Source organism: Mesorhizobium sp. B2-5-13 (assembly GCF_006440535.1).
GTDB classification, from domain to species: domain Bacteria; phylum Pseudomonadota; class Alphaproteobacteria; order Rhizobiales; family Rhizobiaceae; genus Mesorhizobium; species Mesorhizobium salmacidum.
Genome location: NZ_VFUI01000005.1, coordinates 54,171 through 110,430, shown reverse-complemented (window position 1 = coordinate 110,430; position 56,260 = coordinate 54,171). Strand labels below are relative to the sequence as shown.

The following is a 56,260-nucleotide window of genomic DNA, read 5'->3' as shown; positions in this document are numbered from 1 at the left end:
TCATCCCGATATTTGCCGCAGGGCCGGCCTTGGTCGGCCCTGCCTTATCCATTCCTTAAACGCTGGATGCGAGTTTCAAAGCCACCACCCAAGACGATCTGCAAAAGCAGAGCTGTTCACGACGAGTGCGAGTGCGTTGAGTTGATGCCGATCGAGGCCAGATACGCTGAATTGCCTGGCGCAATGGCGGCCGGTTGTGAACGCATGGTTCATCCCAGCATTCTCGGGCGCAGCGACCGCGAGCGCCAGCGCCGTTTCATCGGCGTGATGCTGGCCGCGCCGTTCTTTGCAGCGGGTGCCGCGGTCACGCTGGTTACGTCGGGCATGGGGGCTGCGGTGACCATGGCCGCCATTTTCGCGGCCTTCGGTCTGTGCTGGTTCGTCGCCCTGCTGGTAGCAGCGACCGGCAAGATGGCCGCCGCCGGGCCGATCGCCCTGGCGATGGCGGCGATAGCCCTTGGCGGTCTCATCGGTGCCGCCGGCGGATTGAGTTCACCTGTCGCCATGCTTGCCTTGGCGCTGCCATTCGAAGCCTGGTGGATCGGCACCTCGCGGCGTGCTGCTGTGTGGGGGGGCGCCTCGGCCGTCATCGCCATCGCCCTTCAGTCCCTGTCGGCCACCTTCCTTCCATTCGCGGACGCGCACATCGCCGCCTGGCACTGGCTGGTGCCATTGGCGTGGGCGCTGACCCTCCTCCCGCGCATTTCGGCTTTTCGCGGCACCGCCGGCGCGGCCGCTACGCGCGATGCAGGTGACGGATTGGAAGACATCATCGACGCGGTGGTCTTTCGGGTCACCCGCCACGGCGAAGTCGTGGAGGCGTCCGCCAAGGCGCGTACGCTTCTGAAATTGCCACCTGAATTGTTGTCCGGAACGGGCCTCTTCGACCGCGTCCACCTGTCGGACCGTGTCTCCTATCTCAGCGCCCTGGCCGACATGCGTGACGGCGCACTGTCGCGCCGCCTCGAATTGCGCATCAGGCTGCCTCAGAGTGGCAACGGCGCCCACAACGGAAATGGTTTGGTGGCCGACAACTACCAGCCATTCGCGCTCGAACTGGTGCGCGGCGAGGAACAAAGCGACGTTTTCACGCTTGTCCTGCGCAAGAACGACGAGACCGCGCGGTTGCGCGAAGAACTGGCGCAAGCCAATGAGACGGCGGGGGCCGCCGAAGTGGCCAAGGGCCGCTTCCTCGCAGTGGTGAGCCATGAACTGCGTACACCCTTGAATGCCATCATCGGCTTCTCCGACATGCTGCTGCACGAGATGTTCGGCGCCTTCAAGGATCCGCGCCAGAAGGAATATGTCGGCCTCGTGCGGGATTCGGGCCAGCATCTGCTGGCAGTCGTGACATCCATACTCGACGTCTCGAGGATCGAATCGGGTGTCTACGCCACCGAGCCGGAGCCGTTCCGGTTCATGGAAGCCGTGGACATGTGCCAGTCGATGATGCGGCTGCAGGCGCAGGCCAAGAACATCGACCTGCAGACGCAGATCGCCCCTGACGCGGGCGATATCAATGCCGATCGCCGCGCGGTACAGCAGATGCTCATCAACCTCGTTTCCAACGCGATCAAGTTCACGCCCGACGGCGGCGATGTCGTCGTCGGTGCCAAGCGGATCGGCTCACGTCTGCATTTCTGGGTCAGGGACACCGGCATCGGCATCGCCGAGGAGGATTTCGCCAATCTCGGCAAACCCTTCATGCAGATCCAGAACGACTATACCCGCCGTTTCGAGGGTACGGGTCTTGGCCTTTCCCTGGTGAAGGGGCTGGTGGCCTTGCATGAAGGCACCATGTCGATCGAAAGCATGCCGGGCGAGGGCACCACGGTGACCATCAGCCTGCCGGTCAGCGGGCCGAAGGGACGCCCCGCCAACTCGACCGGAGTGCTGACGATGCCGGTGACGAGGGCGAAAGGGGACGGAAATGGCTCGCTCCGCAAAACAGGCTAAGGCGGTCAAACGCCGCAGCAACGCCTTGCAGGACGGCGCCATCGCCGTTGGCGGCATGATTTCGCGCAATCCCGTCCTGGTGGGAGGATCGACCGCATTCCTGGTGACGCTGTTCTACGTCTCGGCCAACGCGCTGTGGTATCAGCCTTTCCCGCACGCCGGGGCGTTTTTCGCCACGCGTCATTTCCAGGGCTTTCCGCACGCCGCCGCCGACGAGCCGGAGACGACAATCAACATTGTGCGGTCCAATGCCGCGCCCGCCCCGATTAAGGGCGATCCGGTGGTCGAGCAGGTGCAAGGCATATTGAAGGACCTCGATTTCTATTCCGGCACCGTCGACGGCATTTCCGGCCCCAACACGCGCAAGGCCATACAGGCCTATCAGCAGAAGGTCGGGCTGAACGCCTCGGGCGAGATCGATGCGCTGCTGCTGGATCAACTGGGTGCAACGCCGAAGACGGCCGCCGTGCCCAAGCCGCAGCCTCGTCCCGACATTGCACCGGCCGCTGTTCCCGTGTCCTTGCAGACGAATGAGGCACAGACGAATGCCGCTTTGCAGGGGCCTGATCCCCGCATCGTCAAGATCCAGGCTGGGCTCAAGGCCTTCGGCAATGACGACATGCAACTGGATGGCGTCGTCGGTGCACGCACGAAGGCGGCGATCAAGGAGTTCCAGACGCTGTTCGGGTTGCCGCAGACCGGCGAACCCGACGAGATCGTCTACGTCAAGATGCGCGAGATCGGCCTGACCAACTGACAGCCGAAACGACGGCTCGCCCTGCATCGGAAATTTCGATAGAGAGCCCGCATGTTGTCGGGAGTCTTCGATGCGCGTAACCGCTGATCTGTGGGTGTCGGCCCTGTTGCGCCGGGTTTTCGGCGCTGGCGGATTTGCCGCCGTGGTCAATCGCGGCGCGACAGAGGCCGGGGCTGTGTTCATCCTGGCGCGGGGCAGGATGGGTGAAACGGCTCTCTACGGGCCGGCGCCGCAGACAAGCTACGATTCGGCCAAGCCCGAAGACCGTTTTTTCAGCCTTCTGGCCGCCGGCGATGATGCGTCCGTGCTGGATGCGAGACTTGAGCGCGAGAAAAAATTCGATCCCGACATTTGGGTGGTCGAGATCGAGGCCGGGAATGTTCCCGTCGAGGAGCTTATTTCCGTGAAGAGACCCTGAGGCCGGGGGCGTCGGCTTCGTCGCTGTTGGAGGCCTTGCGGCTGTCGCCGTTTGTCGGCGAAGCATCGCGAGCTGCCCTGGACGGGGTTTTGGCTTTCCATCCCCGCACTTTGTCCAGGGCCGTATCGCGGTGCAGCAGGCGGTAACGGTCGAGATAGGTGCGGATGGCCTGCGGATGCGGGAACAGGCCGGGATAGACGGCAACCGTGATCAGGAATGCCCGGTTCTCGCTGAAATCGAGCGAACGCAGCGCCGCAAGCAGCGGCGCATAATTCTGGTTGGCGGTCAGCGATTGCGCGATCGAAAAATCAATGTCGAGGGCATCGGCAAGCGCGGTCTGGAAGAACGCGGCGTTTCCCGTCAATGCCGTCTCGCGCAGTCTGATATAGGTATCCGCACCTGGGAACGCATCGACCTTCGCCGCCAAGGCTTCGTCGCCGGTGTGCATCATGGAGCGCAGCCTGCGCCGCGCGTTCTCGGCGGCAACGCCGGGCGTCTGCTGAGTTTCCGCGCTGTCCGCCGTCGCTTGCGTCTTCACGGCAGGGCTTTGCGCCGGGGCTGCTTCCGGAACCCGCGTCCGCACCAGGGTCGGTCTTTCCAGCGCCCTGATCAGATCGGCGATGGTCGGGTTCAGGTCCTTGCGCCGCGCGATGGCGCGCGCATGCGGCAGCCCGTGCCGGCCAATCAGCGCGATCAGGTCGATATCGCTGACCGCGCGTGAGCGGATGAGCAGCGGAGCGGCAATGTCGACCGGTTCCTCGCAAAGGCGCCGCACCAGGGCCGCGGGTGCATATTCGCATTCGGAAAGGGCGGCAGCCACGTAGCGCCGCGATTCGACGGATACGCTGTCGAACAGCGGCAGCGTCAGATCTTCGAGCTGGCCGATCTCGCGGCGTGACGGTCGGGTCAGCGAGCAGAACGCCGACACGGCGGCGCGGAACAGCCTCTCAGCTTTTCCCGATTCCGTCCTTATCGCGATTTGCCTGAAGTCCGAAGATGACACGAAGGATACGCCTGACAACAGATACACACACTCGACATCGCGCCACCGGAACCATGTCGGTTTCGCGTTTGCCTCGGTCAGAACTCTCTGACCTGGGAACAAAGATCAAGTTAGCGGCGATCCGTTAGCGCTCCGTTAACCCTCTGCCGGCCTTAATGACATTTGGAGGCGTTGCGTTGTGCTCCGGGGAAACCGAGAGGAATGCGCGAACCATGGGCATGGTACTGTCTTTCGTGCCGCGTGCGGCACCGACCAATCGAGCAAAGCAAACCACCGAAATACCGGCGGCCGTAATCATATTTCCCGGCATCCGCTATGAGCGGTCCAGCACCGGCGAAGCGCGGCCCGCGGGGCCAGACAAGCCGGGATCGCCGCGGCCGCCCGTGCCGCACCACTGAGCTTGCTGAAGCCCTAGAAATCCTGCAGTTCGCAGGAACTCTGATCGAGAAAGCGCGACACGATCGGCTTCCAGCTCTCGTCCGGCACGAAGCTGCGGATGACGAAGATGCCTTCGTCGATGGGCGCTTCGACGAAAATCGCTCCCTGGAGGTCTTCAGGCAGGTCCTTGCGCACGTCGATCATCTGCGCCGGCGTCAGCACGACCGCATCCAGCTTGCCACCGGTCGCCGTGTGGTCGTTGAAGGAATAGATGTTGTGACCGCTGCGGTCATAGACCGACACCGACCAGAAGGGGACGTCGCCCGGCGCCTTGATCCGGACCATTCCTTCCTCGAGGTCGAAGCGGCAGGCCGTGGCATAGAACAGCGGGTCGACCGATTTCACCACCGGCGCGCCGCCGGCTTCGGCATCGAGCCGGTTCATCCTGTAGAGATCGGATGCCATGGAAAGACGCGACCAGGCGTCACGTTCGGAAAAATCCGGCACCAGAAGCAGGACGATAATGTGGACAATGCCGGCGCCGACGAGGCCGAGCAGGACAGCGTGCAGAAGCCTGCGCAGGGCGGCATGCAAACTACGCATCGCAGCCCGCCCTCACGATCCTGGGCAGCGAAACGTCGGACAGGCCGGTGCTGCTGGCGATCGGCGTGTCGTAGAAGGTCAGGACGAAATACATCTTCCCGGAACCGTCGGTCAGAAGCCAGTTGCCCGGCATCGGGTGATGGCCGACGGAGATGATCACGGAATTGTCCGGTTGGCGCAGCACCCCGTAGGACTGAAGTGCCGCAAGCCGGGATTTGCCTGTCTCGACGACGCCGAGCGATCGATCGGCGGCATAAAGCGTCCAGAATCGGGCTGTCGGAAATCCACCCTCGACCCTGTAGGCGCATTCCCGCTTGAGCTGGTCGCCGGCGGCGTCGTTTTCCGCCACGAAGGACAGGCCTTCGGCGCGGCCGAGCGCCAGCACCCCCTCGCGCGCCACGCGCGCCTTGGAATAGGGGTCCGCGGCCGGTGTGCCGATGTCGGGGAAGGCGGTCCACTGGCCGATCCTGATTGCGCCGACCCCGTCCTGGATCTTCAGCGCATACCAGACGCTGGCGCCGCCCCCGCCAATGGCTATGGCAAGCGAAATCAGCATCAGGAAGGCATTCTTGAGCATGAGAGGCCGGGTGCGCGAAGGATTGCAGTTCGGGAATATCGCGGCGCGGGGTCTTGTGGCAAGCCGGCGTGATGGATTTGCCTGCCGACCCGGCTCGCGCCGGGGCGGATGTCACAGGGCCGAAAGCGTTTCGGGTGGAGTGGGGGCGTCGAGTTTGGGCGCCGTCTGGAACAGCTGGCTCATGTCCCTCAGCGTCTGCGTGGTTCGGCTGGACAGCACCGGCGGCCGCTCGGCGGCGGTATCGGCCGCTGCCTGCTCCTCGGTCTTCTTCTGCGCCTCGGCGGCCTTGGCCGCGATCTCCTCGTCGACGAAGGGTTTGTCGATGCCGGGGATCGGCTTCAGGTCGATGTTCTGGTGCGCGTAGACCATCATCCGCTGCCACACCATCGCCGGCAGCGAGCCGCCGGTCATGTTCTTGGTCGGTGTGAAATCGTCATTGCCCAGCCACACTGCCGCCGTGTAGTTGCCGGTGAAGCCGACGAACCAGGCATCGCGGTAGGACTGCGTCGTGCCGGTCTTGCCGGCGACGACGATGTTGGGAATTTGCGCCCGCCGCGCCGTGCCCATCACCGGCACGGCCGTCAGCATGGTGTTCATGGATTTCAGGGCCTGCTCGGACAGCACGCGGTGCGGCGGCGGCGCGTCCTTGGTCCAGTCGTAAACCACGTCGCCGGTACGCGTGACGAGCTGGGTGATGCCGTGCCGGGAGCCGACGAAGCCGTTCTGGGCGAACACGCTGTAGCCCGTCGCCTGGTCCATCACGGTCATGCCCGAGGTGCCGAGCACCATCGTCTTGTGCCCTTCGAGCGGCGATTCCACGCCAAACGATTCCGCCAATGCCTTGATCGGCGCGATGCCGAGATGGTCTTTGGCCAGCCGCACCGGCACGGTGTTGATCGACTTGGCCATCGCCATGATCAGGGTGATGTTGCCTGCCGATTCGCCGCTGTAATTATGCGGTGACCAGTTGCCCCAGCTGATCGGCCCGCCAGAAATGATCGAGTTCGGCGTGAAACCGTGTTCCATCGCCGTGGCGTAGACATAGGGCTTGAACGACGAGCCGGTCTGGCGCAGCGCTTTGGTGGCGCGGTTGAACTGGCTGGCGCCGTAGTCACGGCCGCCGACGATCGCTCGCACCGCACCATTGGTCTCTATGACCACCACGGCACCTTCGGTGACGTTGTATTCCTTGCCGAACTGGCGCAGGTGGAACTCGACGGATTCCTCCGCCGCTTTCTGGATGTTGGCGTCGAAGGTGGTGTGAGCGACCAGCGAGTGCTGGCCGGGCTTGGCGATCTTCTTGACCTCGTCGAAGGCCCAGTCGAGGAAATAGTCGGGACTTTTCTGTTCGCCGCGATCGACGACATCGGCCGGATGCAGTCTTGCCTGCAGCACCTGGCCTTCGGTCATGAAACCGGAATCGACAAGGTTGGACAGCACCACATTGGCGCGAGCGCGCGCCGCCGGCAGGTTGATGTGCGGCGCGTATTTGGTCGGCGCCTTGAACAGGCCGGCGAGCATCGCCGCCTCGGCAAGGTTCAGGTCCTTGACGCTCTTGCCGAAATAGAAATCCGCCGCCGCCTCGATGCCGAACGTGCCGCCGCCCATATAGGCGCGGTCGAGATAGAGCTGCAGGATTTCTTTCTTCGACAGATTGGCCTCCAGCCACAGCGACAGGAAGGCTTCCTTGATCTTGCGCTCGAACGTGCGCTCGTTGGTCAGGAACAGGTTCTTGGCCAGCTGCTGGGTGATGCTGGAGCCGCCCTGGACGACCGAGTTTGCCCGCACATTCTCGAAGATCGCGCGCGACAGGCCGAGCACGTCGATACCGTAATGATCGAAAAACCGGCGATCCTCGGTGGCGAGCACCGCCTTGATGACGTGGTCCGGCATCTCGTCGACCGGCACGGAATCGCGCTGGATGATGCCGCGCTGGCCGATCTCGTTGCCGTACCGGTCAAGGAAGGTGACGGCGAAGTCGCCCTGGGCACGCCAGTCGCCGGTGGTGTCCTGGAAAGCGGGTATCGCCAGCGCCAGCATCACCACCATGCCGCCGGCGCCGAGTGTAAAACCTTCGCTCAAAAGTTCGATGAAGCCACGGCGCCAGCCCCTGAGACGGAAGCGCCGCGAGAAGATCGTCGCGGCCTCCCAGAACTGGCGCGCCTTGAACCCGATCTCATAGAGAGAGGAATCGAGCCACGCGTCCAGCGCCAGAAGGCGGGAGGCGATCGGACCTCTTCTCTTGCGTGGTTCAGGGTTGACCATTCAAAAACCCGGCTCGGCTCTGGCCCGACCTGAAAACCGCAAGCGGGCAATTTCAGGGCGGCGACCTGTTGGACTATTCATCCATTTTACCGACACCCACAAGGGCGGCGAGGACACAGCCGCAAGGTTTGTCGATGGAAGGCCAGGTAGCCGGCGGGCCGGTTCCTCGCCCGCCAGATTCTGCGGCCGGCGAGCGAGGGGAGATTTGCTTCCCCGGGCTATCAGGCCGCTTCGCGCTTCAGCGCCTGCGCCATGCAATGGATTCCGCCGCCGGTCTTGGAGATTTCGCTCATGTCGACGGCCGCCACCTCAAAGCCGCGCGCCTTGAGTTTTTCGATCAGTGTCTTGCTGGATGTCGGCGCGATCACCCGGTCCTTGCCCAGCGACATGAAGTTGCAGCCTAGCGCCATCGTGTCCTGGAAGGGGACGTCGATGATCTCGTGACCCTTGCCCTTCAGCCAGTCGACGATGCCGGGCTCGGTGCAGGCGAGGCAGACGGCAGTGAGCTTTTCGGCGATCGGCACCACCATCAGGTCGATGTGGACGTAATATTCGTCGATGAATGCGATGCGCGTCTCCCAGCCTTCCTTCTCGAACCAGGCCTGCACCTGGCGGGCGCCTTCCTCCTGCGTGCGCGCGCCGCCGCAGCCGATCAGCACCACGCCGTCCTCGATGACGTTGAAGTCGCCGCCCTCGAAGGTGCCTGCGGTCACCATGTCGTAGATCGGGATGCCGAGCTTTTCATAGGTGCGGATGGCCGCGTAGTTCTCGCCGCGCCGCCACCAATTGGCCATGGCGGTGATGATCGCGCCATAGGGCGTCATGACGCTGGAATCACGGGAATAGACCTGCATCGGCAGTTCCGGCATCGGCTCGTGCCAATGGATGTTGACGCCGAAATGCTCGTAAGCCGCGACCAGATCCTTGTGCTGCGCCTGCGCGATCTGCACGTTGCAGGGCGCCTCGCGCAGATGTTTTCGCGAGAGCGAGCTGGTCGACAGGTGACGCAGGAAATTCGGCGAGCCGAGCAGCACGTCGGTCAACACGTCGGTCTCGTTGGCGAAACCCCAAACGGTCAGCGGCTTGGTGCCGCCGGAGGGATTGCGGCGCTGCAGCGAAAACGGCTCGGCGATGATGCGGTCATGAACGGTCATGCGGTTCTCCTCGTGGCTTGTTCTCAAGAATTGGTCGGTCGCGCATTGTTTGGTATCCACCAGTCGCGCCCGCGCGGCGTGGTGACATATTCCGGCCAGCGGAAATTGATCGGCGGCTCGTAGTCGCAGAGCGGGGCGATCCAGTTGGAGCCGCCAACGCCGCCGCCGGTACGGGTGGTGAACTCGCTCATCGCCTCCTCGCGGGCGATTTTGTCCTCGAGCAGGCGCAGCGCCGCCAGCGCGACCGTCTTGGCAGCGCAGATGACCATTGGATCGATCGTCGCGGGAATGCCGCCCAGCGCATTCATCACCCATGCCGGAAAAGCGTGGCCGTTTGCCGAGCGGAGCGCTGGGCGAGCGACATAGAAGCGCGCGGTCGGCGCGTGCCAGCTCATGTCGGTATAGTCGTCGGAAGTCGAATTCACCTGCGACGGCGGCAAGTCGCGGCGCAAGATCGCCTCGGCCTCTTGCGGCGAAATCAGCCGCTCCAGTTCGTCGATAAACGGGTTTTCGGTCGCGGTGCCGCCGGCGTTGACCTGGATTTCCCGCGCGATCGTCTTGGCGGCATCGTCCCAGCGAGGTGGTCCGACAATTGACAGGGCTTCGTAGGCAATCCCGGCCATGGCGTGGTTGGCGAGCCCCGGCCGCGATTTCGACACCCAGTGCCGTTCGTAGCGGCAGCCGCTGATCGCGGCCGCGGCCGCGGCGTTGCGGTCGAGCACCGCCGTCACCTGCTCGGCCATACGAAGCGTCGGCACGCGGATCATGTACTGGATCTCGGCAAGGCCTGCCGGCAGATTGTCGGCCGTGGCCTGGCCAGCCGTCAGGATTGCCTCGCTGATCGACCAGCCGCCCTGGTGCGGGAGCATGGAATCGCGCAACGCCTTGGAGGTCATGAACATGGTCATCAGCGCATCGTTGGCGCCCGGTGCCCTGACCGCCGAATGCGCCTGCGGGATCGGTGCGCCGTCGCCTGCGCGAACCCAATTTTCGGGTTCGTCGCAGACGAAGCGATAGATCATCGCGTAGGCCGCACCGCAATGCGTGTCCCAGCGCGCGGTGTTGCAGAGCGGCAGCATATAGAAGGGATGGAAGGAGATCATGCCGGCAAGGCCGTCATAATAGCCTTTGGCGGCATGGATCGGCTTCGAGCCGCGCACCTTTTCGGCCGGTTCGCCGGTGAAGCGCAGCGTGCCTTGAATACCGTCGCGCTGCATGGCGGCCTTGGTCGCGAGCAGCCCGCCGAGACTTGCTATGCCAAGCCCCGAATGCGGATCGGTATGGCCGCCGGCCTCGTCGCCAAGGCCAGGTCGCGGCTGCCTCACCGTCACGGCGTCCTGGCAGTTGCCGGGCACTGCGTCATATTCGGCATACATGCCGACGGTCGGTCCGGCGCCGTTTGTCCAGTGGGCGCAGAAGGCGGTCGGCATGCCGCCCGAGCCTTCCTCGACCGAAAATCCCTCGCGCTTGAGCCGATCGACATACCAGGCGGCCGATTGGTACTCGCGCCACGCGGTCTCGCCGAAATCGAAGATGGTGCGTGTCCAGGCCGACAGCAGGGGCTGGATGCCGTCGAGGCAGGCAAGCGCAGTCTCTTGCGCCGATGTCGTCACCGGTTTGTCCATGCTCTGAAAGAAAGCAGTGAAGCGGCTCGCCAAAAAGTGATATGTTTTCCCGGTTCGTGCAAATTCGGTTCACCTCTTGAGAATTCCATCCACACAGGCGCTGCGCGCCCTCGACAGTTTCGCCAGGCATGGCAGCGTCTGGCGCGCAGCCGACGAACTGCACCTGACCCGCAGCGCGGTAAGCCATCAGCTGCGGCTGCTAGAACGCGACCTTGGCTTCGATCTGCTGGAACGCATCGGCAAGGGCGTGGCGCTCACCCCGCGTGGCCAGCGCTATGCCAGCGACGTGCGCAAGGCGCTGACAGTGCTGGGCGATGCGGTCACGCGCGATGCCGGCACTGGCGTCGGCGGCTCGTTCGCCGTCTCTTGTACGCCAGGCTTCGCCTCGCTGTTCTTGTGCACCCATATCGGCGAGTTCCGGCAGATGTATCCCGATGTGGCGCTGCGCATTCTGACGCCCAGGCGGCTCGACGATGTCAGCAATGCCGATGCCGACGCCTTCATCGCGTTTGGCGTCGGCAACTGGCCGAACCGCATGGCCGAACTGTTGTGCGAAATCTCGTTCACGCCGCTTTGCAGCCCGACGCTGCTCAACAAGGTCGGCGGCTTTTCCCGGCCGGCGGACGTGCTGCGCGCCAATCTGCTCCATCTCGACGACACCGAGGACTGGGCACGCTGGCTGGCGCTGTCCAAGGTCGAAAACCCGGACACCGAAGGCGGTATCTTCTTTTCCGACATGAACCTCGTCTTCTCCGCGGCGATCGCCGGCCAGGGGATTGCCATGGGTGACGAACTGACCAGCCGCCGCGCGCTGAGCGAAGGCCGTTTGGTCAGACCGTTCGACATCGCGATCAAGTCGCCGCGCTCCTATTTCCTGGTCTCCGAACACGCCAAGGCCTCGCACCCGGTCCTGGAAGCGTTCGCGGGATGGCTGAGGTCGACGCTCTCCGAGAACCGCATTCAGCCTCATTGAAGGGCAGGGTGGCGTCGGCCCGCCATAGATGAATGAAATTTGCCGATCAGGCGAAAACTATTCGGTTGCGGTGAGCTTCGGCCCTGCCTACGATTTGGCTCAACGGTAAGGATAGAGGCAGGATGCAGCAACCCGGCCGGGCCGCAGAGATCAAGGCAATCGGGATCGGCAAGAGCTTCGGCTCGTTCCGTGCGCTGGACAATCTGACGCTCGATATTGGTCGCGGCGAGTTCCTGACGCTGCTTGGCCCTTCCGGATCCGGCAAGACCACCTTCCTGATGATCCTGGCCGGCTTCGTGCAGCCGACCGAGGGCAGGCTTTTCAGCGACGGCGCCGACATCACCGACCGCCCGGCCGAGCAGCGTGCCGCCGGCATGGTGTTCCAGGGCTATGCATTGTTCCCGCATATGAGCGTCGAGGCCAACATCGCCTTCCCGCTCAAGGTCCGCAAGAAATCGGCCACCGAGATCAAGAAGCGCGTCGGTGAGATGATCGAGCGCGTCGGTCTGATCGGCCACGAGAAGAAATTGCCGTCGCAGCTTTCCGGCGGCCAGCAGCAGCGCGTCGCACTTGCCCGCGCGCTGGTGTTCGAGCCGGGCGTGCTTTTGCTCGACGAGCCGTTTTCAGCGCTGGACAAGAGCCTGCGCGGCCAGATGCAGGCCGAGATGAAGCGCCTGCACCAGGAGACCGGCACCACCTTCGTCTTCGTCACCCACGACCAGAGCGAGGCCTTGGCGCTGTCGTCTCGCGTCGCCATCTTCAACCATGGCAAACTGCTGCAGGTCGGGGCGCCGGACGAGGTCTACGATCGGCCGGCCAATCGCTTCGTCGCCGAATTCCTGGGCGAGATCAACATGCTGCCGCTGAAAGGCGTGCGCAGCGCCGATGACGGGGCCACCGGCCTTTGCGAGGACCGCGCCGTCAGCCTGCGCGGCAATCGGGCGACTGTCGGTGCCAACGCCATCCTGGCAATCCGGCCCGAACACATGTCGATAGCGCGCGAGGCCGCCGCCGGAGAGAACGGCATTGCCGCGACGGCGATCGCCTCGACCTATCTGGGGGCGGCAACCAAGCTCGACCTCACCACCCGCCAGGGTGCCAAAGTAACCGTCTCGGTGCCCAACGAGGTCGCGGCGGCTGCTCTCAGCAAGGGCAATTCCATCTGGCTGACATGGCCGGCGGAAAAGGGTTTCCTCCTTCCGGACGGAGGACAATGAGCGCCAGTGGGGCCTGATCCGCCGCACCGGCTTCCGTAATTAAAATCAACAAAAACAAAGGGGAACTGACATGAACATGAACGACACCAAAAAACAGGCCATCGAAACGCTGTCCGAAAGGACGAGACGCGGCGAGATTTCGCGCCGCCAGTTCACACAGTTGGCGGCGCTCGTGCTCGCCGGCACGCCAATGCTGCTGCGTTCGAGCGGCGCATTCGCCGCTGCGAAGGAACTTGTGCTGGTCAACTGGGGCGGCGACGCCATCACGGCCTATGACGCGGCCTATGGCCAGGCTTTCACCAAGGAAACCGGCATCACCGTCAAGATGGACGGCTCGGGCCCGACCGAAGGCGCGATCGCCGCGCAGTTTAAAAGCGGCGCCCCGACCTGGGACCTGGTCGACGTCGACCCGTTCTCGGCCATTACGCTCGGCGCGCAAGGCATGCTCGAGCCGATCGACTACAACATCGTCGACAAGAAGAAGATGCGGCCGGGCTTCGGCTGGGACTATGCCGCCTCGACCTATTTCTTCTCCTATGTCATCGCCTACGATTCCGAGAAATACGGCAAGGATGCACCGACCGGCATGGCCGATTTCTTCGATGTGAAGAAATTCCCGGGCAAGCGTTCCCTCTACAAATGGGGCGTCTCGAGCTGGGAAGCGGCCCTTCTGGCCGACGGTATCGCGCCGGCTTCGCTCTATCCGCTCGACTTGAAGCGGGCGCACGACAAGATATCAGCCTTCAAGGAAAACGTCGTCGCCTATTGGGGCGGCGGCGCCGAGAGCCAGAGCGTGCTGCTCAATGGCGAAGCCTCGATGGCGATCGTCTGGTCGACGCGCGCCTCGTTGATCGAGCAGGATTCCGGCGGCAAGATCAAGTTCGTCTGGGACCAGGGCCTGATCTCGCCCGGCGCGCTGGCCGTGCTCAAGAACAACCCCGGCGGCAAGGATGCTGCGATGAAGTTCATCGCCAGCGCACAGGATCCGGAAAAGCAGTTGGTGATGTTCGACAAGCTCGGCCAGGGTCCGGCCAATCCGGCGGCCGATTCGCTGATCCCTGCCGACAAGAGGCGCATCAACCCCGTCGATCCCGAGAACATGAAGAAGCAGATCGCACTCGACATGGATTGGTACGCGAAGAACTACGGTGCGGCACTCGACGAATACACCAAGATCATCTCCGCCTGACCGGCGGCGATGCTGAACTGACATGAGAGGCGTTCTCTCCGACAGGATGGGCGCGGCGCTGTTGATGGCGCCGCTGCTCCTGTTTCTCGGCCTTGCCTATGCCTGGCCGTTTTTCGGCGTGGTGAAGTGGAGCTTCACCTTGCCGACGCCCGGGCTTGGCCAATACAAGGCGTTGCTCACCGACGATCTGGTGCAGTCGGTGTTCATCCGCACGCTGCGCATCGCCGCCATTGTCACAGTTGTGTCAGTCGCCGCCGCCTATGCCATCACGGTGGTCTGGGTGCGCGGCAGCCCGGCGCAGCGCCTCATCGCCGAATTCTGTATCCTAGTGCCGTTCTGGATCTCGGTGCTGACGCGAGCCTTCGGCTGGGTGGCGCTGCTGTCCAATCGCGGCCTGATCAACACCTGGCTGCAGTCGATCGGTTTCATCTCCGAACCGCTGACTTTGGTGCGCAACGAGTTCGGCGTCATTGTCGGTATGACCCATTTCCTCATTCCGTTCGCCGTCTTTCCGCTGGCTTCGGCCATGCGCAGCCTGGACGACCGTGTGCTGCTGGCAGCGCGCGGCCTCGGCTCCAGCCGCATGCGCACCTTCTGGACGGTGTTCGTGCCGATGACGCGCTCCGGTGTTATCGGCTCCGCGATGATCGTGTTCGTCTTCTCGCTCGGCTTCTTCGTAACGCCGGCGATTCTCGGTGGCGGCCGCAGCGTCATGATCGCCGAGCTGATCTATCTCAGGATATTCCAGAGCCCGGACTGGGGGCTGGGAGCTGCGATCAGCGTAGTGCTGGTGCTGTTCGTCGGCGCGCTGATGGCGCTCTTGTTCCGTTATGTCAGACCGAAGCAGCTTATCTGATGCCGACTTATCGCCCCGGTCCTGTCTCGCTGGTTATCGCCGCCCTGGTGGCGCTGTTCCTGCTTATGCCGCTGCTCGCCGTCATTCCGGTATCGCTGACGCCTAGCCGCATGCTGGCGATGCCGACGGGTGAATTGTCGCTGCGCCATTATCGGTCGTTGATTGAGGATCCGCGCTGGCTCCAGTCGATTCTGCTTTCGATCCGCATCGGCATTGTCAGCAGCGCCATTTCAACTGTACTGGCGCTTTGTTTCAGCCTTGGTGTATGGATGTTCCAGCCGCGCTTTACGGCAGCCCTGGTCGGCTTTGTGCTTTTGCCGATGGTGGTGCCACCCGTGGTTTCGGCGATCACGCTCTACTTCCTGCTCACCTCGATCTCCGGCGTCAGTTCCTTCTTCGGCTACGACACCTGGCTCGGCGTTGCCATGGCGCATTCGGTGATGACGGTGCCGTTCGCGACCGTGCTGATCCTGGTCTCGCTCAGCCAGCTCGACCGCCGCATCGACCTTGCCGCGCGCGGCCTTGGCGCAAGCGTGGGGGAACGCGCCACGCGCATCATCATGCCTAACATCAAGTTCGGCATCGTCACCGCGGCACTGCTCTCCTTCGTGCTCTCCTGGGAAGAGATCGGCGTCACCCTGTTCATCACCTCGGTCAATGCCATCACGCTGCCGCGCCTGATGTGGATGGGCCTGCGCGACAACATCGACCCGGCGATCGCGGCGCTTTCGGTGATTTTGATCATCATCACGGTGCTGGTTCTGGCGGTGAGGAGCCTCGCGGTCAGGCAGCGCGGCGAGCATTAGACAAACCGCACCGAGACTTTGCCAAACCTGCCCAGATCGCCGATCACTTCGTCACCGGCCTCGACGCGTATCGGCGTCAAGCAAGTGCCGGTGATCACCACCTGGCCCGGCTGAAGCGCTATACCGAGACCCGACAGCTCATTGACCAGCCATGTGAGCGCAATACGGGGATCGCCGAGGACAGCCGCGCCGGTTCCGTCGTGCCGCGACTTGCCCGAAACAAGACCGGTCACCGGGTACTCCGCGAGATTCACGTCGCGCCATTCGTCTTGCGTGGGCTGGCCGATGACAAAGAGATTGGCGCAGGCATTGTCCGCTATCAGCTGCGGCGCGCCGACGGCGCAGAAATCGTCATAGCGTGAATCCGGTATTTCGATTGCCGGGTGCAAGGTCGCCACGGCATCCATCACTTCAGCGATTTCATAAGGTGCCGGGCGAGGTGGGACCTGGCGGCCGAATCGGAAAGCGAATTCGACCTCGGCGACCCGCATCTTGCTTGTCGCCAGCGAGACGGTCCCGCCAACCTCGACCGCTTTCTCTGCCAGCAGGCGCCCGGCCATAGGGCCGTCGACATTGATATGCCTTTGACCGGCAAGGCTGGTTGCCGCGATCTTCCAGCCGAAAAGCGGGGCCGCCGAACGATCCATGACATGGGCCTGGATGGCATAGCCTTCGGCCCGCGTCTTCGGCCGCAGCTCCTCAGGTATGGTGGCGAGATGGGTGCCCTTGTCCCAATGACTTACCAGCAGATGCGACGCGGCCCTGGCCTTTTCTGGATCGAGCATGGTCAACTCCCGAAAATCGGGAACATGCCCTCTGTCCGGCCACGCCTGCAAGGAACATTCCATCGTAGGCACCAGCCTATATATGGCAAGACCACGTGACCACGCTCATGATTCATTTGCGAGGCTCTACCGCGCCGGCTGACGAGATTGTCGGCAAGTCGTATTTTCGAGATCATAGGCGTTCATCATTCCGATGACGAATCGCCATCGTCTTCGCGTGGCGAACCGCTATATCTGCGAAGGGATGCGGACACGGACAGGCTTTGGGAAAGCATTGCCAGTCGCGCAACGGCTTGAGGAAATGGACGATGACCGCGCCCGGTGATTTGCAGCAGGCCCTGTTCCTCAGGTTGAAAAGCGATGCTTCGCTGTCGGCGCTGCTGGGCGGCGCCGGACTGCTCGAGCGGCCAACCGACAACGTCGCCTTTCCCTATGTGACTTCAGGACAGACCTCGGCCTTCGACTGGCATACTGGCGCTGAGAACAACGATGACCAACTGATCACGCTGCATGTCTGGTCGAAGGCCCATGGTGAAGCCGAAACGCTTGCCATTATGGCCGCCATCGAAGCACGCCTTGCCGACGCGGTGCTGGTGATCGGCCCGCGTGGCCAGACGCGGCTGTCGCTGGAATTCAGCGAGGCGCGTTATGATGAGGAACTGCTTGTCCATCATGGTCTGCTGCGATTCCGAGCGCTGACGCAGGAAAACGCCTGACGCGCTTTCAATCTCACCGAAACGGAGTCTAAACTGGTTTTCGCGGGTTTCACTGGTGGGGCGGTGAAATCCAGATTGTCTGTCTCGCGTTGCAGGGGTGTGGCGAGCATGGTTTCAGGGCCGTTCACCGTTCATTTCACGTTCAGCACCGACGCGTTAGAACGCCGGTCATGAAAACGCTTCGCTCCCATTTCCGAACCGCGACCCTGGCGCTTGGTGCCGCCGGGCTGTTTGCGTCGCAGGCAATGGCGATACCGGTGATCGGGCCCGACCAGCCCAGCCCGATCGTCCTGGCCGCATCCGACTGTTATGCGATCGGTCAGCAGGTGGCCCAGCAGAATGGCGGAACACTCGCCAAGGCTTCGGCGTCGACGCGTGGCGGCCAGCCGGTCTGCGTCATCGTCGTGCTCGTGCCCGGCAAGGACGGGCAGCGTCCGCGCCGCTCCGAAATCGTCGTTCCACAGAACTGACGCAGTCTTCCCTTCCTACAGGGCTCCGTTCCCAGGCCGGCGGAATCGGCCTATATCTGAAACCTCAACAGGCATTGGTCCCCGCATGCGCGTACTCGTTGTCGAGGATGACAAGGATCTCAACCGGCAGATTTCGGATGCGCTGATCGATGCCGGCTATGTCGTTGACCGGGCCTTCGACGGCGAGGAAGGCCATTTCCTCGGCGACACAGAGCCTTACGATGCCGTCGTCCTCGACATCGGCCTGCCGCAGATGGACGGCATCAGCGTGGTCGAGCGCTGGCGTCGCGGCGGCCGCAAGATGCCGGTGCTGATCCTGACCGCGCGTGACCGCTGGAGCGACAAGGTGTCCGGCATCGATGCCGGTGCCGACGATTACGTCACCAAGCCGTTCCACATCGAGGAGGTGCTGGCGCGGGTCAGGGCCCTGATCCGCCGCGCCGCCGGCCACGCCTCGTCGGAACTGACCTGTGGGCCGCTGCGTCTCGACACCAAGGCTTCGAAGGCCGATGTCGCCGGCATGCCGCTGAAATTGACCTCGCACGAATTCCGGCTGCTTGCCTATCTGATGCACCACATGGGCGAGGTCGTTTCGCGCACCGAACTGGTCGAGCATCTCTACGACCAGGATTTCGATCGCGATTCCAACACCATCGAAGTCTTTGTCGGGCGGCTGCGCAAGAAGATGGGCATCGACATGATCGAAACCGTGCGCGGCATGGGCTACCGCATGCGTGAGCCGGAGGCGTAAGGCGGAACCGCTCGCTACCAACTCAACCGTGGGCAGACGGCTTTCGCTGCGCGCTTGGCCGCGTTCGCTGACGTTCCGCGTCATCGCCTTCTCCACCGTGTGGGCGATCCTGACCCTGGTCGTCATCTTCACCCTGATCACCACGCTCTACCGCCAGGCCAGCGAGCGGGGCTTCGACAGTTTGCTGTCGGCGCATTTGTTCAACCTGATCGGCTCCATCGGCATTTCCGACAGCGGTGCGCTGACCGGTTCCCCCGATCTTGGCGACCTCCGTTTCTCGGAACCGAATTCGGGCTGGTACTGGTCCGTCGAGCCCGCCTCGGAAGGCGTGCATGGCGATCTTCATTCTTCGTCCATGACCCGGACCATCCCGTCGCCCGACGTGGCGGATGTTCCCTTCAACGCCAATTTCCAGCGCAGCTATGCCGCGCAAGGCATTAATGGCGAGGAACTGGTAGTGTTCGAGAGCGAATTCGTTCTCGATGCCAAGAACCGCGCCGCGCGCTTCCGCGTCATGGGCAACAAGACCGAGTTGGAGCAGGAAATAGGAACCTTCCAGCGCCGCTTGCTGACCTATCTCAGCCTGTTCGGCATCGGCATGATCGCCATCAACGCCATCGCCATCCTGCTCGGGCTGCAGCCGCTGCGCAGGGTCCGGAACGCACTTGCCATGGTGCGCGAGGGCACCGCGCAGAGGCTCGACGGCCGCTTCCCGGCCGAGATCGAACCATTAGCCAACGAAACCAACGCGTTGATTGAAAACAACAAACGCATTGTCGAGCGCTCGCGGACGCAGGTCGGCAATCTCGCCCATTCGCTGAAGACACCGCTTGCCGTTCTGCTCAACGAGGGCCGGGCGCTTGGCGGCGCCAAGGGACAGTTGATCGCCGAGCAGGCCGCGTCCATGCAAAAGCAGATCGACCATTATTTGCAGCGCGCCCGCGTCGCGGCGCAGCGCGACAGCGTCGTCTACCGCACGCCGGTGGCACCGCTGGTGCAGCGCATGGTGCGCGTATTGCAGAAGCTCAACCCGCAGACCAGTCTGTCGCTGTCGTTGCCCGCGGCCGAGCTCATCTTTGCCGGCGAACGCGAGGACCTCGAGGAACTGCTTGGCAACCTTCTCGAAAATGCGATGAAGTGGGCAAAGAGCGCGGTGTCGGTTACGGTTGCGCCCTTGGCCAGCAGCGGTGACAACCTGTTCGAGATCAGCATCGACGACGACGGCCCTGGCATTCCCGAAGACAAGGCGCGCGAAGCCATGAAGCGTGGACGCCGCCTGGACGAGACAAAGCCTGGAACGGGTCTGGGCCTCGCCATCGTCGCCGACCTCGTCAACGAATATGGAGGCGGGCTGGTGCTGGAACGGTCCGGCATGGGTGGATTAAAGGCAGTGGTGCGATTGCGGAGCCTTCAGTGACGTTTCCCCAGGCCAATCGACACCGACGGGCGGCCCATGCTATGGCGGCATATCGATTGACCTCGGACTGGCCGGCGGCGGCCAAATTTCCGGCAAATATCAACACTATGGCCACGCCCACTTCTCAGATGATGCTCCCCGCGCATCCATGGCAGGCTCGAACTCAGGAATACCGGTTGTTGGCATGAAGATTCGCGTCGCGCTTGTTTCCGCCTTGCTGGCCGTATCGGGCTGCACCACCTTGAGCGGCAAGGGCCCGACCGTGCCGGCGACACCGGCCTCGACGCCTCCGGCCAGCGGCAAGGTTGTCACCAAGTCCATCATTTCCGCCATGGGCGGTGGTCTCATTGGCGGGTCGATCGGCAATGGCCTGAACGATACCGAAAAGCGCAGCGCGCTCGAGGCCGAATACAAGGCGCTTGAATATACGACGAGCGGCCAGAAGGTGGCGTGGAAGGGCGATCAGGCGTCGCGCCATGGCGAGGTGGTTCCAGCCCAGCCTTACCGCGTTGGTTCGCAGGATTGCCGCCAGTACACGCAGACGGTATTCACCGGCAGCGCCAGTGTCACGGCGCACGGAACGGCCTGCCGCAATGCCGACGGCAGTTGGACGCCATTGACCTAGCCAACCGGGTCCGGTTGCGATCCGGTCAGTTGATGTCGATCAAGGACATTCGGCGTGCCTGCCGTCAAAGCGTCGCAGGATGCCTGTGTTGGCAGGGCAGGGCTCTGCCGTTATTGGAAGAACCATGCTGTTCTGGGTCATAGCCGCAATTCTCACGCTGGGCGCTAGCCTGGCGGTGCTTTTGCCGCTGGCCGGGGCCTCCAAGGGCGCGCCATCGAGCGGCGATCACGATCTGGAAGTCTATCGCGACCAATTGGCCGAACTCGACCGCGACGCCGCACGTGGCCTGATCGGGCCCGCTGAAGCGGCCGAGGCGCGCGCCGAGATCGCCCGCCGCATCCTTCGCCTGGGCAATGCTGATCCGGCCGGCGAGACGTCCGGCAGGTCGGCATCGGTCACGGCACGACTTGTTGCGACCGTCGCCGTGCTGGCGGTGCCGTTGGTCAGTTGGGGGCTCTACAGCCAGATCGGCTCGCCTGACCTGCCGTCGCAGCCGCTCAGCGACCGGCTGGCCAAGAACCCCGCCGACAGTTCGGTCGATGAGCTGGTAGCGCGCGCCGAAGCCCATCTTGCTGCCAATCCTTCCGATGGGAGAGGCTGGGACGTGCTGGCGCCGGTCTATCTGCGCATGCAGCGCTTTGCCGACGCCGCGGCGGCCTACCGCAACGCCATACGCCTCGACGGCGACAGCGCCATCCGCCAGGCCGGCCTCGGCGAGGCGATCGCCGGTGCCGCGGGCGGTATTGTTTCGGCCGATGCCCAGGATGCCTTCGAGGCGGCCTTGAAGCTTGACCCGGCCAATGCGAAAGCCAGCTTCTATCTGGCCATGGCGTTGGCGCAGGAGGGCCGCGGCAAGGAAGCGGCCGCGGCCTGGCAGGCGATGCTTGGTACGCTGCCGCCGGATTCGCCATGGCGCGGCGCAGTCGAACAGGCATTGGCCAAATCCGGCGGCCCCGAAGTCGCTCCCGGCGCGGCCGCGAAAGGCCCTGATGCCGCCGGTCTCGATGCGGCATCCTCCATGTCGCCGCAGGACAGGGAAGCCATGATCAACACCATGGTCGCCGGCCTCGACGACAAACTTCGTCAAAATCCGCGCGACCCGGAAGGATGGATGCGGCTGGTTCGTTCCTATGTCGTGCTGGGCAAGACCGATCAGGCACGCGATGCGCTGGGCCGCGCCATTGCGGTCTTTGGGGCCGACAGTGACGAAGCCAGGAAATTCACCGCCTTTGCCGCCTCGCTCGGCTTGACGGCGACGGAGTAGAACTTGACATGACGCGCAAGCAGAAACGATTGTCGGTGATTGTGGGCGGCTTGGCTTTCCTCGCCGCCGCCACCGGCCTGACCTTCTACGCGCTTGGCCAGAAGGCGTCCTATTTCTACATGCCGGCCGATCTGACCTCGGCCAGTGTGCAGCCCGGCCAGCGCATCAGGCTCGGCGGTTTGGTCGAAAAAGGCACTATCCAGCGTGGCGAGGGCGCGACGGTTGCCTTTTCGGTCACCGATACCCACAAATCGGTCAAGGTTACCTATACCGGCATTCTGCCCGATCTTTTCCGCGAAGAGCAGGGTGTCATCACCGAGGGCACCTTCGGCACCGACGGTGTCTTTGTCGCCGACAGCGTCCTGGCCAAGCATGATGAGCGCTACATGCCCAAGGAAGTTGCCGACGGGCTGAAGGCCAAGGGTGTCTGGCAGGAGAGCAAGAGTGAGTAACTCTGGCGAGAGAGCAAGGGTGAGTAGCGGGAATGGTTGAAACCGGACATTTCGCCCTGGTTCTGGCGTTCGCGCTTTCGCTGGTGCAGACCGTCGTGCCGCTGTTTGGCGCGCGGCTGAATAACCAGCGCCTGATGGCAGTCGGCGGTCCGGTCGCGGTGACCGGTTTTGCCCTGACGGCGCTGTCGTTCGCCGCACTTGCGAGCGCTTATGCAAGCTCCGATTTCTCGCTGGCGACCGTCTGGGAGAACTCGCATTCGCTGCAGCCGCTGATCTACAAGATCACCGGAACCTGGGGCAACCATGAGGGCTCGATGCTGCTCTGGGTGCTGATCCTGACCTTCTTCGGCGCGCTTGTCGCCGCTTTCGGCTCCAACCTGCCGGCGACGCTGCGTGCCAACGTCCTTGCGGTGCAGGGCGCCATTGGCGCTACCTTTTTCCTGTTCATCCTGGCGACGTCCAATCCTTTCATCCGGCTCAATCCGGCGCCCATCGAAGGCCGTGATCTCAACCCGATCCTGCAGGATCTTGGCCTCGCCATTCATCCGCCGCTGCTTTATCTCGGCTATGTCGGCTTCTCGATCTGCTTTTCCTTCTCGGTCGCGGCCCTCATCGAGGGGCGCATCGATGCCTCCTGGGCGCGCTGGGTGCGGCCATGGACGCTGGTCGCCTGGATGTTTCTGACCGGCGGCATCGCGATGGGATCGTACTGGGCCTATTACGAGCTCGGCTGGGGCGGTTTCTGGTTCTGGGATCCGGTCGAAAACGCTTCCTTCATGCCGTGGCTGGCGGGCACCGCGCTGCTGCATTCGGCCATCGTCATGGAAAAGCGCTCAGCGTTGAAGATCTGGACGCTGCTGCTTGCCATTTTGACCTTCTCGCTGTCGCTGCTTGGCACCTTCCTGGTGCGTTCGGGCGTCCTGACTTCCGTCCACGCCTTTGCCACCGATCCGACGCGCGGCGTCTTCATCCTGTGCATCCTGACGTTGTTCATCGGCGGCTCGCTGGCACTGTTTGCGCTGCGCGCCTCGAAATTGACGGCAGGCGGCCTGTTCCATCCGATTTCGCGCGAAGGGGCGCTCGTCCTCAACAATCTGTTCCTGACCACGGCGACCGCCACCGTGCTGGTCGGTACGCTCTATCCGTTGGCGGTCGAGGCTTTTTCGGCCGACAAGATTTCGGTCGGAGCGCCGTTCTTCAACCTCACCTTCGCCCCGCTCATGGTGCCGCTGCTGGTGATGGTTCCCTTTGGGCCGCTGCTGGCCTGGAAACGCGGCGATGTCTTTGGCGTCGCGCAGCGTCTGATGGTGGCGTTTGCGGCCGCCCTTCTGGCAACGCTGGTCACGGCCTTGTTCATCGACGGCGCTTCGGTGCTTGCCGCGCTTGGCGTCGGCCTTGCCGTCTGGCTGATCCTTGGCGCGCTGACCGACCTCGCCGTCAAGGCGGGGTTAGGCAATGCCGCCGCGCCGATCATGGTCAGGCGCCTGGTTGGTTTGCCGCGCTCGGTCTTCGGGACCGCTTTCGCGCATCTTGGCCTCGGCCTGACCGTGCTCGGCATCGTCGGCACGCTCTGCTTCGGCACGGAGAAGATACTGTCCATGCATGCCGGTGAAATCGTCGAAATCTCCGGCCGCACGGTGCGTTTCGTCGGGCTCTACCCCGCGCAGGGACCGAACTACAGCGAGGATCGCGGCCGCTTCGAGCTGATCGGCGTCAGCGGCAGCCCAATCGGCGAAATCAGCTCCGCCAAGCGTTTCTATCCCGTGCGACAGATGACGACGACGGAGTCCGGCATCAAGACCATCGGCCTCTCCCAGCTCTACCTTTCGCTCGGCGACGAGGGCAAGGACGGCTCGGTCGTGGTGCGTCTGTGGTGGAAGCCGCTGGTGACGCTGATCTGGGGCGGCGGCCTGGTGATGATGGCGGGTGCGGCCATGTCGCTGATGGACAGACGCCTGCGTGTCGGCGCGCCATCGCGCCGTCGCAAGCAGGCGGTGGCGCCGGCGGGCCTGCCATGAGGGCGAGGTTTTCACTGACATCGATTGTCCTGCTGCTGGCGTTGCTCTTCGTCGGCACGGCGCTGGCGGTGAAGCCCGACGAGATGCTGGCCGACACGGCACTCGAGGCGCGGGCGCGGGCGCTGTCGGAAGGCTTGCGCTGCATGGTCTGCCAGAATCAGTCGATCGACGAATCCGACGCCGACCTTGCTCGCGACCTGCGTATCCTGGTGCGACAACGCCTTGTTGCCGGCGATACCGACCAGCAGGTGATGGATTATGTGGTTTCCCGCTACGGCGAGTTCGTGCTGCTGAAGCCGCGTTTCGACCTGCGCAACGCGTTGCTGTGGGGCACGCCGGTTCTGTTGCTGCTGGTGGGAGGCGTATTTATCGCTCTAAGCGCGCGATCGCACCGGACGCTGGCGACGAAATCCCTGTCAGCCGACGAGCAGGCGACATTGGACGCGATCCTGCACCGCGACTGACAGCCCAGTCGCGCGCTAACATTACCAAAGTTTCATGTGCCGGAAATGGCGTCGTAATGTGCGCCGCTCTAATTCTCGTTCTTGAGGATGCCGATCAAGGCGCGTCCGTTTGAAAGAGGATAAGAGATCCATGAATATTGCCCCCAATTCATATTCCCTCACCCGCAAGCGTCTTCTGGCTGCCGTCGCGTCCGTCGCTGTCGCCGGCGCGATCGGATTTGGCGCGCTGACCAGTGGAACCAGCCCCGTTCTGGCTGACGCCGTGCGTGTCGAGGCTCCGCAGGTCCCGAGCTTCGCCGATGTCGTTGAGCGCGTTTCGCCAGCCGTGGTCAGTGTCAAGGTCAAGGCCAAGCTGCAACCGACAGCCGATGACGGTTCCGACGATCAGGGCGGTTTCGACAATCTTCCCAACAATCCGCAGCTGCGCCGCTTCTTCAAGGAATTCCGTGGCTTTGGTGACCAGGACCAGGGTGGTCAGAACGACGAAGGTCACCGCCGCTTCGGCCACCGCGACCGCAACAACGATCAGCCGCGCCCGGTGGCGCAGGGCTCCGGCTTCTTCATTTCCGAAGACGGTTATCTCGTCACCAACAACCACGTCGTCGAAGAAGGCACCGCCTTCACCGTGGTGACCAATGACGGCAAGGAACTCGACGCCAAGCTGGTCGGCACCGATCCGCGCACCGACCTCGCCGTGCTCAAGGTCGATGGCGGCGGCAAATTCACCTATGTCGACTTCGCCGACGATTCCAAGGTTCGCGTCGGCGACTGGGTCGTGGCTGTCGGCAACCCGTTCGGCCTCGGCGGCACCGTTACCGCCGGCATCGTTTCGGCGCGCGGCCGCGATATCGGCGCCGGCCCCTATGACGATTTCCTCCAGATCGATGCCTCGGTCAACCGCGGCAATTCGGGCGGCCCGACCTTCAATCTCAACGGCCAGGTGGTCGGCATCAACACCGCCATCTTCTCGCCCTCGGGCGGCAGCGTCGGCATCGCCTTCGACATTCCTGCCTCGACCGCCAAGCAGGTCGTCGGAGACCTGATGAAGAATGGCGCGGTCCAGCGCGGCTGGCTCGGTGTCGAAATCCAGCCGGTCACCTCCGACATCGCCGAATCGCTCGGTCTGAAGTCCAACAATGGCGCCCTGGTTTCGAGCGCCCAGGATGATGGCCCCGGCAAGAAGGCCGGCATTACCGCAGGTGATGTCATCACCCAGGTCGATGGCAAGGACGTTGCCTCGCCGAAGGAACTCGCCCGCCTGATCGGCGCCTATTCGCCGGGCAAGTCGGTTGACGTCACCGTGTGGCGTGACGGCAAGGGCCAGACGGTCAAGGTCGATCTCGGCAAGCTGCCCGCCAGCGACAAGCAGGCGTCGGGCGACCAGCAGCAGCAACCCGCCGCTCCGGCAAAGCCGGACACGCTGGCCGATCTCGGCCTCACCGTCACCAAGTCCGAAAACGGCAAGGGTCTGGTGGTGACCGACGTCGACCCAGACAGCGCCGCCGCCGATCGCGGCATCCAGCCGGGCGACGTCATCACCGCGGTCAACTCGGCGGAGGTCAACGGCACCGAAGACGTCACCAAGGCCATGGCCGATGCGGTCAAATCCGGACGCAAGTCGGTGCTGATGCAGATCTCCCGCGACGACAACAACCGCTTCGTCGCGCTGCCGGTGGCCAAGGGCTGAGACGACTTTTCCAATGCGGCGGTTTCAACACCCCCGAGTCGCCGCATGGGAAAGCAAGAAGGAGAGCCCGTTAGTCAGTCATCGCGCTCTTCTTCAGCGGCAGCGGGCTTCCCATCGCCTGCTGCCGCGCCCGCATATGACTGCCCATCACGCCCTCGTGCCCGAAGCCGATTGGTTCGGTGGTTGCGGGTACCGACATGACCGGGAACCGGCATGTCCCGCGTAACGACGCCACGGAACAAAGATTTTATCGCGCGCGCTCTCGATCCTCTTGATCGCGATGTGCTTTGGCAAAGGCTAAAATGCAGATGCCTGCTACTCAACCTTCCAGCGAAATCGCGTATAACGGCCCTATGAAGATTCTCGTCATAGAAGACGATCGCGAGGCTGCGGATTATCTGCAGAAAGCCTTCACGGAAGCGGGTCATACCGCGCATGTCGCGGGTGACGGCGAGACCGGCTTCGCGCTTGCCGATGCGGGTGATTATGACGTGATGGTCATCGATCGGATGATGCCGCGCCGCGACGGCCTATCGGTCATTGCCGCTCTCCGCTCCAGGGGCAACACGACGCCGGTGCTCATCCTGTCGGCGCTGGGCGAGGTCGATGACCGGGTCACCGGCCTACGCGCCGGCGGCGACGACTATCTCACCAAGCCCTATGCCTTTTCCGAACTTCTGGCGCGCGTCGAGGTGCTGAACCGACGCGCCAGCGCCAAGGAGGCCGAGACCGTCTACCGGGTTGGCGACCTTGAACTCGACAGGTTGTCGCATTCTGTCCGCCGGGCGGCGCGCGAGATCACGCTGCAGCCACGCGAATTCCGTCTGCTCGAATATCTTATGCGCCATGCCGGCCAGGTGGTGACGCGCACCATGCTGCTCGAAAATGTCTGGGATTATCATTTCGATCCGCAGACCAATGTCATCGATGTCCACGTCTCGCGGCTGCGCGGCAAGATCGAAAAGGGTTTCGACAAGCCCATCCTGCACACGGTTCGCGGCGCCGGCTACATGCTGAAGGGCGGCTAGGCGGCAGCATGGCGCTTTCCGTGCCCGCCATCATGAAGACGACGGCCGCACGGCTTTCGGCGCTGTATCTCCTGCTCTTCGCACTCTGCGCGGTGCTGCTCGTCCTCTACATGACTTCGCTCTCGGCGCGCATGTTGACCGCGCAGACGCAGGAGACCATCAACGACGAAGTGCTCGGCCTTGCCCGCGCCTATCAGCGCGGAGGCCTGCCGGTATTGGTCCGCGTGGTAGAGGCCCGCTCGCGCCAGCCCGGCGCCAACCTCTATCTGATCGCCGATGCCAACGGCCAGATCCTGACAGGCAATGTGCAGAGTCTTGAACCTGGTGTGATCGACACCGAGGGCTGGACGACCGAGCCGTTCTCCTACAAGCGTTTCGGCGAGGGTGAGCTTGATCGTCTGCGCAGCGGAACGTCGGACCAGGCGACGCCTCCTTCAACTGGCGATAATGCGCCGCCGCAGGCCGAAGGCGAAAAGGGTCACAACGCCATTGCCCTGGTGCTGCGGCTGCCGAACCAGATGATCATGCTGGTCGGCCGCGATCTCGGCGAACCGGAGCGGTTCCGTGCCGTCATACGCCGTTCGCTGGTGCTGGCGCTCGGCATGATGGGGGTGGGCGGCATCCTGATCTGGTTCTTTGTTGGCCGCGCGGCATTGAAGCGTATCGACGGGGTTTCCGAGGCAAGCCGGCGCATTATGGGCGGTGATCTCAGCGGCCGGTTGCCGGTGACCGGCGCCGGTGACGAGTTCGACCGGCTATCGGAAAACCTCAATGTCATGCTGGCCAGGATCTCCACGCTCAACGAAGGCCTGAAGCAGGTATCCGACAACATCGCGCATGACCTGAAGACGCCGCTGACCCGGCTGCGCAACCGGGCCGAAGCGACGCTTTCCGGCAAGCAGAAAACATCGGACTATCGGCAGGCGCTGGAAGGCACCATAGCCGAGTCCGACCAGCTGATAAAAACCTTCAACGCCATCCTGATGATCTCCCGGCTGGAGGCTGGGTATTCTTCCGAGCACACCAACCGCGTCGATCTGGCGGCGGCCGTGCGTGATGTGGTCGAACTCTACGAGCCCGTGGCCGAGGAGGCTGGCGTTGCGCTGGACGCCGAAGTGAACGATGGTTTTGTCGTTGACGGCAACCGCGAACTGATCGGCCAGGCGCTTTCCAACATCGTCGACAATGCGATCAAGTACTCAACCGATTCCACATCCAAGCCGGCGGTCCGTGTGGCGCTCGAACGCACGCATGGCGAGATCAGGCTTTCCGTCGCCGACAACGGCCAGGGCATTCCCGACGAAGCCGATCGCGCCCGGGCGACCGAACGGTTCGTACGGCTGGAGAAGAGCCGTTCGCAGCCCGGTTCCGGCCTTGGCCTCAGTCTCGCCAAGGCGGTCATGACATTCCACTACGGCCGGCTTGACCTGTTGCCTGGCAATCCGGGACTATCCGTGGTCATGAGTTTCCCCGCGCGGGAGGATCACTAATGGCTGCCATTGCCAAGCGGAGCAAGACAGACTGGTTGGTGAGCCTGGAAACCCCGCTTGCTCCGCTCGACGAGGGCCGGGCACGGCAGGAACTGTCCGAAATCGCGGACGCAGCGCGCGAAGAAGGGTTGACGCGGGCGGCCAAATTCCTGGCCGGCAAGGGGACGGCGCAGGATTTCCTGGCCGCCGTCTTTGACCTTTCGCCGTTCCTGCGCGATACGGCGCGCCGCCGGCCGCAAATCCTGGACGGCCTCTTCGACTTGCCGGTCGAGACCCGCCTGAAGGCGATCACCGCCGCGATCGACCAGGCGCCGCTGGCGGAAATGGTCTCGGAATCCGGCCTGATGATGGAGCTGCGCCGGCATAAGGCCGAGGCGCATTTCCTGATCGCACTCGCCGATCTTTCGGGCGAAGCTGAAACCTCGCTGACTGTAAGGCGGTTGAGCGATCTCGCCGACGCCTGCATCCGCGCGGCCGTCGATTTCCTGCTGCGTGACGCGCATGGCCAGGGCAAGCTCAAACTGCCCGACCTCGACAGTCCGTCGCATCAATCGGGCTGGATCCTGCTCGGCATGGGCAAGCTCGGCGCGCATGAGCTGAATTTCTCCTCCGATATCGACCTCGTCGTGTTCTTCGATCCGGAAGCGCCCGCAGTGGTCGATCCACTCGACGCCACCGACCTGTTTTCACGCCTGACGCGGCGGCTGGTGCGCATCCTGCAGGATCGCACCGAGCACGGCTATGTCTTCCGCACCGATCTGAGATTGCGTCCCGATCCCGGCTCGACGCCGCTCGCGATCCCCGTTGAAGCCGCGCTACGCTACTACGAAGCGCGCGGCCAGAACTGGGAACGCGCCGCGATGATCAAGGCGCGCCCGGTGGCCGGCGATCTCGCCGCTGGCGATGCCTTTCTCAAGGAACTCCAGCCCTATATCTGGCGCAAATACATGGACTACGCGGCTATTGCCGACGTCCATTCGATCAAGCGCCAGATTCATGCCCATAAGGGGCATGGCGAGATCGCCGTGAAGGGGCACAATGTCAAGCTTGGGCGCGGCGGCATCCGCGAGATCGAGTTCTTCGTCCAGACCCAGCAGCTCATCGCCGGCGGCCGCTTCCCGGAGCTGCGCGGCCGCGAAACCGTGCCGATGCTCGGTCAGCTCGCGGCTCGGGGCTGGATCACATCAGATGCGCGTGACGCGCTCGCCCGCCAGTACTGGTTCCTGCGTCGCGTCGAACACGCTATCCAGATGGTGGCCGACGAGCAGACGCACACGCTGCCGGAAGACGATGAAGGGCTGGAGCGCATCGCCCGCATGCTGGGCTTTGCCGACGCGGTCGTGTTTGCCGGGGCATTCCGTGCCTCGCTGCAGCAGGTCGAGCGCCACTATGCCGCGCTGTTCGAAACAGCACCCGAGCTTTCGGCCGGCATCGGCAACCTGGTCTTCACCGGTGACGTCGACGACCCGGACACGCTGCGGACCTTGCACGGCCTCGGTTTTCAGAGGCCAAGCGATATCTGCCGTGTCATCCGCGGCTGGCATTTCGGGCGCTATCGCGTCACCCGGTCGGCGGAGGCTCGCGAGCGGCTGACGGAACTGACACCGGCACTGCTCAAGGCCTTTGGCCAGACGCGCCGGGCCGATGAGGCGCTGGTCCGTTTCGACGAATTCCTCGCCGGCCTGCCGGCCGGCATCCAGTTGTTCTCTTTGTTGCAGTCGAACCCCGCATTGCTCAGGCTGATGGCGACGATCATGGGCGCGGCACCCCGGCTGGCGGCGATCATCACCCGCCGGCCGCATGTCTTCGACGGCTTGCTCGACCCGGCATTGCTGACCGAGCTTCCCGACCGCGTCTATCTCTCGGCGCGGCTGTCGGCCTTCCTCGAAGGCGACAGGGCCTATGAGGACGTGCTCGACCGGCTGCGCATATTTGCTTCCGAGCAGAAATTCCTGATCGGTGTGAGGCTGCTCGCGGGTTCGATCGATCCGGCCCGCGCCGGCCGCGCTTTCTCCGATCTGGCGGACCTGACCATCGCGGCTGCGTTGCAAGCGGTGACCGCAGAATTCGCGGTGCGCCACGGCACGATCGCCGGTGGCGTGGTTTCGCTGCTCGGCATGGGCAAGCTCGGCAGCCGCGAATTGACCGCCGGATCGGATGTCGATCTTATTCTGCTTTACGACCACGATGCGGATGCCGAGGACTCCGACGGTGAAAAACCGCTGGCGCCTTCGCATTACTACACCCGCATGACGCAGCGGCTGATATCGGCTGTATCGGCGCCGACGGCGGAAGGGGTGCTCTACGAGCTCGACCTGCGTTTGCGGCCGTCCGGCAACAAGGGACCGGTCGCCACCCACATCGATGCCTTCAAAAAATACCAGCGCCAGGAGGCTTGGACCTGGGAGCACATGGCCCTGTCGCGGGCGCGGCCGATTGCTGGTGACCCAGGCCTGTGCGGCGAGGTCGAGGCGGAAGTTGTCGCGTTGCTCAGCCAGCCGCGCGATGCGGCGAAGGTGAGGGCGGAGGCGTCGGACATGCGTGCCATGATCGAGCAGGAGAAGGCACCACGCGACCTCTGGGACATCAAGCTGATCCCGGGTGGTCTGATCGATCTCGAATTCATCGCCCAGGTGGCTGTCATCACCGCGCAGGTCGAGGCCGGGCCGCGCGCCACCGGTACGGCCGAGATACTGTCTCGCCTGACGCCACATTTCGCCAATGCCGTGATCAGGCAGGACCTTGGCGATGCTTACGCCCTCTATCTGGCGCTGACCCAGATGACGCGGCTGTGCCTTACCGGACCTTTCGAACGTGACGACGTTCCGCCGGGGCTTTCGGATCTGCTTCTGGCGGTCACCGACCTGCCGGATTTCGGTGTGCTGGAGGCACACCTCAAGGAGACGTCGCAAAAGGTCAGGAAGGATTTCGACCTTTTGCTTCGTGCCGGGGCTTCGTGATCAACGAGCTCGGCCGCATCGGGGGTGACGATGCAACAGGAGAAAACCATGAGAAAGACAACCAAGCTCGCAATTGCCTTCATCGCCCTGGCCGGAGCTGTCGGCGGCGGCGCCTATGCCGAGAATGTCGACAGCGCAACCATGCGTGAGCGCACCATGATGCGGCTCGACAAGGCGATGAAGGACAATAACGGCACTATCACCTTCGACCAGTTCTCCGATGTCATGGACGCGCGGCTCAAGAAGCTCGTGGCTGACAATGGCGGCAAACTGACTGTCGCTCAACTCGCCGACGCACTGGAGAAGGCGCGCTTCGAACGTATGGCAAGGCGCATCATCGCCCATTACGACAGCAAGGGCGACGGCACGCTGACATCAGATGACATCAGCGGCCGCGAAAAGAAGCTTTTCGCGATACTCGACAAGAACAATGACGGAAAGATCGAGAACCGCGAGCTGCCGAAGAGCGGGCGCTTTGGCCGTCATCGTCAAGGAGGCGACGACGAAAACGGCATGCAGTGAGGCTGGCTGACGCAGGCTCCGGGCCGTCAGCCGGAGCCTGCCGCTCAGGCCGCGGCTTTGACCGCAGGCGGAGCCTTCTTCACCGGAATGCGCACTGACACGATCGTGCCGACGCCTTCGGTGGAACGGATCTTCAGTGCGCCGCCTTGCAACTCGGCCAGCGAGCGGGAAATGGCAAGGCCAAGTCCGGAGCCGGCATGGTTCTTGGAAAACTGGTTCTGCACCTGCTCGAAGGGGCGCCCGAGCTTGCCGAGCGCTTCCTTCGGGATACCGCAGCCATTGTCCTCGATCGTCAGCACCAGCGCGCCTGACGTGTTGCGGGCCCTGACCGATATGTGGCCGCCTTGGCCGGTGAATTTCACCGCGTTGGACAGGAGGTTGATGACGATCTGCTTGATCGCCCGGCGATCGGCGAACAGCGTCAGCGCGTCGGCGATACGCGTTTCCACGGTGATCGCCTTCTGCGCCGCCTGCAGCGACACGACACGCACGGTTTCGCTGATCAGCGGACCGAGATCGATCTGTTCCTGGTCCAGCGAGAACTGGCCGGCCTCGATCTTGGACATATCGAGAATGTCATTGATGACGCCGAGCAGGTATTTGCCGCTGCTGTTGATGTCGGTGGCGTACTCCTCGTAGCGCTCCGACCCCAGCGGGCCGAACAGCCTTTGTTCCATCAGTTCGGAGAAGCCAATGATGGCATTGAGCGGCGTGCGCAGTTCATGCGACATGTTGGCTAGGAATTCGGATTTGGCCCGGTTCGCCGCTTCGGCGCGCTCGGTTTCCTTCATGTATTTGCGGTTGAGGTCGACCAGTTCGCGCGACCGTTCCTCTTCGGCCCGCCGTGCGAGGCTGAGATCATGGATCGTCGCCATCAGCCGGCGCTCGCTGTCGACCAGCTTTTCCTGATGCAGCTTGATCTGGGTGATGTCGGACCCGACCGAGACGATGCCACCGTCCCTGGTCCTGAGTTCGTTGACCTGCAGCCAGCGGCCGTCGGACAGCTGCCGCTCGAACGTGGCGCCGCCCTGCGGGCCATTGGTGTTGGCAAGCCGGCGCTCCGAAGCAAAGGCCAGCATCCGCTCTTCCAGCGACACGCGCGTCACACCTGGCATCACGTCGCGATCCGAGAGCCCGTTGTCCTGCTGGTATTTGGAATTGCACATGATCAGGTTCTGAGCCGAATCCCACAACACGAAGGATTCATTGATATTTTCGATCGCGGTCCTGAGGCGAAGATCGGCCGCTTCGGAGCGCAGCGCCAGATGCCGTTGCTCGGTGACGTCGACCGCGATGCCGATCAGCTGGATCTCCGGCGCTTCCGGATCCATGACTTGGGCCCGGGCGCGCATCCACACCCACTGGCCATCGGCATGCCGCATCCGGAACACCTGGTCGATGTGATCGATCTCGCGTGCGACGATCCTGTTGGCGAGCTCGAACAGGTCGCCGTCCTCGGGATGAATGATCTCGTCGACCTCGCCGAACGATAGCATCGTCTCGCAGGGTTCGTAGCCGAGCATGTCGTACATCGAGCGCGACCAGTACATCTTGCCGCGCACCATGTCCCAGTCCCACAGGCCGCAGCGGCCGCGAACCAGCGCCATGTCGATACGCTGATGCGCTTCGAGATAGATGCGGTCGGCAGCCTGCGCGCGCGCCGCCTGTCCGAAATAGGCATAGAGGATGATGATCAGCACTCCGGCCGTCAGCACGAACAGGGTGACGTTGAGCGAGACGGTCTTGCGCCACGTGTCGAAGACCGCTTCCTGCGGCACCAGAGCCGCGGCGGCTCCCTTCCTGTCCTTGGACAGGCTGACCGCCGCGTACCAGTCCTCACCGCCGATGTTGACCTCCATGACACCGGCGCGATCGCCGAACATGAACAGGGGTTGGCCGCCCTGGACGAGGCCGTCGAGCGAATGGCCTTGCCAGGGCACGGAACGTGGTGTCACCGCGGTGATCTTGAAGGCACTGTCGGTGATGACGAGCACATGGCTGCGGCCCATCGCGCCTTGGCGGCTGGTGGTCTCCAGCAGGTCCTGGGTGGCGCCCGGCAGCGTGTCCGATGTCGTGGCGAGCGAGCTGGCGAGCTGCGCGGCGCCCAGCGTCAGGATCGCCTTGGCATCGCGCTCGATGTCGTCGCGCTCGTTCATGAGCGAGAGCACGCGCAGCGCCGCGATGACGAGGAGGAAGATGACGATGAGGGCTGGTATCGACCGGCGCAAAAGCGGTTCAGCCGCCAGAAGACGCTTGTAGGCTGGTTCGGCGATGAGCCGCGTATTCCCGGCAAGGCCGTCGCTGCGCGTCTCGCGACGTGCAAAAGCCATCCCTCCGGGCGCGCCCCACGCGTCCGCCTTCGCCATAAATGGCACTCCCCGATTTCCAGTATGCCGCATTTCTATGTGCTGGTGATCCGGCAACACCGCACTTCCGAATCGCCATTAAAGAATCAAAGGTGATTCGCCTTGTCCAGTGCTCCGGCGAAAAAAGATTAAAAATCGACTAAAATAACGGACTTTGGAGGTGAGGCGGCTTGGCCTTCTCTCGTACGGGACAAGGCAGGGGACGCCTATGCCAGTGTGCGCTCGACAATGTCGCGCAGGTCCGCCGACAGGTTTTCCGTATTGGCGATCGAAACCAGTGCTTCCCTGGCCTTGGCTTGCCGGCCCGGTTCGAGAGAACGCCAGGACCTGAGCGCCGTCGCCAGCCTAGCCGCCACTTGCGGGTTGCGCTTTTCGACCTCGAGCACCGTCTGCGCTAAGAAACGGTAACCTTCGCCGTCGGGGCGATGGAAGCCGGTCTGGTTGGCGCTTGAGAATGTGCCGATCAGCGAGCGCACCCGGTTCGGGTTGCCCATCGAAAACCCCGGATGAGCGGTCAGGGACCGAACCGAGTCGACAGCCTGCGGCCCCGGCACGCTGGCCTGGATCTGGAACCATTTGTCCATGACCAGCGGGTCGGATGCATATGTCTTTTCGAAAGCCGCCAGCGCCTTTTTCGCCTCTGGCGATCCGTGGTGACGATGCGCGAGAACGGCCAATGCGGCCGCGCGGTCGGTCATGTTGGTCGCGCACTGGAAATGCCCGGCCGCCAATGCCGCCCCGCCAGGCAGCAGCGAGAGATAATCCAACAGAATGTTGCGCAAGGCGCGTCGTCCCGCGCTCGCCGCGTCGGGGCTGAAGGCGTTCTTGTCGGCAAGGCTGTCGTAGAGGCCGGAAAATGCCTCGCCATTGGCCGTGCCGATCGCCAGCGCAAGCGCGTGGCGGGCGGTATGGATGGCGTCGGGATCGATGTTCTTACCGATGTCACGCGCGATGTCGGCGTCGCCAGGCAGCGCCAGGGCAAGGGCCCGATAGGCCGGCTCCAGTGTCTCGTCGCTGGCGATGCTGCCGGCAAGCTCGGTCAGCCGTGGGGCGAAGTCCGGCTGCTTGCCGCCGAGGATCTGGCGGAAGGCAGCGATCAGCGCATCGGTGAGCAGCGTGTTGAAGGCCTGCCAGCGCGAGAAGGCGTCGCTGTCATGGCGGGCGAGGAAGAACTGGTCGGCAGCCTTCTGCTCGACCGATAGCGTCACCGGCGCCGAAAAGCCGCGGTTGAGTGACACCGCCGGTCGTTCGGCAACGCCGGAAAAACGCACCGTGTGGCGGCGCTTGCGGATATGGATGACGCCGTCCTCGACGCTGGCGCCCTCGACGCTGCTATATCGAACCGGCTTGCCGCCGACGCCGATCAGGCCGAAGGCGAGCGGGATATGCATCAGCCGCTTGCGGCTTTCCGACGGTGTCGGCGGCACCGACTGCTCGATCTCGAGCGTGAATTCCTGTGCGGCCGGATTGTGCGTCGAACTCACCGTCAGGTTGGGTGTACCAGCCTGGTGATACCAGAACGCGAATTGCGAAAGGTCGCGGCCGGACGCCTCCTCGAACACTTTGATGAAGTCCTCGATGGTCGCGGCTTCGCCGTCGTGGCGTTCGAAATAGAGGTCCATGCCGGCGCGAAAGACCTCGGCCCCGAGAATGGTGCGGATCATGCGCACCACTTCGGAGCCCTTTTCGTAGACCGTCGCCGTATAGAAATTGTTGATCTCGCGGTAGCGGCGCGGCCGCACCGGGTGCGCCAGCGGTCCCTGGTCCTCGGGAAACTGGTGGGCACGCAGCGTGCGCACTTCGGCGATGCGCTTGACCGCGCGCGAGCGCTGGTCGGCGGAGAATTCATGATCGCGGAAGACCGTCAGCCCTTCCTTCAGGCAAAGCTGGAACCAGTCGCGGCAAGTGATTCTATTGCCTGTCCAATTGTGGAAATACTCATGCGCGATGATCGCCTCTATATTGGCGAAATCGGCGTCCGTCGCCGTCTCCTGGTCGGCCAGCACGTATTTGTCGTTGAAGATGTTGAGGCCCTTGTTCTCCATCGCGCCCATGTTGAAGTCAGACACGGCGACGATGTTGAAGACGTCGAGGTCGTACTCGCGGCCAAACGCCTCCTCGTCCCATCGCATGGACCGCTTCAGCGCGTCCATCGCGTAGCCGGCGAGCGCCTCCTTGCCGGGCTCGACATAGATACCGAGCTCGACTTTGCGCCCGGACATGGTCATGAAACTGTCGGCGACCTGCCCGAGATTCCCGGCCACCAGCGCGAACAGGTAGGACGGCTTGGGGAAGGGGTCGTGCCAGCTGGCGTAGTGCCAGCCATCGGCGAGATCGCCGTTCTCGACCGGATTGCCGTTGGACAGGAGCAGCGGCGCCTCGTCGCGTCGCGCCTCGATCCGCACCGTGTAGACGGACAGGATATCGGGGCGATCCAGGAAGTAGGTGATGCGGCGAAAACCCTCCGCCTCGCACTGCGTGCAGTAAACATTGTTCGAACGGTAAAGGCCCATAAGAGCCTCATTGCTGGCCGGCGCCAGTTCGGTTTCGATCAGCAGTTGGAAACGACGTGCGGCCGGCGGCTTGAGCAGGGTCAGTTGGTCCGGGCTCGCCAGCAGATCAGCCGGTCTCACCGTCTTGCCGTCGATCTCGACGCGCTTGAGCGTCAACCCATCGCCGTCGAGCACCAGCGGAGCCGATTTCGATATCCCCTCGCGGCGCTCTACGGTCAGTATCGCGGTGACGACGGTGGCCTGTGGCGAAAGACGGAAGTCAAGGTTGGTTTCCGGAATGAGGTAGTCGCTGGGGCGATAGTCCTCGAGTTTGAAGACCTGGCCTGTGTCGGTGCGCATTCCCTGGCTTTTCCTGTCTTTTCCGGGGACCGGACATGTTTTGGCTGGTCCAAAAAATTCAAAGTCCGCGCTCTTTACACGAAACACACCCTCGACAAAACTGCGGCAGAGCCTAATTCAGGCCTTCCTTTCATCATAGCGAGGGCAGTCATGACCGCCGTCACACCGAAATTCGGGATGGGCGCTTTCGTTCGGCGCCCCGATAATTTCCCGTTCTGCCATTTTGAGACCCGCAACGTGCGCTCGGCGGCGGGCAGAGACGCATTGCCAAAGTGACATCCGGGGCGGAGGCGCAACCAGAAACCACCGGCGGCCACGGTACGCTCAGGGGCATCGTGCTGAAGATCGTCTCCGTGGCGGTTTTTGTCGGCATGCAAACCTGTATCAAGGCGGCGGGCGACGTGCCTGCCGGGCAGATCGTCTTCTTCCGTTCCTTCTTCGCCATCTTCCCGATCATTGCCTTCCTGGCATTGAAAGGACATCTGGCCACGGCGTTCGTCACGAAACGTCCCTTCAACCACGTCGCGCGTGGCGTCGTCGGCGTCGGTGCCATGGGGCTCGGCTTTTCGCGCTCACCAGGTTGCCGTTGCCGGAGGCGATCACCCTGAACTATGCACAGCCGCTGCTGGTCGTGGTGTTCTCCTCGGTGTTCCTTGGCGAGACGATCCGTGTTTATCGCTGGAGTGCCGTCGCGATCGGCCTCATCGGCGTGCTCATCATTTCCTGGCCGGAACTGACGCTGCTCAATTCGGATCAAGGGCTGGACGACCAGGAGGTCCTGGGCGTCATGGCCGCGCTGGCGGCCGCGGCAATCTCGGCTGTCGCCATGTTGCTCGTGCGCAATCTCGTGCAGACAGAGAAGACGGCCACCATCGTGCTGTGGTTCTCGTCAACGGCGAGCGTGCTCTCGCTGCTGACGCTGCCCTTCGGCTGGCAATCGCTGACGCCGGCGCAAGCAGCACTGCTCATCATGGCCGGCTTTTGTGGCGGCCTCGGCCAGATTCTGATGACCGCGGCCTATCGCCATGCCGAAGCCTCGGTCGTGGCGCCTTTCGAATACACTTCGATGATCCTTGGCGTCGTCGTCGGCTATTTCGTTTTCGGCGACGTGACCTCGTCCGGCACGCTGGTCGGTGGTGTGATCGTGGTGGCCGCCGGCATCTTCATCATCTGGCGCGAACGGCAACTGGGTCTGGAGCGCACCCGCACCCGCAAGGCGGCCCTGCCGCAGGGATGATCACGACCGTTCCGTCCGCTCTTTCGCCAACCGCACCAACACCGCTCTTGTCTGTTCGTCGGCCGGGAAGAACGACTCGATCGCCAGTTCAGAAAGCGTCACATCCAGCGGTGTGCCGAACACGGTAATGGTGCTGATGAAGGAAAGCACCGTGTCGCCATGGGCAAGCCTGAGCGGGTGCACGATGGCATTCGGCTCGATCGGCGCCGGCCGGCTGCTCTTCAGGCCGGAGGGGTAGCCGCGAAGCTCTTGCTCCAATGCGATCAGCTCCGGGTCGCCGGCGGCATCGTTCTGATGCTTCAGCCGTTCGAGCAGGTGGATGCGCCATTCCTGGAGATTCACGATACGCGGCGCGACACCACCTGGGTGCAGGCTGAGCCGCAGCACATTGACGGGTGGCTGGAGCAATGAGGGCTCGGAAACATCGGCCAGGAATGGCCCGATTGCCGCGTTGGCCTTAACCAGGTTCCAATGCCGGTCCACCGCCAATGCCGGAAACGGCTCATGCCCCTTGAGCACCATCTCGACCGCCGCCATTGCCGGCGCCAGCGTCCTATCGGTGAGCGGCCGTTCGCTGAAGCTCGGCGCGAAGCCCGCGGCCAGCAGCAATTGATTGCGTTGCCGCAGCGGGATCGCAAGCTGCTCGGCCAGATGCAGCACCATGTAGCGCGAGGGTGCGGCGCGACCGCTTTCGACGAAAGAGAGATGCCGCTGCGAAATTTCGGCTTCCATGGCGAGGTCGAGCTGGCTCATGCGGCGCCGCGTGCGCCATTCGCGGATGAGACTGCCGGCGGAGGTTTGAGGCGTTGTCATGGGAGGATGGTTAAGCCTCGGGCCAAAGCATTTCAATTACCTGCGAGGTCATCGCTAGGAGAGCGCCCGCAGCTTCGCCTTCACCTCGAGAAAATCCCGCCACGCGAGCTTCTTGTGTGCGGGCGTCCGCAAGAGATAGGCCGGGTGCAGCGTCGGCATGGCCGGAATGGCAATGCCGGACGCCGTGGTGTGGACGCGCCAGTTGCCGCGCAGCCGCAGGATTCCTTCCGAGGTGTTGAGCAAGGTCTTGGCCGACGGACCGCCGAGATTGATCAGCACCTTGGGATTGACCAGCTCGATCTGACGCTCGATGAATGGTTGGCAGATCTCGGTCTCGTGCGGCGTCGGCGTGCGGTTGCCAGGCGGCCGCCAGGGAATGACATTGGCGATGTAGACCGAGCCTCGGTCGAGCCCGATCGCGGCCAGCATGCGGTCGAGCAGGCGGCCCGAGCGGCCGACGAAGGGCAATCCTTCAATGTCCTCGTCGCGGCCGGGGGCTTCACCGACCAGCATGACAGCGGCTTGCGGGTTGCCGTCGGCGAATACCAGGTTCTTGGCGGTGGCCTTGAGATTGCAGCCCTCGAAAGCGGCCATGTGCTGGCGCAGCTCGTCCAGGGATGCCGCCGCGTTCGCCAGTTGGCGCGCCAGCGCCGCCTGCGCCTCGTCGGGCACGGCCGAGGTCGACGGGCGCGGGGCCGGAGCATCCGGCACGGCGCGCCCATCGAGCCGCGGCGGAGCCGCGGGCGGCTGCTCTGGTGCGCTGCTTTCGCGTGGCGTCGCCGTCGGCATGCGCTGCGCCGGCTTCGGCGCGGCCTCCGCGAACCGGTTTACCGGCGCATCCTCCAAAGCCTCGTCAACACCCGCGCTGGCATAGAAGGCGAGCAGATCGGCGAAATCGACCGGATGGTTGGGAGAGGCGGCAGTCATGGCCGCACCATCGTCCGGGCGGCGCCAATTTGCAACCTCGGGAAGGCCGTGGCGGCAGCCAATCCCGCTGCCAAGGAGACGTCGCGGTCTAGCCAGTGGGTATGCGTGGATCCTGCACCAGATAGAAGGTCCATCGCGGCGTGTAGTCGGTCATCAGGAATTCGAAGCGGGCGATCTTCAGCGGATCGACCTTGCCGTTCTTGAACAGCAGCCGATCATAGGGTTCGAACTCGCGATCGAAATCGGCGAAATTGCTCGACCAGATATTGTCAGGTGTCTTGTTGCGCTGGTCGAACGAAAGCCCGTCTCCGAATACGCTTGGCTGGTCCAGTATTTCCTGCAGCTCGAACTGGAATTCAATCCAGCCCTGGCCGCTGTTGTTGAGCACGTCTATGCGCATATACATGATGCCGTTGGCGAACTCCCCCGCCTTGCCGAATGTCTGGATCGGCTTTGTGGTGCGGATGGTCAGCGTCACAGGTGTCGCCGAATTCAGCTCTTCGGTGACAACAAGCGGATCGTCCTTGGTTCCGATGCCGGAGGCCCCGGTGATGCGGAAACCGCCAAGCTCGTCGGAGAATGAGTACGCGCCTGTCGACCAGACCTTCACTTCATCGGCGACGGCATGACCCGGCGCCAAAGCCAGAAGGGCCAAAGTAATCGCCCGGCAGGCCCGGCCGGGCGTTGATGGAAAGCGCGTCGAAGAGAAGCCGCCTGGCCCGGGAATGCGCATGGCGGGAAGTATGGCCGATAAGCAAGCCGTCGAACAATAAAAAACGCAAGTTTGGCGGGTCGCGCAGCGCGGAAGCGGCTTGCCTGCCGCGGAATGCGCGACTTTTTGGCCAAATCCGCATTGTCACGTATGCGCCGGTTTCCTGTCGCCAAATGATGCGCTATGCAGCGCAAGAGCCAGCAAGATACGCCAACGGCGGCAAGCCAGTGCGGAGGGGTTGATGAGCGATATCGAACGCGAAAGCATGGAATTCGACGTGGTCATCGTCGGTGCCGGACCGGCCGGCCTTGCCGCGGCCATCCGCCTCAAGCAGGTCAATCCCGAACTCTCGGTCGTCGTGCTGGAAAAGGGCGGCGAGGTCGGCGCCCATATCCTATCGGGTGCCGTCGTCGATCCGATCGGCATCGACCGGCTGTTGCCCGGCTGGCGCGAGGAGGATGGTCATCCCTTCAAGACGCCGGTCACGGCGGACCATTTCCTGGTGCTCGGCCCCGCCGGCTCGTTCCGCCTGCCCAACATCCTCATGCCGCCGCTGATGAACAATCACGGCAACTATATCGTCTCGCTGGGGAACGTCTGCCGTTGGCTGGCCGGCAAGGCCGAAGCGCTTGGCGTCGAGATCTATCCAGGCTTTGCCGCGACCGGCCTGCTCTACAATGAAGAAGGTGCCGTCACCGGCGTCGTTACCGGAGACATGGGCGTCGAGAAGGACGGCACGCACGGTCCGGGCTTCGCGCCGGGCATGGCGCTGATGGGCAAGTATGTGCTGATCGGCGAGGGCGCGCGCGGTTCGCTCGCCAAGCAGTTGATCGCCAGATACAAACTCTCCGATGGCCGCGAGCCGGGCAAATACGGCATCGGCCTCAAGGAACTCTGGCAGGTCAAGCCGGAGAACCATCGGCCCGGTCTGGTGCAGCATTCCTTCGGCTGGCCGCTCGACATGAAGACCGGCGGCGGTTCGTTCCTCTATCATCTGGAGGACAACCAGGTGGCTGTCGGCTTCGTCCTCCACCTCAACTACAAGAACCCTTATCTGTCGCCCTTCGAGGAATTCCAGCGCTTCAAGACCCATCCGGCGATCGCAGGCACATTCGAGGGCGCCAAGCGCCTGGGCTACGGTGCGCGCGCCATAACGGAAGGTGGTTGGCAGTCGGTGCCGAAATTGTCGTTCCCGGGCGGCGCGCTGATCGGATGCGCGGCGGGCTTCGTCAATGTGCCGCGCATCAAGGGTTCGCACAATGCCGTGCTGTCCGGCATGCTGGCGGCCGATCATGTCGCCGAGGCGATCGGCGCCGGCCGTGCCAATGACGAGCTTTCCGCCTACGAAGAAGCCTGGCGCGCGACCGACATCGGCAAGGACCTGAAGAAGGTGCGCAACGTCAAGCCGCTATGGTCGCGCTTCGGCACTGTCATAGGCGTCAGCCTCGGCGGCCTCGATATGTGGCTGAACACGCTGTTCGGCGTCTCGCCCTTCGGCACGCTGAAGCATGGCAAGGCCGATTATGCCACGCTCGAGCCTGCCGCCCAGCACAAGAAGATCGCTTATCCGAAGCCGGATGGCGTGCTCACCTTCGACCGTCTCTCCTCGGTGTTCCTGTCCAATACCAATCACGAGGAAAACGAACCGGTGCACCTCATCGTCGGCGATATGGCGCTGCAGCAACGGTCCGAGCACGATGTCTTTGCCGGACCTTCCACGCGCTATTGTCCGGCGGGCGTCTATGAGTGGGTGGACAAGGATGGCAACGCCGCCGCCGATCCGCAAGCCAAGGACGTGCGCTTCGTCATCAATGCGCAGAACTGCGTCCACTGCAAGACCTGCGACATCAAGGACCCGAACCAGAACATCAACTGGGTGCCGCCGCAGGGCGGTGAAGGACCGGTCTACCAGGGTATGTGAGCGGCGGCGGACCTCGTCTGTCGCCGCAGGGGCGGCCGTTTCAACCAAGCCCGTTGAAGCGCCGCTCGGAGTATGGTCTCATGGCTTCCGGAGAGGAGGCGGACATGCGCCCGAGGAATCTGACTATGATCGCCGCAGCCGGCATGCTGGTCTGCGCATCGGCTGCTTCGGCCGACACAAAGCTCACCGTGCATATCCGCAGCTATGACGTTGCCGGCAGGACCGGCGCCGCCCTTGTCGAGGCGATGGACCGATTGGGGCCCAAGCACGGCTATATGGCGCGCGCCATCGCCGAAACCGGCTACACCACGCACTGGGATCTCGATGTCGCCCGTCAGGATGGGACCTGTCGCCTGCGCCAGGCCAACGGGACGCTCGACGTGACCTACACTTTCCCACGGCGGCTCTCGCCAACAGATCCAGGCCTGCGCAAGCGCTGGGACCGGTTCATGGCCGGCGTGCGCAAGCATGAGCATACGCACGGCCGCATTGCGGCGCGGATGATGCGGGCCACCGAAACCGCGCTTGTCGGGCTGAAGCGTCCCGACAACTGGTTCTGTGCGGGCACGCACGTCGAAGCGAGGCGGCGGATCAACGCCATCTATGCCGAATACGAAGCCAGGCAGAATGCGTTCGATGCGCGCGAGCATCGTGATGGCGGCCATGTCGAGCACCTGGTCGACGCGCTGACCAGACCTTGAAGGCGGCGTTGGCGTCTAGAGCAAAGTGCGTGGCGGTTTTCCCGGGCAAAGCGCGCAGCGCTTTCCCTTGGGAAGTGCGTCGAAATGTCGAAATAAAGAGTTAGAGCGGTTCGGTGATTCTAACAGACACTGAACCGCGCTTGCCCATTCGCGATGGTGCCCCGTCTTGGGACGGCGAAGCATCAGCCGCGCGGCTTACCTTGGAGATCGTGTGCCGCGAGCGCGCTCTCGTGCTCGTCATGCGGTTGCTTGTCGCCCGTGCGGACGGAGAACTCGACCAGCACCGGCAGATGGTCGGAGCCGGTATCCTCCAGCCGCGTCGAAGACAGGATGGTCAGCCCGCCCTTGCTGAACACCTGGTCGATCGGCAGGCCTGCATAGCGGCGCAGGAAATCGGGCAGTGTCCGGTGAATCCAGGTCGGGCCGGCTGAAGGCATGAGTGTCAGCCCGCCGAGAGCCGCGACCCGCCGCACCGCGGCACTCCAAGGCACGGCGTTGCAATCCCCGGCCAGGATCGCTGTCTCGCCGAGCGCGGCCAGTGGCTGCGCCAGTTCGCCGATCTGCCAGTATTGCTCCTTCGGCCAGGGCCAGGTCAAATGGATCGCGGCGACATCGACATCGCTCCCGCCAAAGTCGATGGTGGCGGTCGCCATCGCGCCGCGCGGCTCGCAACGCGGCGCGGTGTCGGCGACAAACGGCCGGCGCGACAGCAGCGCCACGCCGAACATGCGGTTCGGGTAAGGGCAGAGGATCCGGTAGGGATAGGCGCTGGCGATGTAGCCAAGCTCGGTCGTCCACATCGCCGACACCTCGTCGAGCGTGATCACGTCCGGATTGGTGCGGCCGATCAGTGAGAGCACTTTCTTCGGCGTTGGATTGTTGAAGCGAAGGTTCATCTGCAGCAGGCTGTAGACGATCTGGTCGGCGGGCTTGGCAACCGCCGGCTGCGGCCACAGCCTTGGCAATGCGCTTGCTGTCGTGACCAGGCAGGCGACCGCGAAGAGCAGTGCCGCGGCCGCCTGCAGCCGGTAGGAACTTGCAAGCAGCGGCAGCGCCAAAAGCGCCATCAGCACGCTGAGGTGAATGCGAAAATGCGAGAAGGAATCGAAAGCGGGGTGCAACGCGCCGAAAAACCCGGCCAACAAAGCGGCCGACAATGCCGTCATCGCCAGGAATGCCAGCCCAGCCATCATGTTCAAGCGCGCGCCTGTTGTCATTGAGGTCTTGTCTGCGAGGTCGTGTCCGCTGAATGCCGCCTGTCGATCAGTTCGATTTGCTTATCGGCCAAATTGCGGCCGAGCAAGACGACGAATTGCCTCGCCGAGCCTTCAAGCGACCGCCTACTGGAATGCTGTCTCTGAAAAGCTCCGGAGCTTGCGCGAATGCAGCCGCTCCATCGGCATCTCGGCCAGCTTTTCCATCGCCCTGATGCCGATGGTCAGGTGTTGCGCCACCTGGCGTTTGTAGAACTCTGTCGCCATGCCAGGCAATTTCAACTCGCCATGCAGCGGCTTGTCGGAAACGCACAGCAGCGTGCCGTAGGGGACGCGGAAGCGGAAGCCATTGGCGGCGATCGTCGCCGATTCCATATCGAGGGCGATAGCGCGCGACTGCGACAGGCGCTGCACCGGTCCGCGCTGGTCGCGCAGTTCCCAGTTTCGGTTGTCGATGGTGGCGACGGTGCCCGTGCGCATGATGCGCTTCAGATCATAGCCCGACAGGCCGGTGACCTCGGCTACTGCTTCCTGTAGCGCAACCTGGATCTCGGCCAACGGCGGGATCGGCACCCACACCGGCAGATCGTCGTCCAGCACGTGGTCTTCGCGCACATAGGCATGCGCGAGCACATAATCGCCCAGCGCCTGGGTGTTGCGCAGCCCGGCGCAGTGACCAAGCATCACCCAGGCATGTGGCCGAAGCACGGCGATATGGTCGGTAATGGTCTTGGCGTTGGAAGGACCCACGCCGATATTGACCATGGTGATGCCACCATGGTTCGGCTTCTTCAGATGGTAGGCCGGCATCTGCGGCAGGCGCTGTGGCGCTACGCCTTCACTGGGAGCGCTCTGCCCGGACCGGGTGATAACGTTGCCAGGTTCGACAAATTCCGTGTAGCCTTCACCACCGTTTTCCATCAGGTCGCGGGCGCGGGCGACGAACTCGTCGATATAGAACTGATAGTTGGTGAACAGCACGAAATTCTGGAAATGCTGCGGGCTGGTTGCAGTGTAGTGCGTCATGCGGTGCAGTGAATAGTCGATGCGCTGCGCCGTGAACGGCGCCAGTGGCCGGGGCTCGCCGAAGGCGACCTCGAACGTACCGTTGGCGATCTGATCGTCGGTGCCGTCGAGATCCGGCACGTCGAACAGGTCGCGGATCGGCCGCTTGATACGTTCGGCATCAGCGCCGTCGACATAGGTGCCTTCCAGGAAAGCGAAATGCAGCGGGATCGGCGTGGTCGATTCCGAGACGGTCACCGACACGCCGTGATTGCGCATGATCAGCCGAAGCTGCTCGATGAGGTAGGTCTCGAACAGGTCCGGCTGGGTAACCGTGGTGGCGAAATGACCGGGCGTCGGCATGTGGCCATAGGCCTGGCGAGAGTCGACCTGGGTGAACGAACTCGTGGTGACGCCAATCTCGGGGTAGAAGGCCCGGTAGCGCTTGCTGCTGTCGCCGCCGGCGGCAAGGGCCGCGAAGGAATCGCGCAGGAACTTGGTGTTGCGGTCGTAGAGCACCTGCAGCGCGGCAACGGCCTTTTCGGCGTTGTCGAAGCTCTGCCGGCCAAAAGGCTCGGGCATGACGACAGATTCGATGGCTTGGGGATAGATTCGCTTTTCCATGGCCCAATATAGAGACTTGGGCGGCCGGTTGGGAGGGGTGTCGCCGCCGAAGGCGCCCAAAGCGCCCCTTTTTTCTTCAACCCCGCTGCAGGCTGACCAGCAGAACGAACCCGACGCCAGACTTTCTGAGCGCCGGCGCCTCGATCGTCGAGCCGGCATCGGCGCGCATCATCGGTACCGCCAGGACCGGGGCGGCCAGAACCATCAGGATAAGCGCCGCCCGCGGCAGGAGCCGGAGTGTCTTGAGAGTGTTGGCGGCGATGCGGTTCATGATGTCTGCGCTTTTCTTTTCGAGGTCCGGGCTATTTGGTTTCAGTGGCGAAGGTTGGTCGGGCAGGCGAGATGGCAGAGCCTGGAGGCTTCGTCCCAGGAGCGGGGGGAACGGCCCGCTTCGGCGACGAGAATGGCGAAGAACATTCCAAACAGGCTCATCAGCAGGCAGACGATGGTGAAGCGGCGAGCAAGCATTGGGTCTGTGTCTCCTTCAACACGCATGAGAATGCCCTGACGCCGCTGAACCGGCTCTGATGCCGGCGTTCATCTGCGGTTCAAATTGATTGACGCGACGTTGGCTGGGTCGCCGCCGGCCCCGGACGGCGATCGGGTGCGACAGTCAGCGCATCAGTAAAACGAAAACGGGGCCCGCCGGGCCCCGTTTTGAGATCACTGGGAAATGGTCGATCAGAGCTTGTGCCAAGTCTGGCTCTTGCAGATCAGTCCGCCGAGCACGCAGCCGCTCATCTTGAGCGAGGCGCCCGATAATGTCGCCTTGCCCGAATAGGTCTTGTCGTTTGCCGGGTCGGTGATGTTGCCGGTATATTTGTTGTCGCCGGCCGCCTTGAGCGAGCCGATGGTCTTGCCGGCATATTTGCCGGACTTGAGCGTGATGGAAAATGAACCGCCGCCTGAAATGGCCGCCGTGTCGCCTGCCTGCGTTTTCCAGTTGCCCTCTATCGGATCGGCCCACGCCGCGCCGCTCAGGATTAAAGTGGCCGCCAGGGCCAGGCTCACTTTTCGAAACATGTCTTCCTCCCTCTGGATAGCCGGCCGGATGCTCCGCCTCGCCGGTCTGCCGCTTACGCAAACGTAAGCTAATCCAGCTTCCGTCAAAACAAAAGCGGTGCCGCTACGGAAGACTTTGGCATTTTGAAAGCGCCTAAATTCGCTCTGTCGGCGCGGAAATGAAAACGATCGGCTCGTCGCGTTTGTTTCCCGTGGTTAGCGGAGTGTTGATTGCGGCCGTGAAAATTTTCGTCAAATTTGGCGAAAACCAGCCGAATTGCTGGCCCCGTATCGTTAACGAATTTCTGTGTTTACCTCTTGTTTTAGCTTTGTTTTCCTCAAATTAAGCACGCCATTTAACGACGGATTCAAGCCTGCGCGGCATTCTCGAAAGCATCGAAAGAGCGGCCCGGACAAGACAAACGGAGGCAGCTCTCGGGAGCCAGACAGGGGACTAAAATGGCACGTTTTGAAATGCTTGAAGCAGGCTTCGGCGCCATGGGGGCAACTGCCCAGGCCGACATTCTTTTCGAACTGGGCATGATGTATGCGACCGGCCGCGATTGCGAGACCGACGTCGTTGCCGCCCACAAATGGTTCAACATCGCCGCCATCAAGGGTTCGGTCCGCGCCGCCGAGCTGCGCTCGGAACTCTCGGCGGCCATGTCGAAGGTCGAGATCGCCAAGGCGCTGCGCGAAGCCCGCGAATGGATGACCATGCACTGAGTTCCGCCAGACGGGAACGCTCCGGCCAAGACCGCTGAAAAGACGGTCGGGCCAACAGGGATAGGCTGCGCAGACAGCCAGGCCACAGGCCAACAACAAAAAGGATGCGGCAGGCCGACAGGTCCAAGCCGCCCGACGAACCATGATCCCGAAAGTGGAATCGGGGCCTCGGCAAGATCATGGCCAACAGGAAGACAGGGTAGGTGGGTTGGGTTCACAGCGCGGGGGCGCCGGGGAAACGGCCTGACAGGCAAAAAAGCCACGACCAGCCGGAACAAGGCTGGCGTGGCTTTTTTGCTTGAATGAGGCCTGGCAGGCCCAATCGAGTGGCGCCAATGCGCCTAGACAGGTCCGATGAAGGATGAAATTGTCCCGCCTCTCTGGAAGAAGCGCGGCCGGAGCGGCCGCGCGTGAGTGGAGGAGTTCTATTGTCATGAAAAAAATGAGTATTTTGAGCGCGGCCATTTTCGGCCTGATGATGAGTGCGCCGGTCGCATTCGCCGACGACATCACCGTCTCGGTGGTCGGCCCGATGACCGGACAACTCGCGACCATCGGCGATCAGTTCAAGCAGGGCGCACAGGCCGCCGCCGATGCCATCAACGCCGCGGGCGGCGTCAACGGCTCGATGATCAAGCTCGACATCGAGGACGACCAGTGCGATCCAAAGCAGGCCGTGTCGGTCGCCAACCGCATCGTTGCCAACGGCGTCAAGTTCATCGACGGTCATGCCTGCTCCGGTTCGAGCATCCCGGCCTCGGCGGTCTACGCAGAAGCCGGTGCGCTGATGATGAGCCCGGCGTCCTCGAACCCGGTGCTGACCGATGCTGCGGCAAAGGCCGGCTGGCCGACGATCATGCGTCTTTATACGCGTGACGACGCGCAGGGGGCCTTCATCGGCCCTTGGATCGCCAAGAAGTATGCCGGAAAGAAAGTCGTCATCCTGCACGACAAGAGCGCCTACGGTCAGGGCGTGGCTGACGCTGTCAGGGCAACCATGAATACTGGTGGCCTCAAGGAAGTCTACTATGACGCCATCAACCCCGGCGAGAAGGACTATTCGGCGCTTGTCACCAAGCTGAAGGATCTCAAGGCCGATGTCGTTTATTTCGGCGGCTACCATCCTGAGGCCGGGCTGATCCTGCGTCAGTCGGCGGAGCAAAACCTAAAGTTCCAGCTGATCATGCCGGATTCGATCGCCTCGCCGGAGTTCTGGCAGGTTGCCGGCCCGGCCGGCGAGGGCACCATGTTCGTGTTCCCGTCGGATCCGCAGGCAAAGCCGGAAGCCAAGGCGGCCGTCGAGAAGATCAAGGCGGGCGGCTTCGTGCCGGAAGGCTTCACGCTGTTCTCCTACGCCGTGGTCCAGGCTTTCGCCGAAGGCATCAAGCGTGCCGGCGGCGACGATCCGGCCAAGGTTGCCGAAGCGTTGAAGAACGGCACGCCGATCAGCACCGTTGTCGGCGACGTCACCTTCGACGAGAAGGGCGACCTCAAGAATGCCAGCTACGACATCAACCAGTGGCACGACGGCAAGTACGCGCCGATCGCGCAGTAACCGCTCTGATAGCCCAGGAAATGGCCGGGTTCGTCCCGGCCATTTCTGTTTGCGGCCCGCGATGCGCTCCTGCTATCAACTGGTGGCTGAGTTCGACGCGCTCTGTTCCTCGACGAACCGCACCAGCACCGTCCCGTCAGTGACCTGCGCCCCTTCCCCGGCGATCTCGGCGATCACGCCATCATGCGGGGCGGCGATGGTGTGCTCCATCTTCATCGCTTCGAGGATCAGCAGAATTTGCCCCTTGATCACAGCGTCGCCTTTCGCCACGCGCACAAGCTTGACGAGACCCGGCATCGGCGCGCGCAGGCTGCCGGAGGCGGCAGCTGCTTCATCGCTCCTGGCCAGGGGATCCGGCACGGTGAAAGCATATCCGGCAGCGCCTTCGAACACCGTGATGTGGGCGGGCCAGCGGGCGAGGCGGGGAACGGCGCGAAGATCATGCGAATTGGTGCTATCGTAAGGCGCATCGAGCGCCACCCGAAAGCGTCCGTCCGGCCGCATTGAAACCTTTGCCTGAATTTGCTCGTCGCCGAACTTCAGCCGCATGCGCCGCACCACGCCGTGGAAATGCGCATAGCCGGCAAGCGACGACCACGGGTCGTCCGACGACGGCAATGCTCCGGCACCCGAGGCCGCCAGGACGGCAGCCGAGATGATTTCGCCGGTCGGCGGCGCGACCGCCGTCAGCGCTTCCTGGTGTCGGCCGATCAGGCCGGTATCGACGTCGCCTGCTGCAAAATCCGGATCGGCCGCAAGAGCGGCAAGAAAAGCGGTGTTGACGGTGGAGCCGGCAATCTCGGTTTGCGCGAGCGCTGTGCGGAGCGCTTCCAGCGCCGCCTGTCTGTCCCCGGCATGGACGACCAGCTTCGCGATCATGGGGTCGTAATAGGGCGAAATCGCATCGCCAGCCCGCACGCCAGTCTCAATGCGCATCGCGGCTCCTTCTGGGGCAACGCCCGGGAATTTCAGGTGGTGCAGCGTGCCCGTCGCCGGCAGAAAGCCCTTGGCCGCGTCCTCGGCATAGATGCGCGCCTCGAAAGCATGGCCAGAAAGCGCGATCTCGCTTTGTGTCTTCGGCAGTTTTTCGCCGCTGGCGACCCGCAACTGCCACTCGACCAGATCGGTGCCGGTGACCATCTCGGTGACTGGATGCTCGACCTGCAGGCGGGTGTTCATTTCCATGAACCAGAAGCGGTCGGCCTTGAGGCCTTGCGAGGCGTCGACGATGAATTCGATGGTGCCGGCGCCGGAATAGTTGATTGCCTTGGCGGCCTTCACCGCCGCTTCCGTCATCGCCTTGCGCAAAGCCGGTGTCATGCCGGGGGCGGGGGCCTCCTCGATCACCTTCTGGTGGCGGCGTTGCGCCGAGCAGTCGCGTTCGTAGAAATGCACCGCGTCGCCGAAATTGTCGCCGAACACCTGCACTTCGATATGCCGTGGCTTGTCGACATATTTTTCGACCAGCACACGGTCGTCGCCGAAGGCGGCCTTGGCCTCGCGCCGGGCGCTGGACAGCGCCTCGGAAAAGTCATCGGGATGCTCGACGCGCCGCATGCCCTTGCCGCCGCCGCCGGCACGCGCCTTGATCAGCACGGGATAGCCGATCTCGCGGGCCTTTGAGGCCAGCAGCACGATTTCCTGCGCCTCGCCATGATAACCCGGAACGACCGGAACGCCGGCCTTCTCCATCAGCCGCTTGGCGGCGTCCTTCAGCCCCATGGCGCGGATCGAGGTCGCCGACGGGCCGATGAAAATGAGACCGGCAGTCACCACCTGGTCGACGAAATCGGGGTTTTCCGACAGGAATCCGTAACCGGGATGGATGGCCTGCGCGCCCGTTGCAAGAGCCGCCGCAACGATCCTGTCACCGCGCAGATAACTCTCGCCGACGGGCGAGGGGCCGATATGGACCGCCTCGTCGGCCATCTCGACATGCAGGGATCTCGCATCGGCATCCGAATAGACTGCGACGGTGTGCACGCCGAGCTTGCGCGCTGTGCGGATGACACGGCAAGCGATCTCGCCCCGATTGGCGATCAGGATTTTCGTGAACATGGAGCCTCCCGGATTAGGGTCGGGCGGCGCCATTCCGGCAGGCGCCTGCTTATTTGGACGCGGCGATCTCGCAGGCGCCGCCGTTTGTCACCTTGTAGTGGTTGCGCGTGGCCAGGCAGGATTTCATGGCCAGTTCCTCTGCCATCTCTTGCGACGGCGCGTTCAGTCGCGCGCCGCAGAGAATGTGGAGAGAAACCACCCTGGAGTACGGCGTGGTGGCATAGGCGGAATGGCCGGTGGCCGCGACATAGGCCTGGTAGGCCCTGGTGCATGGTGACTTCGGATCGCCATTCAAAGTCGGCGGGAAACGCTTGTCCCCCCCGCTTCCCGCCAGCGAGCCGGCCACGCTCGCGCCATGTGCGGCGGTTGGCAGTAATACTGAAAGTATTAGAGTAGAAACATTCCGTGAGTATTTCGGTTTCATTTGTACCCCATCCCTGTTTAAAAGTGCAGGATGAGGAATAACGAATATTATACAACGCCGCCAGATCTGCAGGGGAGGCTCTTGGTTTGGTGAGCGCATGAACGGCGTGGCTTATAAAGTTCATTCTTCACCCAATGTTGCAAGAATACGTCGGTATAATTCCGCCATGGCTTCGTCGAAGCAGCAGAAAATGACGGTTTCGGGAAGTGTGTTCTGCTTGATGAAGTCATTGACCTCAGTAGCGGCGACATTGGTCGCTTCATCTTTCGGATAGTGGTACACACCGGTCGAAATGGCCGGGAATGCCACCGAGCGGCAGTCATTGGCGACTGCTAGTTCAAGCGAACGCCGGTAACAGGAGGCCAGCAATTCGGCTTCGCCCTTGCCGCCGCCCTGCCAGACGGGCCCGACAGTATGGATGATGTGTCGAGCCGGCAGTTTATAACCCTTGGTGATCTTGGCATCGCCGGTCTTGCAGCCATTGAGCATGCGACATTCGAATTCGAGCTCCGGCCCAGCGGCGCGGTGAATGGCTCCATCGACCCCACCGCCACCGAGCAGCGAGGAGTTGGCAGCATTAACGATGGCATCGACCGCCAGCTTGGTGATGTCGCCGGTGTGAACGCTGATCCGGTCGCCCATAGCGCCCATCATCACATCCTGAACACGCCGAAGCGTGTCTCCTCGATCTCGGCGTTGAGCGCGGCCGACAGGCTGAGCGCCAGCACCTCGCGTGTCCTGGCCGGATCGATGATGCCGTCATCCCAGAGCCTTGCCGAGGAATAGAGCGGATGGCCTTCATGCTCGTATTTCATCAGGATCGGCTTCTTGAATTTCGCCTCCTCCTCGGCGCTCCATTCCCCGCCCTTGCGCTCGATGCCCTCGCGCTTGACCATGGCGAGTACGGCTGCCGCCTGCTCGCCGCCCATCACCGAGATGCGGGCGTTGGGCCACATCCACAAGAAGCGAGGTGAGTAGGCGCGGCCGCACATGCCGTAATTGCCGGCCCCGAACGAACCGCCGATAATGACAGTCACCTTGGGCACCCTGGCGGTCGCCACCGCCATCACCAGCTTGGCGCCGTCCTTGGCGATGCCGCCCGCCTCGTATTTCCTGCCGACCATGAAGCCGGTGATGTTCTGCAGGAAAACCAGCGGGATCTTGCGCTGGCAGCACAATTCGATGAAGTGCGCGCCCTTCAGCGCGCTCTCGGAAAACAGCACGCCATTGTTGGCGATGATGCCGACCGGCATGCCGTGGAGATGGGCAAAGCCGGTGATCAGCGTCGTGCCGTAGTTCTGCTTGAATTCATCGAATTCGGAGCCGTCGACAACGCGCGCGATCACTTCGCGCACGTCATAGGGCTGGCGCAGATCGGTCGGGACGATGCCGTAGAGTTCATCTGCCGGGTGAAGCGGCGGATGAGCTTTCTGTAAGCTCAGGCTTACAGCCTTGTTCCGATTCAGGTTCTTGATGATGCGCCGGCAGATGGCAAGCGCGTGTTCGTCGTCCAGCGCATAGTGATCGGCGACACCGGACAGCTTGGTGTGAACATCCGCGCCACCCAATTCTTCGGCGCTGACGTCCTCGCCGGTGGCCGCCTTTACCAGCGGCGGTCCGCCGAGGAAGATGGTCGCCTGGTTGCGCACCATGATCGTCTCGTCCGACATCGCCGGCACATAGGCGCCGCCAGCCGTGCAGGAACCCATGACGCAGGCGATCTGCGGGATGCCGGCAGCCGACATGTTGGCCTGGTTGTAGAAGATGCGGCCGAAATGCTCGCGGTCGGGAAAGACCTCGTCCTGGTTTGGCAGATTGGCGCCGCCGCTGTCGACCAGATAGACGCAAGGCAGATTGTTCTGAAGCGCGATCTCCTGCGCGCGCAGATGCTTTTTCACCGTCAGCGGATAATAGGTGCCTCCCTTCACTGTGGCGTCGTTGACGACGACCATCACCTCGGTACCCTCGACGCGGCCGATGCCGGCGATCAGGCCGGCCGACGAGATCTCCTCGCCATACATGGACCACGCCGCGAACTGGCCGATCTCGAGGAAGGGCGAGCCGGTGTCCAGCAATTGCGCCAGGCGTTCGCGCGGCAGCAGCTTGCCACGGCCGACGTGGCGTTCGCGCGCCTCGTCCGAGCCGCCGCGCTCGACGGCCGCGGCCTTTTCAGCGATGTCGGCAACCAGCGCCCGCATGCGCTCGGCATTGGCGCGGAAGGTTTCGGAGGAGGGCGAAATCTGGGTCTGGAGGACAGCCACGCTACACCCCCTCCGCCATGATCTCGCGGCCGATCAGCCAGCGGCGGATTTCGCTGGTGCCGGCGCCGATCTCGTACAGCTTGGCGTCGCGCAAAAGCCGGCCGGTCGGATAGTCGTTGATATAGCCGTTTCCACCAAGCAGTTGAATGGCGTCGAGCGCCATCTGCGTCGCTCTCTCGGCGGCAAACAGCACGCAGCCGGCGGCATCCTTGCGGGTGGTCTGGCCGCGGTCGCAAGCGGCTGCGACGGCGTAGACGTAAGCGCGCGCGGCATTCAGCGCCGTATACATATCGGCAAGCTTGCCTTGTACCAGTTGGAATTCCCCAATCGGCTGGCCGAACTGCTTGCGCTCGTGAACATAGGGGATCGCCACGTCGAGGCACGCCGCCATCAAGCCGATCGGGCCGCCGGCAAGCACGGTGCGTTCATAGTCGAGGCCAGACATCAGCACCTCGACGCCGCGTCCTTCCTCGTGCAGCACATTGTCGAACGGCACCTCGACATCCGAGAAAACCAGTTCGCCGGTGTTGGATCCCCGCATGCCGAGCTTGTCGAGTTTCTGCGCCACCGAAAATCCCGGCATCGCCTTTTCGACGATGAAGGCGGTGATGCCACGCGATTCCCTTTCCGGGTCGGTCTTGGCGTAGACAACCAGCGTTTCGGCGTCCGGGCCGTTGGTGATCCACATCTTGGTGCCGTTGAGCACATAGCCGTCATTGCGCTTTTCGGCGCGCAATTTGAGCGACACCACGTCGGAGCCGGCGCCGGGCTCCGACATGGCGAGCGCGCCGACGTGCTCGCCCGAACATAGCGGCGGCAGGTATTTTTCCTTCTGTGCCGGCGTTGCCCAGCGGTTGATCTGGTTGACGCAGAGATTGGAGTGGGCGCCATAGGAGAGGCCGACCGATGCCGAGGCCCGCGAGATTTCCTCGACCGCGATCACATGGGCTAGATAGCCCATGCCGCTGCCGCCGAAATCGGGATCGGCGGTTATGCCGAGCAGGCCGAGCGTACCGAGTTCTCGCCACAGATGCGCCGGGAATTCGTTCTCCCGGTCGATGTCGGCGGCGATCGGCGCGATCCTGTCCTGCGCGAAACGCCGGACCAGGTCGCGCAGGGCCTCGACGTCCTCGTCGTGCCCGAAGCTGAGCGTGTTCGTGTACATGCCGTTCCTCCTGCAGCATGACCCCCCGAAAATCGACTTCGTCTTTCGGCAAGCATCATGCGCGAAATTAAAGTGCTACAGCATACTTTGCGCATCCGAAGGGACGCGCGGCGCTGTAGTATCGGTAGCCATCCTCGCGCCGACTAGGCGCATTGTCATCGAAAGGTATGTCTCCGTGACCTCGGCGATGGACAATCGCTCGCCCGGCCGGAACCAAACGATGACGCCGGTCATCATCTGGATCAGCGCCATGGCCGTCAGGCCGGTGTCC

Annotated in this window: 50 protein-coding genes and 1 pseudogene (1 of these 51 running past the window's edge); 27 read left to right on the top strand and 24 right to left on the bottom strand. The window is 63.2% G+C overall.

What is annotated here, in order from left to right; genetic code table 11:
* The first annotated feature begins 204 nt into the window (after nucleotides 1-204).
* From FJ434_RS10820 to FJ434_RS10810, 3 genes are all read left to right on the top strand, one after another.
* A complete protein-coding gene (locus FJ434_RS10820; protein WP_140746780.1) occupies nucleotides 205-1,956 on the top strand; it encodes a PAS domain-containing sensor histidine kinase in 1,752 nt (583 codons plus the stop codon).
* Complete coding sequence (locus FJ434_RS10815; protein ID WP_140506093.1) at nucleotides 1,931-2,713, top strand: peptidoglycan-binding protein; 783 nt, start codon at nucleotides 1,931-1,933, stop codon at nucleotides 2,711-2,713. The genes FJ434_RS10820 and FJ434_RS10815 overlap by 26 nt, the downstream gene beginning before the upstream one ends.
* A gap of 70 nt (nucleotides 2,714-2,783) precedes the next feature.
* Nucleotides 2,784-3,131 carry a DUF1491 family protein gene (locus tag FJ434_RS10810; protein ID WP_140746777.1) on the top strand — a complete coding sequence of 116 codons (348 nt, stop codon included), beginning with the start codon at nucleotides 2,784-2,786 and terminating at the stop codon, nucleotides 3,129-3,131.
* Here FJ434_RS10810 and FJ434_RS10805 read toward each other — a convergent pair.
* The 6 genes from FJ434_RS10805 to FJ434_RS10775 form a co-directional block, all read right to left on the bottom strand.
* Nucleotides 3,109-4,134, bottom strand: a complete 1,026-nt coding sequence (locus FJ434_RS10805; protein ID WP_140746774.1) for a hypothetical protein — start codon at nucleotides 4,132-4,134, stop codon at nucleotides 3,109-3,111. The genes FJ434_RS10810 and FJ434_RS10805 overlap by 23 nt on opposite strands.
* Before the next feature lie 411 nt (nucleotides 4,135-4,545).
* Entirely contained in the window at nucleotides 4,546-5,115 is a 570-nt protein-coding gene (locus tag FJ434_RS10795; RefSeq protein WP_027143955.1) for a DUF1254 domain-containing protein, read from the bottom strand.
* Nucleotides 5,108-5,692 carry a DUF1214 domain-containing protein gene (locus FJ434_RS10790; protein WP_140746772.1) on the bottom strand — a complete coding sequence of 195 codons (585 nt, stop codon included), beginning with the start codon at nucleotides 5,690-5,692 and terminating at the stop codon, nucleotides 5,108-5,110. Before FJ434_RS10790 ends, FJ434_RS10795 begins: the two co-directional genes overlap by 8 nt.
* A 111-nt stretch (nucleotides 5,693-5,803) precedes the next feature.
* On the bottom strand, nucleotides 5,804-7,957 hold the full coding sequence (locus tag FJ434_RS10785; protein WP_140746769.1) for a penicillin-binding protein 1A: 2,154 nt from the start codon (nucleotides 7,955-7,957) through the stop codon (nucleotides 5,804-5,806).
* 221 nt (nucleotides 7,958-8,178) lie between these two features.
* Nucleotides 8,179-9,111: a dimethylarginine dimethylaminohydrolase family protein gene (locus tag FJ434_RS10780; protein ID WP_140506082.1), complete on the bottom strand. Its 933-nt coding sequence runs from the start codon at nucleotides 9,109-9,111 to the stop codon at nucleotides 8,179-8,181.
* A 23-nt stretch (nucleotides 9,112-9,134) separates the two neighbouring features.
* Nucleotides 9,135-10,736, bottom strand: coding sequence for an amidohydrolase (locus FJ434_RS10775; protein ID WP_181165877.1), 1,602 nt, complete (start codon nucleotides 10,734-10,736; stop codon nucleotides 9,135-9,137).
* 76 nt (nucleotides 10,737-10,812) lie between these two features.
* On the opposite strand from FJ434_RS10775, the gene FJ434_RS10770 reads away from it, so the two are divergent.
* The 5 genes from FJ434_RS10770 (at nucleotide 10,813) to FJ434_RS10750 (ending at nucleotide 15,777) form a co-directional block, all read left to right on the top strand.
* Nucleotides 10,813-11,709, top strand: a complete 897-nt coding sequence (locus FJ434_RS10770) for a LysR substrate-binding domain-containing protein (RefSeq protein ID WP_140717055.1) — start codon at nucleotides 10,813-10,815, stop codon at nucleotides 11,707-11,709.
* Nucleotides 11,710-11,831: 122 nt separating this feature from the next.
* Nucleotides 11,832-12,926, top strand: a complete 1,095-nt coding sequence (locus FJ434_RS10765; RefSeq protein ID WP_140746766.1) for an ABC transporter ATP-binding protein — start codon at nucleotides 11,832-11,834, stop codon at nucleotides 12,924-12,926.
* Nucleotides 12,927-13,002: 76 nt separating this feature from the next.
* On the top strand, nucleotides 13,003-14,115 hold the full coding sequence (locus FJ434_RS10760; protein ID WP_140747193.1) for an ABC transporter substrate-binding protein: 1,113 nt from the start codon (nucleotides 13,003-13,005) through the stop codon (nucleotides 14,113-14,115).
* 22 nt (nucleotides 14,116-14,137) lie between these two features.
* Nucleotides 14,138-14,971 carry an ABC transporter permease gene (locus tag FJ434_RS10755; RefSeq protein WP_140746763.1) on the top strand — a complete coding sequence of 278 codons (834 nt, stop codon included), beginning with the start codon at nucleotides 14,138-14,140 and terminating at the stop codon, nucleotides 14,969-14,971.
* Nucleotides 14,971-15,777, top strand: a complete 807-nt coding sequence (locus FJ434_RS10750) for an ABC transporter permease (protein WP_140506075.1) — start codon at nucleotides 14,971-14,973, stop codon at nucleotides 15,775-15,777. Before FJ434_RS10755 ends, FJ434_RS10750 begins: the two co-directional genes overlap by 1 nt.
* Here the strand turns inward: FJ434_RS10750 and FJ434_RS10745 are convergent.
* Complete coding sequence (locus FJ434_RS10745; RefSeq protein WP_140717061.1) at nucleotides 15,774-16,562, bottom strand: fumarylacetoacetate hydrolase family protein; 789 nt, start codon at nucleotides 16,560-16,562, stop codon at nucleotides 15,774-15,776. The genes FJ434_RS10750 and FJ434_RS10745 overlap by 4 nt on opposite strands.
* Nucleotides 16,563-16,870: 308 nt before the next feature.
* Between FJ434_RS10745 and FJ434_RS10740 the strand changes: the two genes are divergently transcribed.
* The 10 genes from FJ434_RS10740 to FJ434_RS10695 all read left to right on the top strand — a co-directional run bounded on the left by FJ434_RS10740 (nucleotide 16,871) and on the right by FJ434_RS10695 (nucleotide 26,426).
* A complete protein-coding gene (locus FJ434_RS10740) occupies nucleotides 16,871-17,278 on the top strand; it encodes a DUF3168 domain-containing protein (RefSeq protein WP_027143935.1) in 408 nt (135 codons plus the stop codon).
* A gap of 170 nt (nucleotides 17,279-17,448) precedes the next feature.
* Nucleotides 17,449-17,748 (top strand): hypothetical protein, encoded by a 300-nt coding sequence (locus FJ434_RS10735; RefSeq protein ID WP_140506072.1) that lies wholly within the window; start codon nucleotides 17,449-17,451, stop codon nucleotides 17,746-17,748.
* An 85-nt stretch (nucleotides 17,749-17,833) separates the two neighbouring features.
* On the top strand, nucleotides 17,834-18,499 hold the full coding sequence (locus FJ434_RS10730) for a response regulator transcription factor (RefSeq protein WP_140506070.1): 666 nt from the start codon (nucleotides 17,834-17,836) through the stop codon (nucleotides 18,497-18,499).
* Nucleotides 18,483-19,916: an ATP-binding protein gene (locus FJ434_RS10725; protein ID WP_027143932.1), complete on the top strand. Its 1,434-nt coding sequence runs from the start codon at nucleotides 18,483-18,485 to the stop codon at nucleotides 19,914-19,916. The genes FJ434_RS10730 and FJ434_RS10725 overlap by 17 nt, the downstream gene beginning before the upstream one ends.
* A gap of 184 nt (nucleotides 19,917-20,100) precedes the next feature.
* Nucleotides 20,101-20,541 (top strand): hypothetical protein, encoded by a 441-nt coding sequence (locus FJ434_RS10720; protein WP_140506068.1) that lies wholly within the window; start codon nucleotides 20,101-20,103, stop codon nucleotides 20,539-20,541.
* Nucleotides 20,542-20,665: 124 nt separating this feature from the next.
* Nucleotides 20,666-21,805 (top strand): c-type cytochrome biogenesis protein CcmI, encoded by a 1,140-nt coding sequence (gene ccmI / locus FJ434_RS10715; RefSeq protein WP_140746760.1) that lies wholly within the window; start codon nucleotides 20,666-20,668, stop codon nucleotides 21,803-21,805.
* A gap of 8 nt (nucleotides 21,806-21,813) precedes the next feature.
* Nucleotides 21,814-22,257, top strand: a complete 444-nt coding sequence (gene ccmE, locus FJ434_RS10710) for a cytochrome c maturation protein CcmE (protein WP_140717067.1) — start codon at nucleotides 21,814-21,816, stop codon at nucleotides 22,255-22,257.
* Between the two features lie 32 nt (nucleotides 22,258-22,289).
* Complete coding sequence (locus tag FJ434_RS10705) at nucleotides 22,290-24,275, top strand: heme lyase CcmF/NrfE family subunit (RefSeq protein WP_140506062.1); 1,986 nt, start codon at nucleotides 22,290-22,292, stop codon at nucleotides 24,273-24,275.
* A complete protein-coding gene (locus FJ434_RS10700; RefSeq protein WP_140746757.1) occupies nucleotides 24,272-24,739 on the top strand; it encodes a cytochrome c-type biogenesis protein in 468 nt (155 codons plus the stop codon). The genes FJ434_RS10705 and FJ434_RS10700 overlap by 4 nt, the downstream gene beginning before the upstream one ends.
* 130 nt (nucleotides 24,740-24,869) lie before the next feature.
* Nucleotides 24,870-26,426 carry a Do family serine endopeptidase gene (locus FJ434_RS10695; RefSeq protein ID WP_140506059.1) on the top strand — a complete coding sequence of 519 codons (1,557 nt, stop codon included), beginning with the start codon at nucleotides 24,870-24,872 and terminating at the stop codon, nucleotides 26,424-26,426.
* A gap of 70 nt (nucleotides 26,427-26,496) precedes the next feature.
* Here FJ434_RS10695 and FJ434_RS30460 read toward each other — a convergent pair whose 3' ends face one another.
* The gene (locus FJ434_RS30460) at nucleotides 26,497-26,625 is read right to left on the bottom strand and encodes a hypothetical protein (RefSeq protein ID WP_281405565.1); all 129 of its coding nucleotides are present in this window, start codon (nucleotides 26,623-26,625) and stop codon (nucleotides 26,497-26,499) included.
* Nucleotides 26,626-26,779: 154 nt separating this feature from the next.
* Here FJ434_RS30460 and FJ434_RS10690 point away from each other — a divergent pair, with 154 nt between their 5' ends.
* Genes FJ434_RS10690 through FJ434_RS10675 form a run of 4 tightly spaced genes read left to right on the top strand, consistent with a single transcriptional unit; the run spans nucleotide 26,780 to nucleotide 32,426 of the window.
* Nucleotides 26,780-27,454: a response regulator transcription factor gene (locus FJ434_RS10690; protein WP_023771592.1), complete on the top strand. Its 675-nt coding sequence runs from the start codon at nucleotides 26,780-26,782 to the stop codon at nucleotides 27,452-27,454.
* A gap of 8 nt (nucleotides 27,455-27,462) precedes the next feature.
* The gene (locus tag FJ434_RS10685; protein WP_140506057.1) at nucleotides 27,463-28,944 is read left to right on the top strand and encodes an ATP-binding protein; all 1,482 of its coding nucleotides are present in this window, start codon (nucleotides 27,463-27,465) and stop codon (nucleotides 28,942-28,944) included.
* Nucleotides 28,944-31,904 (top strand): bifunctional [glutamine synthetase] adenylyltransferase/[glutamine synthetase]-adenylyl-L-tyrosine phosphorylase, encoded by a 2,961-nt coding sequence (locus FJ434_RS10680; RefSeq protein WP_140746754.1) that lies wholly within the window; start codon nucleotides 28,944-28,946, stop codon nucleotides 31,902-31,904. The genes FJ434_RS10685 and FJ434_RS10680 overlap by 1 nt, the downstream gene beginning before the upstream one ends.
* 48 nt (nucleotides 31,905-31,952) lie before the next feature.
* Complete coding sequence (locus tag FJ434_RS10675; RefSeq protein WP_140746751.1) at nucleotides 31,953-32,426, top strand: hypothetical protein; 474 nt, start codon at nucleotides 31,953-31,955, stop codon at nucleotides 32,424-32,426.
* A gap of 44 nt (nucleotides 32,427-32,470) precedes the next feature.
* On the opposite strand, the gene FJ434_RS10670 is transcribed toward FJ434_RS10675, so the two are convergent.
* The gene (locus tag FJ434_RS10670) at nucleotides 32,471-34,792 is read right to left on the bottom strand and encodes a PAS domain-containing sensor histidine kinase (protein WP_140746748.1); all 2,322 of its coding nucleotides are present in this window, start codon (nucleotides 34,790-34,792) and stop codon (nucleotides 32,471-32,473) included.
* A 206-nt stretch (nucleotides 34,793-34,998) separates the two neighbouring features.
* Nucleotides 34,999-37,644, bottom strand: coding sequence for an aminopeptidase N (pepN, locus tag FJ434_RS10665; protein WP_140746745.1), 2,646 nt, complete (start codon nucleotides 37,642-37,644; stop codon nucleotides 34,999-35,001).
* Nucleotides 37,645-37,916: 272 nt separating this feature from the next.
* Between pepN and FJ434_RS10660 the strand changes: the two are divergent.
* Nucleotides 37,917-38,881 (top strand): annotated as a pseudogene (locus FJ434_RS10660) (DMT family transporter).
* On the opposite strand, the gene FJ434_RS10655 reads toward FJ434_RS10660, so the two are convergent.
* The 3 genes from FJ434_RS10655 to FJ434_RS10645 form a co-directional block, all read right to left on the bottom strand.
* Nucleotides 38,882-39,694, bottom strand: coding sequence for a helix-turn-helix transcriptional regulator (locus FJ434_RS10655; RefSeq protein WP_140746742.1), 813 nt, complete (start codon nucleotides 39,692-39,694; stop codon nucleotides 38,882-38,884). It lies immediately after the preceding pseudogene.
* Between the two features lie 54 nt (nucleotides 39,695-39,748).
* A complete protein-coding gene (locus FJ434_RS10650; RefSeq protein ID WP_140746739.1) occupies nucleotides 39,749-40,621 on the bottom strand; it encodes a uracil-DNA glycosylase in 873 nt (290 codons plus the stop codon).
* Nucleotides 40,622-40,709: 88 nt separating this feature from the next.
* Nucleotides 40,710-41,354 carry a hypothetical protein gene (locus tag FJ434_RS10645; protein ID WP_140506043.1) on the bottom strand — a complete coding sequence of 215 codons (645 nt, stop codon included), beginning with the start codon at nucleotides 41,352-41,354 and terminating at the stop codon, nucleotides 40,710-40,712.
* A 220-nt stretch (nucleotides 41,355-41,574) separates the two neighbouring features.
* Between FJ434_RS10645 and FJ434_RS10640 the strand changes: the two genes are divergently transcribed.
* Nucleotides 41,575-43,254 carry an electron transfer flavoprotein-ubiquinone oxidoreductase gene (locus FJ434_RS10640; protein WP_140506041.1) on the top strand — a complete coding sequence of 560 codons (1,680 nt, stop codon included), beginning with the start codon at nucleotides 41,575-41,577 and terminating at the stop codon, nucleotides 43,252-43,254.
* Nucleotides 43,255-43,358: 104 nt separating this feature from the next.
* Nucleotides 43,359-43,955 (top strand): DUF922 domain-containing protein, encoded by a 597-nt coding sequence (locus FJ434_RS10635; protein WP_140717098.1) that lies wholly within the window; start codon nucleotides 43,359-43,361, stop codon nucleotides 43,953-43,955.
* A gap of 182 nt (nucleotides 43,956-44,137) precedes the next feature.
* On the opposite strand, the gene FJ434_RS10630 is transcribed toward FJ434_RS10635, so the two are convergent.
* The 5 genes from FJ434_RS10630 to FJ434_RS10615 form a co-directional block, all read right to left on the bottom strand.
* A complete protein-coding gene (locus tag FJ434_RS10630; RefSeq protein ID WP_181165904.1) occupies nucleotides 44,138-45,148 on the bottom strand; it encodes an endonuclease/exonuclease/phosphatase family protein in 1,011 nt (336 codons plus the stop codon).
* Nucleotides 45,149-45,295: 147 nt separating this feature from the next.
* Entirely contained in the window at nucleotides 45,296-46,756 is a 1,461-nt protein-coding gene (locus tag FJ434_RS10625) for an AMP nucleosidase (protein ID WP_246672913.1), read from the bottom strand.
* A gap of 118 nt (nucleotides 46,757-46,874) precedes the next feature.
* Nucleotides 46,875-47,069 carry a hypothetical protein gene (locus tag FJ434_RS10620; RefSeq protein WP_140717102.1) on the bottom strand — a complete coding sequence of 65 codons (195 nt, stop codon included), beginning with the start codon at nucleotides 47,067-47,069 and terminating at the stop codon, nucleotides 46,875-46,877.
* A 41-nt stretch (nucleotides 47,070-47,110) separates the two neighbouring features.
* Nucleotides 47,111-47,266, bottom strand: a complete 156-nt coding sequence (locus FJ434_RS29720) for a hypothetical protein (protein ID WP_181165876.1) — start codon at nucleotides 47,264-47,266, stop codon at nucleotides 47,111-47,113.
* 213 nt (nucleotides 47,267-47,479) lie between these two features.
* The gene (locus tag FJ434_RS10615; RefSeq protein ID WP_027143911.1) at nucleotides 47,480-47,821 is read right to left on the bottom strand and encodes a DUF2147 domain-containing protein; all 342 of its coding nucleotides are present in this window, start codon (nucleotides 47,819-47,821) and stop codon (nucleotides 47,480-47,482) included.
* 438 nt (nucleotides 47,822-48,259) lie between these two features.
* Between FJ434_RS10615 and FJ434_RS10610 the strand changes: the two genes are divergently transcribed.
* Together FJ434_RS10610 and FJ434_RS10605 are read left to right on the top strand one after the other, a co-directional pair.
* A complete protein-coding gene (locus FJ434_RS10610; protein ID WP_006199745.1) occupies nucleotides 48,260-48,526 on the top strand; it encodes a sel1 repeat family protein in 267 nt (88 codons plus the stop codon).
* Between the two features lie 433 nt (nucleotides 48,527-48,959).
* Nucleotides 48,960-50,081, top strand: a complete 1,122-nt coding sequence (locus FJ434_RS10605) for a branched-chain amino acid ABC transporter substrate-binding protein (protein WP_027143910.1) — start codon at nucleotides 48,960-48,962, stop codon at nucleotides 50,079-50,081.
* Nucleotides 50,082-50,156: 75 nt separating this feature from the next.
* Here FJ434_RS10605 and FJ434_RS10600 read toward each other — a convergent pair whose 3' ends face one another.
* The 6 genes from FJ434_RS10600 to FJ434_RS10575 form a co-directional block, all read right to left on the bottom strand.
* Nucleotides 50,157-52,139 carry an acetyl/propionyl/methylcrotonyl-CoA carboxylase subunit alpha gene (locus FJ434_RS10600; RefSeq protein WP_140746735.1) on the bottom strand — a complete coding sequence of 661 codons (1,983 nt, stop codon included), beginning with the start codon at nucleotides 52,137-52,139 and terminating at the stop codon, nucleotides 50,157-50,159.
* 49 nt (nucleotides 52,140-52,188) lie between these two features.
* Nucleotides 52,189-52,563, bottom strand: coding sequence for a hypothetical protein (locus FJ434_RS10595; protein WP_181165875.1), 375 nt, complete (start codon nucleotides 52,561-52,563; stop codon nucleotides 52,189-52,191).
* A 120-nt stretch (nucleotides 52,564-52,683) separates the two neighbouring features.
* Nucleotides 52,684-53,214, bottom strand: coding sequence for an O-acetyl-ADP-ribose deacetylase (locus tag FJ434_RS10590; RefSeq protein ID WP_140506029.1), 531 nt, complete (start codon nucleotides 53,212-53,214; stop codon nucleotides 52,684-52,686).
* 2 nt (nucleotides 53,215-53,216) lie between these two features.
* Entirely contained in the window at nucleotides 53,217-54,824 is a 1,608-nt protein-coding gene (locus FJ434_RS10585; protein WP_140717112.1) for a carboxyl transferase domain-containing protein, read from the bottom strand.
* 1 nt (nucleotide 54,825) lies between these two features.
* Nucleotides 54,826-55,989 carry an isovaleryl-CoA dehydrogenase gene (locus FJ434_RS10580; RefSeq protein WP_140746732.1) on the bottom strand — a complete coding sequence of 388 codons (1,164 nt, stop codon included), beginning with the start codon at nucleotides 55,987-55,989 and terminating at the stop codon, nucleotides 54,826-54,828.
* Between the two features lie 75 nt (nucleotides 55,990-56,064).
* A protein-coding gene (locus tag FJ434_RS10575; protein WP_140746729.1) for a TetR/AcrR family transcriptional regulator crosses the window boundary here: on the bottom strand, nucleotides 56,065-56,260 show its 3' end. The gene runs 452 nt beyond the window's last position; the window shows 196 of its 648 coding nt (coding positions 453-648); its start codon lies off the right edge, out of view; its stop codon occupies nucleotides 56,065-56,067.

What these genes read in the sequence shown, in the direction of transcription:
- FJ434_RS10820 (WP_140746780.1), top strand. Translation starts at nt 205, where the DNA reads ATGGTTCATCCCAGCATTCTCGGGCGCAGCGACCGCGAGCGCCAGCGC.
- FJ434_RS10815 (WP_140506093.1), top strand. Translation starts at nt 1,931, where the DNA reads ATGGCTCGCTCCGCAAAACAGGCTAAGGCGGTCAAACGCCGCAGCAAC.
- FJ434_RS10810 (WP_140746777.1), top strand. Translation starts at nt 2,784, where the DNA reads ATGCGCGTAACCGCTGATCTGTGGGTGTCGGCCCTGTTGCGCCGGGTT.
- FJ434_RS10795 (WP_027143955.1), bottom strand. Translation starts at nt 5,115, where the DNA reads ATGCGTAGTTTGCATGCCGCCCTGCGCAGGCTTCTGCACGCTGTCCTG.
- FJ434_RS10790 (WP_140746772.1), bottom strand. Translation starts at nt 5,692, where the DNA reads ATGCTCAAGAATGCCTTCCTGATGCTGATTTCGCTTGCCATAGCCATT.
- FJ434_RS10785 (WP_140746769.1), bottom strand. Translation starts at nt 7,957, where the DNA reads ATGGTCAACCCTGAACCACGCAAGAGAAGAGGTCCGATCGCCTCCCGC.
- FJ434_RS10780 (WP_140506082.1), bottom strand. Translation starts at nt 9,111, where the DNA reads ATGACCGTTCATGACCGCATCATCGCCGAGCCGTTTTCGCTGCAGCGC.
- FJ434_RS10775 (WP_181165877.1), bottom strand. Translation starts at nt 10,736, where the DNA reads ATGGACAAACCGGTGACGACATCGGCGCAAGAGACTGCGCTTGCCTGC.
- FJ434_RS10765 (WP_140746766.1), top strand. Translation starts at nt 11,832, where the DNA reads ATGCAGCAACCCGGCCGGGCCGCAGAGATCAAGGCAATCGGGATCGGC.
- FJ434_RS10760 (WP_140747193.1), top strand. Translation starts at nt 13,003, where the DNA reads ATGAACGACACCAAAAAACAGGCCATCGAAACGCTGTCCGAAAGGACG.
- FJ434_RS10755 (WP_140746763.1), top strand. Translation starts at nt 14,138, where the DNA reads ATGAGAGGCGTTCTCTCCGACAGGATGGGCGCGGCGCTGTTGATGGCG.
- FJ434_RS10750 (WP_140506075.1), top strand. Translation starts at nt 14,971, where the DNA reads ATGCCGACTTATCGCCCCGGTCCTGTCTCGCTGGTTATCGCCGCCCTG.
- FJ434_RS10745 (WP_140717061.1), bottom strand. Translation starts at nt 16,562, where the DNA reads ATGCTCGATCCAGAAAAGGCCAGGGCCGCGTCGCATCTGCTGGTAAGT.
- FJ434_RS10740 (WP_027143935.1), top strand. Translation starts at nt 16,871, where the DNA reads ATGACCGCGCCCGGTGATTTGCAGCAGGCCCTGTTCCTCAGGTTGAAA.
- FJ434_RS10735 (WP_140506072.1), top strand. Translation starts at nt 17,449, where the DNA reads ATGAAAACGCTTCGCTCCCATTTCCGAACCGCGACCCTGGCGCTTGGT.
- FJ434_RS10730 (WP_140506070.1), top strand. Translation starts at nt 17,834, where the DNA reads ATGCGCGTACTCGTTGTCGAGGATGACAAGGATCTCAACCGGCAGATT.
- FJ434_RS10720 (WP_140506068.1), top strand. Translation starts at nt 20,101, where the DNA reads ATGAAGATTCGCGTCGCGCTTGTTTCCGCCTTGCTGGCCGTATCGGGC.
- ccmI (WP_140746760.1), top strand. Translation starts at nt 20,666, where the DNA reads ATGCTGTTCTGGGTCATAGCCGCAATTCTCACGCTGGGCGCTAGCCTG.
- ccmE (WP_140717067.1), top strand. Translation starts at nt 21,814, where the DNA reads ATGACGCGCAAGCAGAAACGATTGTCGGTGATTGTGGGCGGCTTGGCT.
- FJ434_RS10705 (WP_140506062.1), top strand. Translation starts at nt 22,290, where the DNA reads ATGGTTGAAACCGGACATTTCGCCCTGGTTCTGGCGTTCGCGCTTTCG.
- FJ434_RS10700 (WP_140746757.1), top strand. Translation starts at nt 24,272, where the DNA reads ATGAGGGCGAGGTTTTCACTGACATCGATTGTCCTGCTGCTGGCGTTG.
- FJ434_RS10695 (WP_140506059.1), top strand. Translation starts at nt 24,870, where the DNA reads ATGAATATTGCCCCCAATTCATATTCCCTCACCCGCAAGCGTCTTCTG.
- FJ434_RS30460 (WP_281405565.1), bottom strand. Translation starts at nt 26,625, where the DNA reads ATGTCGGTACCCGCAACCACCGAACCAATCGGCTTCGGGCACGAGGGC.
- FJ434_RS10690 (WP_023771592.1), top strand. Translation starts at nt 26,780, where the DNA reads ATGAAGATTCTCGTCATAGAAGACGATCGCGAGGCTGCGGATTATCTG.
- FJ434_RS10685 (WP_140506057.1), top strand. Translation starts at nt 27,463, where the DNA reads ATGGCGCTTTCCGTGCCCGCCATCATGAAGACGACGGCCGCACGGCTT.
- FJ434_RS10680 (WP_140746754.1), top strand. Translation starts at nt 28,944, where the DNA reads ATGGCTGCCATTGCCAAGCGGAGCAAGACAGACTGGTTGGTGAGCCTG.
- FJ434_RS10675 (WP_140746751.1), top strand. Translation starts at nt 31,953, where the DNA reads ATGAGAAAGACAACCAAGCTCGCAATTGCCTTCATCGCCCTGGCCGGA.
- FJ434_RS10670 (WP_140746748.1), bottom strand. Translation starts at nt 34,792, where the DNA reads ATGGCGAAGGCGGACGCGTGGGGCGCGCCCGGAGGGATGGCTTTTGCA.
- pepN (WP_140746745.1), bottom strand. Translation starts at nt 37,644, where the DNA reads ATGCGCACCGACACAGGCCAGGTCTTCAAACTCGAGGACTATCGCCCC.
- FJ434_RS10655 (WP_140746742.1), bottom strand. Translation starts at nt 39,694, where the DNA reads ATGACAACGCCTCAAACCTCCGCCGGCAGTCTCATCCGCGAATGGCGC.
- FJ434_RS10650 (WP_140746739.1), bottom strand. Translation starts at nt 40,621, where the DNA reads ATGACTGCCGCCTCTCCCAACCATCCGGTCGATTTCGCCGATCTGCTC.
- FJ434_RS10645 (WP_140506043.1), bottom strand. Translation starts at nt 41,354, where the DNA reads ATGCGCATTCCCGGGCCAGGCGGCTTCTCTTCGACGCGCTTTCCATCA.
- FJ434_RS10640 (WP_140506041.1), top strand. Translation starts at nt 41,575, where the DNA reads ATGAGCGATATCGAACGCGAAAGCATGGAATTCGACGTGGTCATCGTC.
- FJ434_RS10635 (WP_140717098.1), top strand. Translation starts at nt 43,359, where the DNA reads ATGCGCCCGAGGAATCTGACTATGATCGCCGCAGCCGGCATGCTGGTC.
- FJ434_RS10630 (WP_181165904.1), bottom strand. Translation starts at nt 45,148, where the DNA reads ATGATGGCTGGGCTGGCATTCCTGGCGATGACGGCATTGTCGGCCGCT.
- FJ434_RS10625 (WP_246672913.1), bottom strand. Translation starts at nt 46,756, where the DNA reads ATGCCCGAGCCTTTTGGCCGGCAGAGCTTCGACAACGCCGAAAAGGCC.
- FJ434_RS10620 (WP_140717102.1), bottom strand. Translation starts at nt 47,069, where the DNA reads ATGAACCGCATCGCCGCCAACACTCTCAAGACACTCCGGCTCCTGCCG.
- FJ434_RS29720 (WP_181165876.1), bottom strand. Translation starts at nt 47,266, where the DNA reads ATGCTTGCTCGCCGCTTCACCATCGTCTGCCTGCTGATGAGCCTGTTT.
- FJ434_RS10615 (WP_027143911.1), bottom strand. Translation starts at nt 47,821, where the DNA reads ATGTTTCGAAAAGTGAGCCTGGCCCTGGCGGCCACTTTAATCCTGAGC.
- FJ434_RS10610 (WP_006199745.1), top strand. Translation starts at nt 48,260, where the DNA reads ATGGCACGTTTTGAAATGCTTGAAGCAGGCTTCGGCGCCATGGGGGCA.
- FJ434_RS10605 (WP_027143910.1), top strand. Translation starts at nt 48,960, where the DNA reads ATGAAAAAAATGAGTATTTTGAGCGCGGCCATTTTCGGCCTGATGATG.
- FJ434_RS10600 (WP_140746735.1), bottom strand. Translation starts at nt 52,139, where the DNA reads ATGTTCACGAAAATCCTGATCGCCAATCGGGGCGAGATCGCTTGCCGT.
- FJ434_RS10595 (WP_181165875.1), bottom strand. Translation starts at nt 52,563, where the DNA reads ATGAAACCGAAATACTCACGGAATGTTTCTACTCTAATACTTTCAGTA.
- FJ434_RS10590 (WP_140506029.1), bottom strand. Translation starts at nt 53,214, where the DNA reads ATGGGCGCTATGGGCGACCGGATCAGCGTTCACACCGGCGACATCACC.
- FJ434_RS10580 (WP_140746732.1), bottom strand. Translation starts at nt 55,989, where the DNA reads ATGTACACGAACACGCTCAGCTTCGGGCACGACGAGGACGTCGAGGCC.